We start from the raw sequence: 52571 nt of genomic DNA on the forward strand, positions 1-52571 counted from the left end.
CGCACAGCACGCGGAAGCCCTGGATGTCGCCCGACGTCGCGGTGTTCCAGGTGAGGACGACGGCGCCGTCGCCCGGCTGTGCCGTGAAGTCGGTGACCTCGAGCAGCGGGGGGGTGAAGTCGAATGCGATGCCGCCGGCCTTGTCGGTCGTGTTGAGGTTCTGCGAGCCCTGGATGAAGAACTCGTCGGCCTGGCAGCCGTTCTGCGTGTTCATGTTCGGCGCGCACATCCAGATGCCGCCCTGGCCGACGTTGGCTTCGCACGAGCCGGAGGTGATGGCCTCATCGGGGAGCCGCGAGTCGCTGTTCGGCGAGACGCCCTGCGTCAGCCAGATCGGGTGAAAGTTGGTGGTGATGCCGCTCTGGTAGACTGGCACCAGCTCCGAGCTGAACTGCGCGCATCTGCGGAACTGGCCGGCGAGCTGCGTCTCGGCGGTGGCGCATTGGGTGCCGACGTAGCTGTTGAGAAACTGGGTCGTGTCGTAGCCGGTGCCGCCTTTTTTGAGGCGGATGACGAGGCCGATCTTGTGCCCGCACTCGCAGCGCGCCTTGTTGTAGTACTGCTTGACGAACTTGTCCGTCATCGGCCGGACGAACTTGCCCTTTTCGTCGGTGAGCCAGTACTGGATCGTGAAGGCGTCGGCCGGGGGAAATTTCGACGCGCCGTCGGTGCCGCCGGTGCCGCCGGAGGGCGGGGTCTGGGCGCCGGCCTCCTGCAGGGGGGTGAGGGCGCACAGGCCGGCGAGGAGGAGAGCAGCAGGACGCGAGAGGTCGTGCGGATGCATAGGCGGAAGCAGCGCTCGACGGCTGTGCAACCAGGATGCCACAGCCGTGGACCTCGCGGGAGTTTGCGCCGGCGCGGCTTGCCACACGCGGGCAGACGCGCACGCGTGACATTTTGTCAGCAGGGGCGCCGCGGCGATGACGTTCGGACGCGCGGCCTGCGGCGCCGCGGCTCTGGTAGAAAGCGCGGTCGATGGCGACGACCGGGTCCGAGCTGCGCCTGCGGCGGCTGCAGAGCGAGGCGTACCTCAACCTCTCGCGGATCCACCGCGAGCTCGAGCGCAAGGTCGCCGACCTGCTGGTCGAGTCGGGGCTCCAGGACGTGACGCCGGCGCAGCTCGGCGTGCTCATCCACCTGTTCCAGGAGCGCGCGCCGCTGACCGCCCGCCAGCTGGCGAGCCTGATGGGCCTGTCGGAGGTGACGGTCGGCCGCTTCGTCCGCGCGCTCGAAGGCGTCGGCTGGGTCGAGCGCACGTCGGACCCGGCCGACAGCCGCGCCATCCTGGTGAGGCCGACGCGCCGCGCCTACGCGGCCCTGCCGAAGCTGCTCGAGGTGTCGAACGCGCTGCTCGACCGCGCGTTCGCGGGCTTCTCGGCGCAGGAGATCGAGGCGATCGCGCGCACGACCGAGATGGTGCGCGACAACCTCGACTCGCAGGAGTGAGCGCGAGGCGCGGCGATGGCCTGTCCGAAAGGGCAGGGGCCAGGCTCGACGGGAGCTCGGGAGGACGTGGCTGTCCGAAGGGTCATGGGAGCGAGGGGCGGTCCAGGCGGCGAGACGACCTGTCCGCGAGACCATGCAGTCGAGGCGCGGAAGACCGCCCCGCAAGATTCGGGGGTCAGGGGTCGCGGGACGATATGACCGCAAGGCCAGGTGGCCGGGGCTCGGACCTGGCCTTCAGACCAGGGTCGCGGGCGGCTCGAGCAGCGGCGAGAGGCGCTTCCAGGTCGGGAATTTATTAAAAGTGAACACGCCGGGGGCGCCGGCGAGGCGGGCGGCGAGGGCCTCGTCCTTGGCGAGGCTGAGGTCGACGCCGACGAGGAAGTGGGGGTCGGGGCGGGCGGCCAGCTCGTCGAGGCGGCGCAGGAGGGCGTGGCGGTGCCAGCGGTGGAACAGCTCGACGGCGACGCTGCGGCCGCTGGTGGCGTCGCGGAGGGCGAAGTCGGGCACGCACATGCCGGCGGCGCCGACGTGGCGCAGCTCGGGCATCGGGTCGAGGGTCCAGCGGGCGTCGCCGAGCGCGGCCATGCCGGCCTCGATCTCCGGCGGGATGTGGCCGAGCGGGCCGTCGTCGAGCGCCTTGAGCGGATCCTTGTGGTCGAGGTAGAGCCGCCCGCGAGGCTGGCGCGGCAGGTCGATGTCGGCCTCGACGGTGAACTTGCCGAGCACCGGGACGGCGCCGAGGAAGGTGGCCAGCTGCAGGCCGTACTTCTTCTGCATGTCGAGCTGGGCGGCCGGGCCCTCGATCCGCAGGTGCCAGCCGTCGCCGTCGCGGCGCACGTCGGCGACGAGGCGCGAGAAGCGGAGCCAGCGCAGCAGCTTGCGCAGCTCGAGCGGGCCGGGCGCGCTGGCCCGGACGTCGAGGCTGCCGGCGTAGAGCACCAGGCCCTGGGCCAGCGCGAGGTTGTAGCGGGCCAGCAGGGCCGCCGGGGTCGGCAGCTTGGCGGCGAGCAGGCGCCGGTGCTCGGCGAGGTCGTCGTAGAGGTGGGCCCGCACGTCGGCGAGCGGGCGCGGCAGGCCGGCGGCGACGGCCGCGAGGTAGTCGGCCAGGGATGACTCTTCGGACAGGTCGCGCAGGACCACGGCGCTGCGCGCGAAGGCGGCGGCGCGCAGGTCCATGGCGGTGTCGCCGGGGTCGTCCCACTCGCAGCGGTCGGTCAGCAGCTTGTAGAGGCCGCGCGCGACCTTGACCTTGCGCGCCTCGCCGCAGATCGCGTCGGCGGCCTCGTCGACGGCCCCGCGCGGCTCGCCGGCGGCGTGCGTCAGGAGGTCGATCAGCGCCCCGGCCGTGGCCAGGTGGTCGGCGTCGTCGGGGTCGACGAAGGTCGGCCGCAGCTTCACGCCCTTGACGCGGCGGTAGTTCAGGAGGTCGCGGGTCAGCATTCGCCCTCGGACATGTTGCCGGGGACATGTCCGCCGGAACCTGGCGATTCGGACATGTCCCCCGGGACCTGGTCCAGCGGACCGGGGCGGAGCGCGGCCGGGCCGCGGCGCGGCAGCGGCTCCTTCTGGTAGGCGCGGTGCTGGCGGCGGCGCTCGCTGACGCCGTGCTCGGCGGCGACGGTGGTGCACAGCTCGTAGAGGATCGCCCGCTTGCCCTCTTTCTTGCGCAAGATCCGCCCGAGGCGCTGGACGTGCTCGCGGACCGAGCCGCTGCCCGAGAGGATGATGCCGACGTTGGCGTCGGGGACGTCGACGCCCTCGTTGAGGACCTTGGAGGTGAGCAGCACCGGCAGCGCCCCGGAGGCGAACTGCGCGAGCAGCGAGACGCGCTCCTTCGGCGGGGTCTGGTGGGTGATCACCGGCAGGAGGAACAGGCGCGACAGCCGGTGCACGGTGTCGTTGTCCTCGGTGAACACGAGGATCCGGTCGCGGCGGTGACGCAGCAGGAGGCGCCAGAGGGCCTCGATCTTGGCCTCGGCGGTGAAGGCGATCCGCTTCTGCTCGCGGTAGGCGGCGAACGCCTGCCGGCCGTCCTCGCTGCGGTGACAGACGGCGATGAACTGGGCCCAGCCGCCGGGGCGGTCGAGGCTGACGCCGCTGCCGCGCAGGAAGTCGATGTAGAGGCCGCGCGCCTCGTCGTAGCGAGCCTGCTCCTCCTCGGTCAGCGCGACGGCCAGCGACTTGACCTCGTACGGCGCGAGGTAGTCGCCCTCGAGCTCGTCGATGTTGGCGCGGTAGCACACGGGTCCGAGCAGCTCGGCGGCGACGCTGTGGAGGCCGTCGGGCCGCTCGAAGGTGGCGGTGAGGCCGAGGCGGAACGGGGCGAGGCAGCCCTGGGCGATGAAGCGGTAGGCCGGCGCCGGCAGGTGATGGCACTCGTCGCACACGAGCAGGCCGTGGCGGTTGCCGTGGAACTCGGTCTGCGCGGCGGCGGAGTCGTAGGTGGTGACGGTGATCTCGCGGGCGTCGCTGCTGCCGCCGCCGAGCATGCCGATCGGCCGCTGCAGCCAGTGGCCCAGCACCTGCTGCCACTGCAGCATGAGGTCGATGGTGGGGACGACGATCAGCGCCGGCCGGCCGGTGTGGACGATGGCGAGGACGGCGAGGATCGTCTTGCCGGCGCCCGTCGGCAGCTCGACCACCCCGACGCCGCCCGCGGCCCGCCACGCGGCCAGCGCGTCGCGCTGGTGCGGGAACGGCTCGAGCGGTCCTGACAGCGCGAGGTCGAGGCGATCGTAGGTGCGAGCTTTGTCGACGTAAGGAATGTGGGCGTTGTGAAGATGCGAGACGATCGCGCGGTAGCGGTGCGCCGGTGCGCGGTGGTTCCCGGTCCGGCGATCGAGGGCGACCAGCCGCGCCAGCCTCTCGTCGCCCTCGGGCACGCCGAGGACGACGAGCGTGCCGTGATCGAAGTGGAGCTCGACGGGCATCCGCGGCGCGCAGGGTAGCAGCAAATTGCCGCGATGCGCGCCTGCGCGCGTCCCGCTCGCAAGCCGTGTATCATCCGGCCCCGATGGTTGAGCGCCGAGACAGCACGGCCGATACGTCCGGCGAGCGCAACGGCGAGACGTCCCGCGCCCGCGGCCAGGTCGATCGAGCGGCGCGCCGCGAGGCCTCACGCCGGGGCGGGGACGCCGGCGCCCGCGGCGACGCGCGCGGCCGCGGGTCCGACGAGGGCCTGGCGGACGAGGCGGGGCACCCCTCGCAGAGCGACGCGGCGATGTCGACGATTCGCGAGGTCCCGCGCGCCGACGGCTCGACGACGCGGGGCCTCGTGATCCAGGAGTGGGCGCTCACCGGCCCGCCGCGGCCGGGTCGCGCGCCGGCGCGCGGGGTGCTGGCGCTGATGCTCGCGGCCATGGTCGTCGGGACAGGTGCGACGGTTTATGTCGCTTCGTGCATGTCCGGAGAGACAGGCGCGCGCGGGGCGGCCGCGAGCGCGGGGCCGACAGGCGGGCCCGCGGGCGCAGGCGGCGAGCGGAGCGACAGCGGGGCGGCGGGCGAGCGCCGGAGCGCGGCGGGCAAGGACGGGGCGGCGATCGGCGGTGCGGGTGGTGGAAGTGGTTCCCCGATCGGCGGTGGTGCAGGGGCCTCCGCGGGTGGCGGAAGTGGTTCCGCGAGCGGTGGTGCGGGTGGCGGAAGTGGTTCTGCGGGCGGGGGAAGTGGTTCCGCGGGCGGTGGTGCAGGAGACGGAAGTGGTTCCGCGGTCGCCGGCAGACCGGCGAGTGCCGATGAAAGCGGCGCGGGGCCTGAGAGCACCGGGCCGGGCGAGTCGTTGTGGGTTGCGGTGGCGCAGGCCGACGGCGAGGTAGCCGAGCGGCGGCGGCGGATCGCGGCGCAGCTGCGGGCGCTGACGAGCGAGCCGCGGATCTTGGCATGTCTCCTGGGACATGTCCCGATGGGCGTGGGCCGGCGCACCGAGCTGACCGGCAGCGTGGTGGTGGCCGGCGACGGCGAGGTCGTGCGCGCGAGGGTCCGCGCCGGCGCGGTCCCGGCGGTCGCGCGCGCGTGCGTGGCGGCCGAGCTCGAGAAGACGCGGTTCGCGGCCGGACCGCAGGCGCGGCTGGCGGTGCCGCTGCGGCTGGAGATCCTGTGATCGTCTGGGCGCTGGCGCTGTCGATCACGGCCGCCGGGTCGGCGCCGGACTGCGTGCACGCGGCCAGCGAGGCGCTGGCGCACGGGCAGGTCGAGGGCGCGGCGCGCCGCGGCGAGGCCTGCTTCCGCGCGGGCGGGCACCCGCAGGGGCTGCTGCTGGCCAGCCAGGCGTGGCTGCAGGCGGGCCGGCTGGCGCACGCGCGGCTGGCGGCGCGGCGCTACCTGGCCTTGCGGACAGCCACCGACAGGGCCGCGCGGGCGGTGGCGGAGCTGGTGGAGGCGTCGGCGGACCGCGAGACGGGGACCGTGCACCTGGCGGTCGACCCGACGGTGGGGCCCGACGAGGCGCTGACGGTGACGGCCACGCGCGCGGGCGACGGCGAGGCGCTGCAGCTGCGGGCCCGCTGGGACGAGCTGCGCGAGGGCGGGACGGCCACGCTGGCGCTCGATCCCGGGCCGTGGGTGGTGACCATCGCCCGGCCGGGCTACCTCGACGCGCGGCTCGAGGTGACCAGCGCCAAGGGACAGGTGACGACGCTGGCGGCCGACATGACGCGGATGCCCCGCGCGGCCCTGGTCACGCCGGAGGAGCGCCGGCGCCGGCGCTCGTGGGCGATCGCGGCGCCGCTGATCGGCGGGGCGGGGATCGTCAGCGGGGCGGCGGTCGCGGCGGTGAGCCTGGGCAACACCGACGCTGTCTTGAAGGACATGTCCTGCGGACCCGATGCGAGCGTGGCCGGGTGCCGGCGGCCGATGGCGATCTGGACCGAGCGCGCGGCCGGAGGCACCGCGGCGCTCGGGTTCGGCGCGGGCGTGCTGCTCGCGGGGCTCGGCGGCCTGGCCGGCGACGAGGTGGTGCGCCGCCGGATGTGGACGGCCGAGGCGATCGCCGGCGGAGCGCTGGCCGGCGCCGGGGTGGCGACGCTGGCCTACGGGACGACCTTCTTCGTGACCGCCAACGCGCACGAGCGCTGGGACGCCGGGTCGGTCGAGTTCGGTGAGGTGCTCTACACGACGGGCTTCGGCCTGGTCGGCGCCGGCATCGGGCTGGCGGCCACGGCCGCCGGCGGGCTGGTCGCCGACGCGCTGCAGCACCGCCGTGGCCGGCGCGCGGCCTGGCAGTTCGTCGGCGGGGCGCTGCGCTTCTGAAGGGCCGCGACAGCGCCTCATGCGCGGATCGGCCGGCGAATCTGCCAGCGCAAACTGGAAAGGAGCTCGCGGGGCCCGACGAGCCGCGTCGCCGCGGTCGCGGCCCCTAGTCGGAACGACGCCGCGTGCAAGTGCCCCACAATCACGGCGACGTGAGGCGGACATGAACCGCGATCGCAAGGCAATTGGGAGCAGCTCACCTGACCGAGGGCGAGCGCCCGCCGAGCGTCGATCGAGGGCGTGTCTTTCACGGGAAACAGAGCACACGCACCGGCGTCACTGCTCACATTCCGCGTTGCGCAGCGATACGCGGGTGCTAGGGATGAGCGAGCCATGGCGGCTCGGACAACGAGGATCACGATGCATTCGTTCAAAACACCCATTCTGCTGACCCTGGCCTTCACCTTCGCGCCGATGCTCGGCTGCGCCAGCACCAAGCTGGATCGCAAGGAGCGGACGGAGGACGCGATGGAGCGGCAGGAGGAGCGCATCGACCGCCGGCAGGAGCGGATCGACGAGAAGCAAGCCGACCCGGACAACAGCGCCGCCAAGGACGAGCGCCTCGAAGAGCGTGAGGACCGCCTCGAGGAGCGCGAGGAGAAGCTCAAGGCGAACGACGGCGAGCCCGACGCTCGCTGACTGTCGGAAGGTCGCCGCGGGGGCCGGCCGTCGCCGGGCCTCCGCGGGCGGCGTGCAACCTGGCCCGCAGGTCAGCCCGTGACGAGGACGACATGTCCGATCTCCAGCCTGACAGCGCAATGGTGGATCTGCCCGCGTTCGCGCCGGGATCGCCGATCCCGGACGAGGCGGAGGTCGGCGCCCGCTGCTATCGCCCCGATCCGGGCCATCCGGAGCGGCTCTTGCGGGTCGACGGGGACGAGGTGGCGGAGACGCCGGCCGATCTGACGGCGACGGCGATGCACGGGGCGTTTCGGGCGTTCGTGCTCGATCCGCATTACCCGTGCGTCGGGGCGCGCAGCGCCGTGCACAACAACAGCTATCGCCTCGGGGTGTACGACGCGCTCGGCAGCCCGGGGGCGACGGCGGCGCTGGCCCGCGACCTGGCGGCGTTCACGGCAGGTCTCGACGACATCGACGCGGCGTTCGCCACCTTCGTGGCGCTGTTCGCCGGCCCGCAGGACGTCGACGAGGAGGCGTTCGAGCGCGCGCTGTGGGCCCAGCTGCAGGCGCTGCACGAGGCCGACCCGGCGCCGTGGGACCCGGCGGTGAGCAGCGACCCCGACGACCCGCACTTCTCGTTCAGCTACGCCGGCACGGCCTTCTTCATCGTCGGCCTCCATCCCGGGAGCGCTCGCCTGAGTCGCAGGTTCCCGTGGCCGGCGCTGGTCTTCAATCCGCACGCACAGTTCGAGCGCCTGCGCGAGGCCGGCAAGTACGAGCGGATGCAGGCGGTGGTGCGCGACAAGGACCGCGCGCTCCAGGGCGACATCAACCCCGCGCTCGACGACTTCGGCGGCGACAGCGAGGCGCGGCAGTACAGCGGGCGGCTGGTGGAGCCGGACTGGCACCCGCCGTTCCACGTGCGCGGCGGTGAAGCCGACGAGCCGGGGCCGCGGCAGGTCGTGGCGATCGCGGCGCCGACGGTGGAGCCGCGCCCGGGGGTGCGCTACCGGATCGCGGCGCAGTCCGGCGTGGCCTTCCTGGTCGAGCGCGGCCAGGTGCTGCGGATCGTCGACCCGCACGGCCTGCAGGTGTGCGACCTCTACAGCGTCTGGCGCGGCCAGCCGCGCGAACACCTGAGCTCGGGCCGCAGCATCGATTACGCGGACAGGCTGTATCTGAGCACCGGGGACGTGCTGTACAGCAACCGCGAGCGGCCGATGTGGACGATCGGGCGCGACGACGTCGGCCGGCACGACCTGGTGCTCACGCCCTGCAGCCCCGAGATGTACCGCAGGCTCCGCGGCGACGACGGCACGCATCCGAGCTGCCACGAGAACCTGCGCGGGCCGCTGGCCGCGTTCGGCGTCGAGGCCGACAGCATCGGCTCGACCTTCAACATCTTCATGGACGTCCGCTTCGATCCGTCGACCGGCAAGATGACGATCGGGCCGCCGGCGAGCGCGGCGGGCGACTGCATCGAGCTGCGGGCGGAGATGGACATGATCGTCGGCTTGACGGCCTGCTCGAGCGAGGTCACGAACGCCGGCAGCCTCAAGCCGATCGACTTTGAAATTGTCGCGGTCTGAGGCTCGGCGCTCGCGCGCGATCAGCCGCACTTCTTGGCCGCCTTGGCGATCCACGGGTCGAGCGCGGGGTCGGAGAGGCTGTACTTCTTGACGGCCTTGTAGACCTTCTCCACCTGGTACTCGCAGATCAGCATCTTCTTGACCTTGGCCGGCAAGATCAGGTTGCCGAGGTCGATGATGCAGCGAGCGGCGACCTCTTTCAGGCGGGTCTTGGCCCACTCGGACTCGAGCTTCTCGAGGTCCTCGAGGGCCATGTCGCACTCGACGGGGACCTCCTTGACGCCGACGTTGAGATAGCTCGCGGCGAGGTCGAGGGCCTCCTTGGCGCGCCGGCCGGCATCGACCTCCTTGCACACGACGTCGGCCGCGGCCTTCTCCTCGGGCGAGACCTTCTCGGCGAGCATCTGCAGGTCGACGCACCGGCTGCCGCCTCTGAGGTCGCCGCTGTCGCGCAGGGGCGCGAGCTCGCGGGTCGCGGTGGCGATGGCCTGCTTGAAGATCTCGACGCAAAGCTTCTTGGCGTCGTCGTCGCGGATGTCGCCGGTCTTGCACGTGTCGAGCACGCGCTCGAAGTTCTCGCCGGTCTTGAGCGCGAGCTCGACCTCCTTCTTGAGCCGGGCCGTGCCGAGCTCGCGGCGGCAGGTGAGGTAGTCGTCGCAATTCGGCTTGAGTGTGCACGCGAGCTCGGCTTTCTCCTCCTCGGGCTCGCGGTGGCGCTCCTTGCAGCCCTTGATGGTCGTCTCCTTGCGGTTGCTGATGAGGGTGCGCTCCTCCGCGGTGCCGCATTGCATCGTCTTGTCGAATAGGGTCGTGCACAGATCGACCGGCGGCGCGGCCTGGGCGGCCGGCTCCGAGCCGCTCGAGCAGGCGACGATCAGACAGGAGAACAGGGAACTACCGAGAATACGCAGCTTGTCCACGCGGCGAGTCTAGCCCGGCGATCCCGGGATGCGACGCCGTCCGGGGCGCAGGCGCCAGGTCAGGACGCGCGGATTCGCCGTCCTCGTCGTCCTCGATCCCTGGCGATCAAGTCATGAATCAGCGGTGCTGGCGATTTCGCGCGTGCACCTGCCGATCGACCTCGAGAGCGTCGTTGCCCGGCGGTCAGGACTCGCGCCGGGTTGGTTCCTCGGGGCGCTCGCCGAACATGGCGACGAGCTGGCGCTCGGCCGAATCGGCCAGGACGTCGCGGCCGAGCCGGCTCTCCTCGCCGAAGAAGGCGTTGGAGGCGCGGGTGTCGAACACGTGGGTCGCGAGCAGGGCGAACGCGCTGGCCTCGTCGGTCGCGTCCTCGGAGACGAGGACCCGACGCGACGCGGTCTCGTCCTCGCGGTCGAAGCGACCCTCCCAGCGATCGCCGAGCGCCCTGCTGAAGTACTGCGCGGCGAGGTTGCCGGTGCGCGACATGTGGCCCGAGCCGATGACGACGCGCAGCTGCGACCACTGCTCGCAGCTCATCTCCGCGACCCAGGACCCGAAGGTGGCGTGCATGGTCGACAGCTGGTCGCTCGCGGCGTCGGCGATGTTGCTGCGGATGTCGTCCATCTGGGCCCGCAGGAACGCGACGAGCGCGTCGGCGTCGGCGCCGCCGGCGTCCAGGGTCGCGGCGATGAAGCGGCGTGATGCGTCGAGCAGTCGGCGCTGACGCGCGGTCTGGACGGCGTCGAGCCCGGCGCCGGCGATCGCCTCGGCGACGGCGTCGGCGCGCCGTCCCAGCTCGACCAGGCGGCCCCGAGCCTCCTCGGCGAGGCGGCCGCCCTCGTCGCCGAGGATGGTCTGGATCGCCAGGGGGAGGTGACAGACCGTCTTGAGCTGATGGTAGCGCCGGGTCCGCGCCGGGCCGACCACGCGGCGACCGCCGATCCGCAGGTACAGGGAATCACCGACGTGCGCGACGGCCGGACCGAGGCGGGCCAGCACGGCGCGCTGGCGGGCCTCGTAGTACTCGAGGAAGGCGTCGTCGAGCTGGGCGATCGGGTCGCTCGGATCGAGCGCGGACGGGAGGGTCGGAGGAGCAGGGTTCGGCATGCGGCTCGTCGGATGCATGGCACGCTTCGCCGCGGACGCACCCGGAGCGCGGCAAAAATGGCGTCGGGAGGGCCGGGGCCGGCCAGGCCGGTCTCTGTCGGTCCTGGTCCTGCTCCCGCGTCCCCGGCGACGGCAGCGTTCGCCCGGCAGGACGGCCGGAGAGCTTGACGGGTGGTCGCGGCCGAGGCCACGCTCGCGCCTGGGCACTCGGGACGCGGAGAGCCCGGGCGACACGATGACCACGAGCTCCAAACCGATCACCGTCCCCGAGCTGTTCGAGGCCCGCCGTGCCGGGCGCAAGCTGGCGATGCTCACCTGCTACGACGCCGGGTTCGCCCGCGTGTTCGACGCCAACGGCGCCGACATCATCCTGGTGGGCGACACGCTGGGCATGGTCGTCCAGGGGCATCCGTCGACGTTGCCGGTGCTCGTGGAGGACATCGAGTACCACACGCGCAACGTCGCCCGCGGTCTGTCGCGGGCGCTGCTGCTGGCCGACCTGCCGTTCCAGGCCGACGCGACGCCGGAGCGGGCGCTCGACGCCGCGGCCCGGCTGCTGCGGGCCGGGGCGGCGATGGTCAAGCTCGAGGGCGCCGGCCGGCACAAGCTCGACGCGATCCGGTTTCTCGTCGATCGCGAGATCCCCGTGACCGCGCACCTCGGCCTCACGCCGCAGTCGGTGCTGCGCTTCGGCGGCTACAAGGTGCAGGGCCGCGAGGAGGCGGCGGCGAAGCAGCTGCGGGCCGACGCGCTCGCGGTGGCCGAGGCGGGCGCTTCGTTGCTGGTGCTGGAGTGCGTGCCGGCGGCGCTGGCGGCCGAGATCACCCGGGCCTCGCCGATCCCGACCGTCGGGATCGGCGCCGGACCGCAGTGCGACGGGCAAGTGCTGGTGCTTCACGACTTCCTCGGCCTCGACACCGGCGTGCGCCGGCCGCGGTTCGTCAAGGACTTCCTGGCCGAGAACGGCTCGGTCGCCGGGGCGGTGCGGGCCTACGTGGCGGCGGTGCGGGACGGCTCGTTCCCGGGGCCCGAGCACAGCTACACCTGAGACGGGCCGGGCTGTCCTTTCGCGCATGGGCCATGGGCCCTGTGCGAAAGGTCAGGTCAGTTCGGCCGCGAGGCGCAGGCGGAGGCCGAGCTCGCCCTCGACGGTGAGGAGCTCGACGCTGTCGCCGGGGGCGAGGGCGGGCGGCGGCTGGGCGGCGTTGTGGAGGCGGCCGCCGAGGCGGAAGTGGCCGATGTGGCCGGTGTGCTGGACCTCGACGCGGGGGGCGTCGCGGCGGACGAGGACGTAGGCGGTCTGGCCGCCGAGCAGGGCGTCGCGGGCGTGGGGCAGGCGGATGCTGTCGAGCGCGCGCAGGCCGACGGTGAGGCGGCTGGCGAGCGGGACGGGCCAGCGCGCGCCGACGTCGAGGCCGCCGCGGCGCAGGGCCGGGTGGAGCTCGTCGACGACCAGCCACAGGTCGTCGGGCGGGGTGTCGGGCGGCGCCGCGTCCATGGCGAGGGTCAGGCGATCGGGCCGATCACCCAGGTGAGCAGGTCGAGGATGAAGAACACCAGCATGCCGGCGGCGAGGCTCGAGAGGACGGCCTGGCCGAGCGGGGTGCGGCGGCCGGGCGCGTCGAGGCGCTCGAGCAGCGGCAGGCTGACGAGGAAGTAGCAGGCGTAGAACAGCGAGCCGTACTTGAGCATGCGCGCCTTGTCGGCGTAGCGGAAGTAGTCGGAGATGGCGTCGCTGGCCATGAACCACGTCTCGGCGAACGAGACGGCGTAGGCGAGGCCGAACACGACGCAGGCGAGGGCCAGCCGGCGCACGAACCGGGTGGCCTGCGGGGACCTGTCCTCGGCGCCAGGTTCGGCGAGGCCGAGCAGGCCGCGGACCCGGCGGATGCACACCAGCATGACCACGTGATAGGTCACGAAGTAGGCCTGCGTCAGCGGGTACATGAACAGCGGGATCTCGGCGCGCGAGCGGCCGACCAGCGCCGCGCCGCCGTTCCATCGCGTCGGGAAGGCGTAGCGCATGCCGAGGACGTCGAAGAAGTAGTGGGTCAGGAAGTAGGTCCCGACGAACACGAACAGGAAGATCCAGGCGTTGAACTTGAACCAGTAGCTCTCGTACCACCGCGTCCCCTGCAGCGCCGGGGTCGTGCGCCGCAGCAGCGCCGGGACCAGCACGGGCGGGAGGCCGACGAGCAGGCCGAAGCCCATGAACTGCCAGTCGTCCCAGGCCAGGACGGCGCGGCTCAGCAGGACATACCCGACCAGGGCGATCCAGATCGGGCTGTAGAGCAGGAAGAAGCGCTCGGCCCAGGCCTTGCCCGGGTCGGCGGCGAACCACGAAGAGGGCGCGTGCGACATGGTGTTGTTTCTACGGCGGCGGGGCGAGGAGGGCGGAGCGAAGATGGCGCTCAGGACATGTCCGGGCGGTCATGTGACCGGGCGCGGACGCGTGGCGATCGGGACATGTCTCCGCGGCCAGGCCAGGATGGCCGCGGGGACATGGTCAATCGCGCAGCTTGCGGGCGAGCATGACGCCGTCGCGGACCGACAGGAGGACGTGCTCGACGCGCGGGTCGGCGGCGACGCGGGCGTTGAAGGCGACGATGGCGTGGTCGTTGGGCTCCTTGGGGGCGACGACCTTGCCGCTCCACAGGGTGTTGTCGGCGACGATGAGGCCGCCGACGGAGAGCAGCGGGAACACGGCCTCGTAGTAGTTGACGTAGTTGGGCTTGTCGGCGTCGATGAAGACGAGGTCGAAGCGGCGGCGCTCGGCGGCCAGGGCGGCGATGGTGTCGAGCGCGGGCGCGAGGCGGAGGTCGATCTTGTGGGCGTGGCCGGACTCGGCGAAGTAGCGGCGGGCGACGCCGGTGGCGACGGGGTCGACGTCGCAGGTGACGAGGGTGCCGTCGTCGGGCAAAGCGCTGGCCATGGCGAGGCCGGAGTAGCCGCTGTAGGTGCCGATCTCGAGCACGCTGCGGGCCCGGCTGACGGCGACGAGGATCCGCAGCAGCGCGCCCTCGACGTGGCCGACCTGCATCTGCGGCATCGCCAGGTCGCGCTGGGTCTCTTCACGCAGGCGGGCGAACAGCGGCGACTCGGCGGTGGTGTGGGCGTCGACGTAGGCGGCGATGTCGGGGCCGATCAGCGAGAGCATGCGCCGGAGGCTAGCACGTGCGCGACGCGCTCCGTGATGCGTTCGAGGCCGACGGCGAACTCGGGCTCGGGGGTGATGAGAGACAGCGCGACGTGGGCCGGGGGGAGCTCGTAGAGCTCGCCGGGCTGGGTGAGAACGCCGGCGTGCAGCAGCTCGCGCGCCCAGCCGCGGCCGCCGTCGTCGAGGACCCGCGGCAGGCGCACGAGCGCGGTCCAGCCGGCCTCGACGTCGAGGACCCCGAGCGAGGTGCCGGCGCAGGCGCGACGCAGCCGCTCGAGGTTGGCGCGCACGCGGGCGCGGACGGACGTCTGTACGGCCGGGGCGGCGGCGAGCAGGCGCGGGGCGGCCAGCTGCACCGGGGTGGCGGCGCTGAGGTAGGTGTCGGCGACGAGCTCGAGCCGGCGCATGGCCTCGCGCACGAGCGGCGCGGGCCCGCGGGCGGCCGCCCACGCGAGCTTGAGCTGCGGCAGGGCGGCGACCTTGGACAGGCCGGACAGGGCGAAGGTGAGGGCCTCGGCGGGGCCGCTCATGGGGCTGTCCTTGGGGGCATGTCCGAGGGGATAGTCGAAGAAGACCTCGTCGACGAGGACGGCCAGGCCGCGCGCGGCGGCGAGGGCGTCGACGGCGGCGATCTCGGCCGGCGAGAGGTAGTTGCCGGTCGGGTTGTTGGGGGCGACGAGGACGATCGCGCGGGCGCGCGGGTCGACGGCCTCGGCGAGGGCGACCAGGTCGATCGACCATGTCCCATCGTACAGGAGCGGATAGGGCCGCAGCTCGACGTGGGCGAGGTCGGCGATCATCGGCAGCAGCGGATAGCCGGGCTGCGGGACCAGGACGACGTCGCCGGGGTCGCACAGGATCGCCAGCAGGTGAGCGTAGGCCTCGCTGGTGCCGGCCAGGAGGCAGATGTCGGCGAGCGGGAGCTCGAGGCCGGGCCGGCGCGCGCGGTAGTAGTCGGCGACGGCGGCGCGAGCGAGCGGGAGGCCGAGCGGGTCGGGATCGTAGGCGGCGCTCGCGGGATCGCCGAGGCTGGCGTAAAGGTCAGGTGGGTGGACGAGGCCGACGGCGGTGGGGTTGGAGATCGTGAGGTCGAGGACGCCGCTCCCGGCGACGAGCGGCGGCTCGTCGGCGAGGGGCCAGGCGGTGCGGCGCGAGAACACGGGGCGAAGATGCCGCGGAGGCGCGCGCGAGGGCAAGCGCGGGCATGCAGGCGCAGGTCGACGGGAGGCGAGGAAGCGGTCGACGAGCTCGGCGCCGCGGTGCTCGCAGCGGGCGCGCTCGCAGTCGCCGCGCTCGTCGCACTCGGCGCGCGCGGCGAGGTCGCGGGGTGACCTGGCGGGAGGGACAGGTCAGTCGTCGCGGCCGCGGGGGAGGGCGAGGCCGCGGGCGGCGTGCTCGCGGACCGGCTTGTGCAAGGTGAGGCCCTCGCCGGCGGCGCGACCGGCCGCGTGGGCGCGTCCGCGGCGGACGGCGGCCGAGCCCATGCTGCGGATGTAGGGGTGGCGGTCGCGGAGGAAGCGGTCGAGGTCGGCGTCGCCGAGCCACACGAGGCCCTGCTCCTCGTTGCGCTCGCGCTCGCCGCGGAGCTTGTCGCGGAAGCCGGTGAGGAGGCCGGCGCTGAACTCCCGCCGGCGGTTGGCCGGGAGGTCCATCTCCTTGCGGGCCTGCTCCCACAGGCGCCGGGCGGCGGCGTGCAGGAAGTCGTGGACGTAGGCGGCCATCTCGAGGTTCTCGCTGGTGCCGAGGACCTCGAGCACGCGCTCCTGGCGGGTGCGGCGGGCGTTGTAGGTGGTGACCCAGATGCACTCGACGAAGAAGAACTCGCTGAGGATCGCGCTGACGAGCTTGGCCTCGAGGGCGATCGCGGCGGCGCTGTCGCCGAGGCGGCGGGCCTCGTAGTCGCGCGGCGGGCCGTCCTGCGGCAGGTCGAGGTTGTAGCGCAGGAGCAAGGTGTTGGCGGCGGCCATCGCCGCCTCGGCCTCGTGCCGGTTGGCGCTGGTGGCCAGAGCCAGCAGCTTCTGCACGCGCTTGAGCACGCGCGCCGCCGGGTCGTCGCTGTCGCGCGGGCTGCCGGTGACGTCGGGCTTGATGTCGAGCAGCGCACAGGCGCGGGCGAACTGGGGGCCGTGCGGGCGCACGTCGCCGCCGAGGACCTCGTCGACGTACTGGTGCGCCATCTCGTGCTTGAGCGTGGCGAGCACGTCGTCCCAGCGGTGCGACAGCAGGTGGTCGTGGCTCAGGCTGAGGGTCCGGGTGTCGCGCTGCCAGTGGCCGAGCCGCGCGGTCGACAGATCGATCTGCAGCACCGGCGGGCGCAACGCGCCGCCGAGGTGACGCTTGTTGAACTCGTGCCAGCTGCGCAAAAGCTCGGTCAGCCAGGGACGATGGAGTGTCTCGTGCAAGGAGACCATGCGGGTCGGAGGATCGCGGAGGCGGACGCGGTCGACAACGAGAATCTGAGCGGTTAGGCTCGCCCGGTGCCGCCTCGCGCACCGCTGCGCACCGGGGCCCGCGCCCGCGCGGCGACGTGGATCTGCGCGGGCGCGGCGACGGGGCTCGGCGCGGGCTGCTTGCCCGACGAGCGGCCTTACTGGGTGATCGATCACACCGACGCGCTGGCGCTGCGCTTCGAGGTGATCGAGCGCGGACCGTACGGCGCGGACCCGCCGCCGGGCGCCGGTCCGGTGGTCGAGGCGATGCCCGGCGACCGCGTGCGGGCGACGCCGTTCATCGCCGGGGTCGACGGGCCGGTCGACCCGGCGGAGCTGGAGCCGGAGTGGTTCGTGTGCGCCGCCTCCGGCTGCTTCGGCAACGCCCTCGCGACCCTGGACGAGGCGCCGCGCTGCGGCGCGGTCGCGCTGCCGCCCCCGGAGACGTGCGCGCTCGGCCCGGGGCCGGCGGCGGAGTTCGAGCTCGGGCCGCTGCTCGACGTGATCCAGGCGGCCAACCTCGGGGTGATGGTGATGATGGTCGCGGGCACGCCCGAGGGCCCGAGCACGCGCGAGTGCCTGCGCCGCGCCGCGGCGCTGACGAGCACGACGACGTCGCTGCGCGACTGCCTGTTCTTCATCCGCGCGCTCGACGTCGGACCGACGTGGCGCGCGGTGCTGGTCGGGGCGTCGACGGGCGCGGTCACGCCGGTGGGGCCGGCCGACCTGCCGTGGGAGGTCAGCCAGATCGAGCCCGACGTGGCGCCGTCGATCGCCCGCTTCGCCGCGTGGGTGCCGGCGCCCGGCGGCGGCGAGTACTTCCTCGAGGCCCAGCCCGGCGCGACCCTGTCCGTACGGACAGGCGACCAGATCGCGCTGTCGCTGATCGAGGACGCGCCGCCGCAGGAGTACTACAACTTCTCGATCGACCAGAGCTCGCTGGCGGTCACGGTGTCGCCGATCGTCGAGATCCGCGGGGCGGCGTGGTTCTCGACCTCGACCGCGCCGTTCGTCCCGACCGCCGGCCCCGGGTTCGAGGTCGACTGGCGCGCGCCCGAGGAGCCGGGCACGCACCACGTCTACGTGATCCTCGCCGACAACCGCAGCGCCACGACGGCCTGGCTGCGCGTCGAGGTCGCGCCGCGATGAGAGGATGGCGCTTCGGACATGTCGTCGGGGCAGTGTATCTCGGGACATGTCTGAAGGCGCATGCGGCGGCGCCGCCGCGGCCGGCGCCGCAGGTCAGCCCGCCGTGCGCCGGACGCAGCGACTGCGGCACGCTGCGCGCGCGGGTGCGGGCGGCCGGGCTGCGCACGGCGCTGGCCGAGGTGCGGGTGGTGATCGTGGCGGCCTCCGGCGAGGCGACGGTGGCCCTGACCGACGCGGCGGGCCGGCTGGCGGTCGACCTGCCGCCGGGGAAGGTGCGGGTGGTGATCGCGGCGCCGGGGTTCGAGCGGCTCGAGCAAACGCTCGAGATCCGCGCGCGCGCGACGACGGAGCGCCAGCTGTTCCCGCGGCCGACCGAGTGGAACCCGTACCGCACGGTGGTCCGCGACGCGCAGGAGAAGCGGCCCGAGGCGGGGGCGCGCTCGCTGTCCCGCGAGGAGATCGCGACCATGCCCGGCAACCAGGGCGACCCGCTGCGGGCGCTGCAGAACATGCCGGGGGTGGCGCGCACGCCGGGCGGGCTGGGGCTCCTGGTGCTGCGCGGGGCGAGCCCGCTGCAGTCGGGGGTGTTCGTCGGCGAGCACCCGGTGCCGCGGGCGTTCCACGCGCTGGCGCTGGCGAGCGTGGTGCCGGGCGACGTCATCGAGCGCCTCGACTTCGTGCCCGGCAACTTCGACGCCCGCTACGGCAACGCGTCGGGCGGGATGGTGGTGATCGAGCCGCGCCGCGGGCGACGCGACGGGGTCCACGGCAACATCGGGGTCGACCTGCGGGCCGCGAGCGCGCTGGTCGAGGGGCCGCTCGGCAAGCGCGGGTCGTTCATCGTCGGGGCCCAGCGCGGCTACGTCGACGCGGGGCTGCGCGCGTTCATGACGATCACCGACTCGAACGGGACGGTGCTGCCCACGTACTATGATTATCAGGCGATGGCCGACTTCCCGCTCAAGCAGGGGGCGTCGATCTCGGCCCGCGTGATCGGGGCGGGCGACCGGATCCGCTTCCGCTTCCGCGACTACGAGGACCCGAGCGGCTTCCGGGACGCGATCGACTACCGCTCGAGCTTCCACCGCGTCGACGTGACGTACCGCAAGAAGTTCGGGCCGTGGCAGGCGATGGTGTCGCCGGCGCTGCGCTTCGACGTCGGCCGGCAATTGATCCCGGTCGAGGAGCGCGAGCAGTTCCGCCGCGACTACGTCGGCTCGCTGCGGGCGGAGCTGCAGCGGTCGATGTCGCGGCGGTTCGAGCTGATCGTCGGCGCCGATCTGATCGTCGACCACTACCGCGCCCGCGGTTCTGTGCCCGACGGGATCAGCTGGCCGCCGCCGGAGCAGACGGCCCGCGGCGAGCAGACGTGGCTCGGGCTGTATTCGTCGGGGCGGCTGCGCCTGGGGTCGCTGTTGCTGGTGCCCGGCTTCCGCGCGTCGGCGTTCGCGCTCGGACAGGAGCGGGCGTTCGCCCTCGACCCGCGGATCAACGCGCTGTGGGAGGTGAGCGACCGCTGGCGCCTGCGCTTCGGGGCAGGCATCTATTCGCAGTCGCGCATGTCCGAGTTCGGGGTCGACGCGCGCATCGTGCCGAGCTCGGGGCAGATCGGGACCAATCAGGTGGTGCTGCCGGCGTACTTCGCCAACTTCGAGCCGGCGTTCGGGGTGATCCCCGGGCAGAACACGCTGCGCGTGATCCGGGCGCTGCAGCTCAGCGCGGGGCTGTCGCACGACCTTCCGGCCGACATGACGATGGACGCGACGGCGTTCTACCGCGACCAGGACCAGGCCAACCCGCCGCTCAGCCTCGGCGGGCTGGTGACGCGGCTGACGTACGGGCGCACCTACGGGGTCGAATTCCTGCTGCGCAAGCCGCTGACGCGGCGGTTGTACGGCTGGCTGGCGTACACGTACATGCACAGCCAGCTGCGCTTCGACGCGCAACACGGCGACCCGGGCGGGCGCCGGCCCGGCGACTTCGACCAGCGGCACAACCTGACGCTGGTGGCGTCGCTCAAGCTCGGCCGCGGCTGGCAGATCGGCGGGCGCTTCCGCCTGGTGTCGGGCCAGCCGTACACGCCGGTGGTCGGGTCGATCGAGTACGAGGGCGCCTTCGTGCCGATCCGCGGGCTGCAGAACTCGGCCCGCTTCCCGCCCTTCCATCAGCTCGACATCCGCGTCGACCGGCGCTGGATCTACAAGCGCGTCAGCTTCCTCGCGTACCTCGACGTGCTCAACGTGTACAACCACCAGAACGTCGAGATGTACGTGTACAGCTATGATTTCCGCGACACGGTGGGCGGCTTCGGGCTGCCGATCTTCCCGTCGCTCGGGCTGCGCCTCGACTGGTGAGAGAGCATTGCCCGGGCCAATCACTACTGCCGGGCGGCCATGGCCCGCAGGCGCCGCTTCGCCTCGTCGTAGCGCGCGAGGTCGTCGGCGGTCGGGGCGTCGTCGCCGTCGGGGCCGCGGATCAGCGCGAACAGCTGCGGGTGATCGGTGAGGCGGCGCCGGCTGGCGCGGTAGCGGTGCAGGAGCGACTCGCAGGCGTGGTAGCGGACGAAGTAGCTGACGTCGGCGACGGCGGCCAGCAGCGCGGCCTCGTCGGCGGGGCCCGAGAATTCGCGCAGGCCGATGGCGGCGTCGACTCGCGGGGACCATGACTGTCCTTTGGACCAGGTCTGGTCGAGGACGGCGACGAGGTGGTCGGCGAGCCTGGGGTCGGGCTCGATGCCGTGCAGGATGGCGGCGATCCGCACGCGCGTGGTCGGCGAGAGGTAGGGGTCGCCGGCGCGCAGGCGGGCGCGCATGGCGGCGATGGTCTGCACGTCGCCCATGGCCGCGAGGGCCTCGGAGGCGTGGTCGTCGCCGAGAGAGCGGCCGAGCCGCAGCATGGCGAGGGCCCGCGCCCGCGCCTGTCCTTTGAGCCTGGTGACGGCGCCGACGTCGAGACCCTCGTGCCAGATGTGATAGCCGGTGCCGAAGGTCGACTCCTTCCAGCGGCTCCAGGTGGCGGCGAGGTCGTTCATGAGGGGGGATATCAATGGGAGCATGGGGGGTCCAGGGTCAAGGGAGGAAGCGGCCGGCGTAGATGTCGAGCAGACCGGCCGACGAGACCATCAGGGGGTCGTGCGCGAGCTCGGGATCGAAGGCGCCGGCGATCGCGATCTCGCCGGCCGGGCCGACGCCGAGGCCGGGGCCCGACTGACTGACCTGGCCGGCGAGGTGGCGGCCCCACACGAAGTTGCCGTCGCTGGTGAGCTTGACCAGCAGCGCGCCGGGACCGTCGCCGAGCGGGCCGCCGCCGAGGTCGATCGGCTGATCGCCGAGCGGCAAGGAGGCGACGACGCGACCGGTGCCGTCGATGGCGAGGCCGGGCGTCTCGGCGCCGAGGACGAAGCCGCTGCGGGCCCAGCGGAGGCCGCCCTTGGCGTCGAAGGCGGCGATGTAACCACCGAGCTTGCCGTTGCCCGGGTCGGGCAAGGAGCCCTCGCCGAAGTCGAGGCCGCCGCTGTGCACGCCGGCGACGACGAAGGTGCCGTCGGGCGCGGCCGCGAGCGCGCGCGCGCGATCGTCCCCGGGCCCGCCGAGCTGCGCGCCCCACTGCGGGAGTCCGGCGGGATCGAGGCCGGCGATGAAGCCGTCGAGGCCCTGACCCAGGAGGTTGATGTTGGCGATCTGCAGGCCGGTCTCGAGCTCGCCGGCGACGAAGACCGCGCCGTCGGGCGCGACCGCGACGGCGTGCGCGGTCTGGTCGCCGGACGAGTGCGGCGTCCAGTGCCAGGTCGGCCCGCCGGCGACGTCGAGGCCGACGGCGAACAGGTCGACCGCGTTGCCGATGAACTTGTCGCCGCCGAGCAGGATGTCGCCGTCGTAGTGGCCGACGACCACGAGGTCGCCGTCGGGCGCGAGCGCGAGGTCGAGGGCGGCGACGCCGTCGCCGGCGAACACGTGGACGGTCGAGGCGCCGCCGTCGGCGGCGACGACGGCGACGAAGCCGGGGTTCTGGCCGACGCCGTCGATCTGGTGCGGGTCGAACAGCAGCTGGCCGCCGAACTGTCCGGCGACGGCGATCCGATCGTCGGGCAAGACGACGACGGCGCTGACCCACTGCAGCCCGGCGCCGCCGAGCTGCCGCAGCCACACCTGCTCGCCGGCCGGATCGAGGCGGAGGATGAAGGCGTCGCCGTCGAGCGGATCGGTGGTGGCGGTGATCACGTCCGGCGCGGTGCCGAGCTCGCCGGTGAAGCTGCCGACGACGACGACGCTGCCGTCGGACAGGACGGCCGCGTCGGTGGCCCACTGCTCGGCCGCGTCGCCGCTGCGCCGCAACCATTCGAGCTTGCCGGAGCACTCGAGACCCCCGAGACACTCGTCGGGAGGCGGGCACTGGTCGCCGCAGGAGTCGCTCGTGTCACTGCCGGGCGAGCTGGTCGAACCCGTGGTGGAGGGGTCGGTGACCCCCGCGGTGGAGCCGCTGCCGCCGTCGGTCGGATCGGCGGAGGTGGTGCCGCCCGGACCGCCGGTCGGATCCACGCTGCCGGTCGCCGGCGGCGCGCTGTCACTATCGCTCGCGCCGGTGCCGGCCGTGGCGCCGGGCTCGTGGTCGTCCGGCCCGCCGGAGGGTCCCTCCGTGAAGGCGAAGAACGGGTTGGGCCTGGTGCACGAGACACAGGCCGCCACGAGCAGCACGACGCGACGCGACATGACCCGAAGATACGGAGGAACCCCACGGCGGCGACTCGCCGGCCGCGACGGCCGGACGAGGGACGGCGGGCGAGCCGCCCGCAGCCGGGCGCGCCGCGATCTTCGAGGTGTCCTTCGGGACATGCGACGAAGTCGCAGCGGCGGCGTCGCGGGGGAAGCGCCTGCGCCCAGGTGTTCATTGTGCGATCCCGATCACACGATTTGCCGAATGCGAGGAGGACACGGCCACGGCGAGACGCCTCGCCGGGGCGACGCACGCGACCGGGCACTTCAGCGCTACCCCGCGCCGGGGGTCGCGGGCAGCGAGGCGCTGCGCGGCAGGTCGGGTCGGGGGGCCGCTCGAAACGTGGTTGCGATCACGCCGAGATCACATGTCTGGGAGGACATGTGACTCCGGGGCGGCCGCTCGAACGTGGTTGCGATCACGCGACGGTGACATGTCCGTTGGGACAGGTGTCGCCGGGGTCGACGGGGCGCCGCGGGTCAGCGTTCGACGCCGCGGTAGCGGGCGAACCGCGGGGTCGCGGCGAGCAGCGGGCCGAGGCGGCGGAGGGCGGTCCGGGCGTGGGCGCTGCGCATGTGCGCGTCGGCGGCGGCGTCGCTGTCCCAGCGCGCGACGGTGACGAAGCGGGTCGGCTCGGCGACCTGCTGCAGGACCTCGAAGCGGGTGCAGCCGGGCTCGGCCAGGCTGCTGGCGGCGAGCTCCTGCAGGGCGGCGTGGACGGCGTCGACGGTCAGACGATCGGCGGTCCAGGTGACGACGGCGAGGATCGCGGGAGAGCGGGCCACGGGGCACCTATCCCAGCGCGGCGCGCATGCGCGGGATGGCGTCGGGGAGGACCACGCTGACGACGATCCCGAGCTGCGCCCGGCTGCAGTCGAGGGCCATACCCATGCGGTACTTGTCGGTGAGGTCGACGACGACGATCATGACCTGTCCGTCGTCGCCGAGGCGGAGCAGGGTCTGATGGATGGAGTCCGGCACCGGCAGCCCCGATTTCTTGATGGTCTCGCCGATCCGGTCGACGAGGATGTTGAACAGCGCACACGCCCGCGGCGAGCTGCGCAGGCCCGCCACCGACATGCCCGAGGTCTTGGAGAACACGTCGATCGCGGCCAGACCGCCGAGCATCGCGTCCTCCATGTCCGTGAGGGTCGCCTGGACTTCGTTCAAGTTCATGACGCAGGCTCCCTCCGTTCAGGCCACGCGGACGTGACGCACGAGCGCCGAGGGCAGCTCGAGCAAGGGACCGATGGCGACGAACGCCTTCTCGGTGTGCGCGGAGCCGAGGTGCGCGTCGGCGGCGTCGTCACTGTCCCACACCTCGAGCACCACGAACTCGCGCGGGTCGCCGGTGCCCTGCCAGGCCTCGAAACGGCGGTTGCCGGGCAGGCGCCGGCCGGCCTGGACGAGCTCCCGCATGGCCGCGGCGAACTGCTCGGCGGTGTGCGGCCGGGCCAGCATGGTCGTGACGACGTGGACGTGGGGATCTGGCATGACCCGACGCTGCCGCCGGGAGGGGGCGCCGTCGATTGCTGATTTCGTCGCTCGCGCGCGTGACCGAGGGCGGGGGCTCGCGAAAATTCGCGAGCTGCGAGGCGACCCTGCGCGGGTCGGCGACGGCCGCTGGCGCGCTGCTGCCGCCAGGCAGGGCGATAACATGTCTTCGAGGACATGTCCTCGCGCCGCGGGTGCCACCTGTCGATATGCGCGAGCCGGATCGCTACGAGGAACTCCGCGTCGGTAGCGCGCAGCCCCCGCAGCTAGTCGGCCTGGAGGTCCGCGTCGCGCGGGGTGGTGGCGGCGAGCAAGAAGGCCGCGGCGAGGGCGACGTGGACGGCGAGGCCGAACGGTCGCTGGCCGAAGGTCTGGAAGTGCAGCCAGAACGTGGCCCCGGTCAGGACGACGCCGCCCCAGCGGGTCAGCCAGCGCGGCCCGAGCGGGCGGTCGGCGGCGTCGGCGTCGGCGCGGGCGTAGAGGTAATAGGCGCCGGCGACCGCGGCGAAGCCGATGAAGGACAGCCGCAGCGGCACGCTCGGGGCCTGCACGAGGGCGATGGCGTGGAGCACGAGGACCGCGTGGGTGAGCGACAGCGGGATCTGGATCACCTGGGCGGCGCGCCCGCGGTCGCGCAGGACGCTGGCGACGGCGACGGCGAGGCCGAACAGGAACGGGGCGCCGAAGGTGAACAGGCCGAACAGGGCGGCGACCGGGTCGCGCGCGCCGATGTGCAGCAGCCAGTCGAGCACGCTGTCGTCGCCGACGATCGGCAGGGCGATGGCGGCGAACAGGGTGAGGCCGAGGGCGGCGCTGTGACGCGGGAGGACGGGCGTGCCAGGAGCGGCCATGCTCCCAGGATAGCAGGATCCCGCGGGGCGGCGAGCCTGTCTGTTGGGGCAGGTCACAAGGGACAGCTCAGACGACGCCGCGCGAGCGCAGCAGCTCGACCAGCGCGTCGACGCAGGCGTCGACGCCGAGCTCGTGGGTCGGGAGCACCAGGTCGGGGGCGCCGGGGGCCTCGTAGGCGGCGCTGACCCCCGGGAAGGCCTTGAGCTCGCCGGCGTCGGCGCGGGCGTACATGCCGGTGCGGTCGCGCGCGCGGCACACGTCGACGGGCGCCGAGAGGTGGACCTCGAGCACGCGGCCGTCGCCGATGACCTGGCGGGCCCGGGCGCGCACGGCCTCGTGCGGGGCCACGAAGGCGCAGATGCAGATCAGACCTGTCTCATTGAACAGGCGGGCGACCTCGGCGGAGCGGCGCAGGTTCTCGCTGCGGTCGTCGGCGGTGTAGCCGAGGTCGCGGGCGAGGCCGCGGCGCATCGCCGGGCCGTAGAGCACGGCGGCGGCGCGGCCGGCGGCGAACAGCCGCTGCTCGAGGGCGTAGGCGAGGGTGCCCTTGCCGGAGCCGGGCAAGCCGGTGAGCAGGAGGGTGACGGCGCGCTGGCCGAACCGCTCCTCGCGGGCCTCGCGGGCGACGAGGCTGCGATGATCGCGGCCGCCCTCGTCGACGCCGGCGGCGGTCCACGGATCGGTCCTGTCGCTGCGGTCGCCGCGGTCGCACAGCATGCCGGCGCCGACGGTGCCGTTGGTGCTGCGATCGATGATGACGAAGCTGCCGGTGGCCTGGTTGACGGCGTACGGGTCGTAGTTGAGCGGCCGGTGGAGGCTGAGCACGCAGCGGCCGATCTCGTTCATCGCCAGGCCGTCGGCCGGCCGCCGCTCGAGGGTGGCGACGTCGACGCGGTGCAGCACGGCCTCGAGCTCGCCGGGGACGGTGCGGGTGTTGTGCTTGACGAGGTAGCTGCGCCCGCGCACGAGCGGCCGCTCGTCCATCCACACGACCATGGCCTCGATGTCGCTGGCCTGCTGCGGCTCGCCGCCGGGGCGGACGATGACGTCGCCGCGGCTGACGTCGACCTCGTCGGCGAGGACGACGGTGACGGACATCGGCGCGTGGGCCTCGGCGAGGTCGCCGTCGAAGGTGACGATCCGCTTGACGGTGGAGCGCCCGCGCGAGGGCAGGACGACGACCTCGTCGCCGACGCGCAGGACGCCGGAGGCGAGCGAGCCGGCGAAGCCGCGGAAGTCGTGGCTCGGCCGCAGGACCAGCTGCACCGGCAGGCGCAGGTCCTGGAGGTTGCGGTCGGAGGCGATGTGGACGGTCTCGAGGTGGGCGAGCAGCGGCGGGCCCTGGTACCACGGCATGCGCTCGCCGACCTCGACGACGTTGTCGCCGTCGCGCGCGGAGATCGGGATGAAGGTGATGTCGTGGATCTGCAGGCCGGCGGCGAAGTCGGTGTAGGCGCGCCGGATGTCCTCGAAGACAGCCTCGTCGAAGCCGACGAGGTCCATCTTGTTGACGGCGACCACGAGGTGCTTGATGCCGAGGAGGCTGCAGATGTAGCTGTGGCGCCGCGTCTGCGGCATGACGCCGTGGCGCGCGTCGATCAGGATGATGGCCAGCTGGCAGGTGCTGGCGCCGGTCGCCATGTTGCGGGTGTACTGCTCGTGTCCGGGGCAGTCGGCGATGATGAACTTGCGCCGGTCGGTGCTGAAGTAGCGGTAGGCGACGTCGATGGTGATGCCCTGCTCGCGCTCGGCCCGCAGACCGTCGGTCAAGAGCGCGAGGTCGAGCTCGCCGCCGGTGGTCCCCTGGCGCACGCTGTCGCGCCGGATCGCCGCCAGCTGGTCCTCGTAGATCGCCCGCGTGTCGTGCATGAGCCGGCCGATCAAGGTCGACTTGCCGTCGTCGACGCTGCCGCAGGTCAAGAGGCGCAGCAGCTCCTTCTGCTGGTGACGCTCGAGGTAGGCGTGAATGTCGGTCATGGATCCTCGCCGACGCGGGCGGCCGGGCGAGCTTCGCGGCAACGCGGCCCGCTGGCAACGGCCGTCGCGCCGTCGCGCCGTCGCCGCTGGAGCGGTGAGACGGCCCTCGCGTCGTTGCGCGCGCATCGGTGGGGCTGGCGGCGGCGGTTGAGTTCACGCACGCGGCCGCGAGGACGGGCGTCTGGTCCGATCGCGGGGAAAGGACGGCTGCGACGCCGTTGCACGGCCGCCGCGGCGCCAGGAAGGCGAGTGGCCGTGGCCGTGGCCGCGGGCGCGGTCGGAGGCGCCGATGCGGCTGGCTCAGACGGCATGTTCGATGGGACCTGTCGTGAAGGGCATGGCAGATCGAACATGTCCTGAGGGCGGCCGGTCGCCGCGGGTCAGCGCGGGCACGCGAGCGAGTGGGTCGCCACGCCCTCGCCGTAGATCTTGTGCTCGGGGAAGCGATCGCGCAGCTGCTCCTCGAGCTTGCGCGCGACTCGCCAGGTCGCGCGTTCGTTCTGGCGCACGATCGTCATGGCGTTGCCGCCGCGGGTGCGTCGCAGGGCGTCGACGAGCCCGGCGCCGCCCTCCGCGAGCCAGTCCTGCAGCTCGGCGCCCGCGGCGGGGACGGCCCCGCACGAGCGCCAGGCGCCCGCGAGCGGCTCGGTGCGGTAGCAGCAGTGGTTGACGACGTCGTCGCCGACGAGCTCGCCGTCGACCTCGATCTCGAACACCGAGAAGTGATCGAGCAGGCGGGCCAGCACCTCCTGGCGGCGCAGGACCTCGTCGCCGGGGGTGGTCGCGGTGGCGGCGGCCTGCTCGGCGGTCGCGCGCAGGCGCTCGAGCGCGGACTGCAATTCGCGCTGGGCCTCGGCGGCGCGCGCGAGCTCGGCGCGCGCGGCCTCGGCGGCGCTGGTGGCCGCGGCCTCGGCCTGCTGCAGCCGGGCGAGCTCGCCGGGGTCGACCTGCTGCGCGCGCAGCCGCTGCAGCTCGGCCTGCAGCTGCGCGGCGCCGTGCGCCGAGGCGTCGAGCTGGCCCTCCTGGATAGTGGCGAACACGAACAGCACCACCATGAACACGTCGAGCAGGGGCAGCAGGTCGAGGGCGTGACGGCGGCGGCGCTTCACGAGCCGGTCCTCTCGGGCGGTTGCTCGAGCCCCTCGAGCAGGGCCTCGCGGACGTGCTGCGAGGCGCGCTCGAGCAGGCTCTCGCACGCGCCGGCGATCAGCGACAGGGCGATCGCGCCGATCAGCCCCCAGAAGGTGGTGCCGAGGGCCATCGGCAGGCGCGCGCGGAAGCCCTCGAGGTCGGTCGGATCGGCGCTGACCAGCGCGAACACGGTGCCGAGGATCCCGAGGTGCACGGACAGCTGGGCGAACCGCTCGACCCAGCCGATGCGCTCGCCGAGGCGGATCAGCGTGCGCGCGGCGGGCTCGACCTGCTGACCGCTCAGCAGGCGCGCGAGCTCCTCGAAGGAGAGGTCGACCACCGGCGCCGACTCGAGGCGGCGGCGAATCGGGTGATCGGCGGCCAGCTGGGCGCCGATCTTGCGCAGCACGATCAGGCCGCCGGCGAGGACGTCGCGCTGGCGGGCGGCGCCGCGCAGCCAGCCGAGAGACAGGGCGGTCATCGCCAGGGTCGCCGCGAGGACGACGATGCTGAAGGGGTCGAACAGCGCCTGCCAGAACACGCGCTACTCCGAGATCACCTGGACCGTGGCGCCGCGACGCCGCAGGCAGGTCCGCAGGTCCTCGACGACCCGCTGGGCCCCCGCGGTGGCCGCGAGCTCGACGATCGCGCCGGGGATCTGTTCGCCGCACACGTCGTCGCAGCTGCGGAGCTCCCTGGCCCCGCCGAGGCGGCACTGCTCGCCCTGCACGACGATCCGGACCCTGGCCTCCGCTTTTGCTTCTGCAGCGGGCTCCGCCTTCGGGGTCGCCTGCTCCTTCTGGCTGAGCGCGGCCACCGACAGCCCGAGGCCGGCCAGACAATCGTTGAAGTAGCCGACCCCGAGGGCGACGAGCACCGCGAGACAGGCGAAAAAACCGACGCGGGCAGGACGAGAACGGCCGCTCACCGTGGCGACGATGACCCAGCGGGCCGCGGCGCGCAACCACGTCGGACTCGAGCGGGCGGCGCGCCTCATGCGCAATCGGGCCCAGGGCCGCGGCGAGCGCGACAGGACCGGAATGTCGGCGAATCGGCTCGGGGGCGGCGGGCGCACGGGCGCGGGCCCGGAGCGAGCGCGTCGCGGCGGGGGAGGTCGATCGAGAGATGTTCAAGAGGACATGTTTTAAGGGGCATGTTCGTTGTGGGATGCATCTGTGGCTGGAGCGGTCCGCCCGCGGCTGCGGAGGTCCTGGCCGCCCAGGCCCCGGCGTGCGGCCCGGGAAACCCAGCGGGTGCGATCCCCTGTGCGAGGGCATGCGCGGTCGTGTGGCGGTGGCGAGCGGCTTGCGATCGTCGCTGGGTTCTCCGCTAGAGTGCGCCTATCAGGGACGACTGCATGTTGCCTATCAAGAATCTCACCGCTGCTTTCTTCGGCTTGCTCGCGCTGGGCGCCTGCGGGGACAGCGGAGGCCGCGGCGCCAGCGGGACGGGGGTGGCGACGATGACGGGGATCGCGACCTTGCCCGGCACGTCGGTGTCGACGAGCGAGACGGGGACCGAGACCGCGGCGCCGCCGACGACGGGGGGCACCGAGCAGGGCACGACCGTGGCGCCGACGGTGACCGGCGACAGCGATTCGGCCGACTCGGTGACGTCGATCGGGCTGTGTACGCCGGGCGAGCTGCAGTGCGACGGGCCGACCGCGTTCCAGATCTGCTCGGACGACGGGCAGTCGTGGGAGGGGCCGACCGAGTGCGGTCTCAACGAGGTGTGCGACTTCGGGCTGTGCAAGTCGCTGTGCGCGAAGGCGCAGACCGACGCGTCCTCGGTCGGTTGCGAGTACTTCGCGGTCGACAACAACAACGACCCGGTCGAGGCCTACGACTCGCAGCCGTACGCGGTGGTGGTGTCGAACGTCGACCCGGTCAAGGCCGCGAACGTGCAGGTGAGACCCACGACGGGGTGCAGTGGACGACGATCCAGCAGATGGCCGTCGGGCCCAACACGCTGCACCAGTTCGACCTGCCGGATCGACACATCGACTACACCGGCGTCAACCCGCGCGGCGCGTACAAGGTCCTCAGCGACGTGCCGATCATCGCCTACCAGTTCCAGCCGATCAACGGCGAGACGTCGTACACGAGCGACGCGTCGCTGCTGCTGCCGGTCAACGTCTACGACCAGTACTATTACGTGGTCGGCTGGGGCGAGAGCAGCTTCGGCAACGCGCAGCTCAACATCGTCGCGGCCAAGGACGCGACGACGGTGACGATCACGCCGGCGGTGCAGACCGACGCCGGCGGGGCGATCCCGGCGCTGCCGGCCGGGCAGCCGTACGTGCTGCCGCTGATGAACGAGGCCGACGTGATCCAGATCGAGTCGTCGACCAACATGCTGTCGGGCACGTACATCACCTCGGACAAGCCGATCGGGGTGTTCTCCAACCACTGGTGCGCCAACGTGCCGGACTCCGGCACGTGCTGCTGCGACCACCTCGAGGAGCAGGTGTACGGGCTGCAGACGTGGGGCAACACCTACGTGGCCAGCCGCTTCCCGGTGCGCAACAACGGCACGCCCGAGGCCTCGTACTGGCACCTGTTCGCGGCCGAGGACGGCACCGAGGTGCACATCGACCGCCACCCCGAGGTCACGGGGATCCCCGCCGACGACTTCACGATGACGAAGGGCCAGCTCATCACGATGACGGTCGGCGGCACCGCGGCCAACCCCGGCGACTTCGTGGTCACCGCGAACAAGCCGATCTACTTGATGCAGTACATGTCGTCGTCGGCCAACACCAACGTCCCGCCGCTGCAGGCCGGTGACCCGGCGATGGCCCAGGGCGTGCCGCTGGCGCAGTTCCGCTCGAGCTACGTGATCCTGATCCCGAGCAACTGGCTGAACGACCGGATCGTCCTGACCAAAAAGACAGGTGCCAGCGTCACCCTCGATGGCGTGCCGGTCAACCCGGCTGCGTTTACCAAGGTCGGCGCGTCGGAGTGGGAGGTCGCGCGCGTACCGGCCGACGACGGGGTGCACGTGCTGACGGGCGACCAGGCGTTCGGGGTGATCGTGATCGGCTACGACGAATACGACTCGTACGCCTACCCGGGCGGGCTCGACCAGAAGCAGATCAACCCGCAAGGGTGAGGGCTGGCCGTCACGGCAATTGGAACACGCGGCGCGCGTTGCCGGCGAGGAACAGGCCGCGCGCCTCGTCGTCGAGCCCGAGCGCGTCGAGGCCGGCGAGCGCGCGCGCGGGGCTGATCATCGGCCAGTTGGTGCCGAACAGCACCTTCTTGCGCCCGTGCGCCGCGATGTACTGCACGAGCGCCGGAGGGTAGCGCTTCACGGTATAGGCGGAGGTGTCGATGTACACGTTCACGTGCTTGGTGCACACGGCGATCATCTCCTCGGTCCACGGGTAGCCGATGTGACCGCCGACGATCACGAGCTCGGGGAAGTCGAGGGCGACCTGGTCGATGTAGGGGATCGGTCGTCCGACCTCCGAGGGCTTGAGCGGGCCGGTGTGGCCGACCTGCGTGCAGAACGGGACGCCGAGCTCGCAGCACTCGGCGTACAGCGGATAAAACCGCGGGTGCGTCGGCGGCAGCTCCCACAGCCATGGCAGCACGCGCACGCCGCGGAACCCGAGCTGCTTGACGCAGCGACGGAGCTCGCGCACGGCCTCCATCGGCCGGGTGATGTCGACGGAGCCGATCCCGACCAGCCGGTCGGGCGCCTGCGCGACCCATGTCGCGACCTCGTCGTTGCTGACGAGCGGACCCATCGGTCCCACCCACGCGCTGATCAGGCCGCGCGTGACGCCACCCTCGTCCATCCCCGCAAGCGTCGCGGCGAGCGGCCACGGGCCGGCGAAGTCGTCGCGGGTCCACCGCTTCAGCGAGTCGAGCCACGGCTGCGCCATGAACCGCGGGGTCGGGTGTTGCATCCAGGCGTCGATGATCGTCGGCGAGGCGGAGCTCATGTGCGTCGCTTATCGCCGTGGTCGGGGCGAGTCAATACGGCCGCGAGCGTCGCGAGTCGGCGCGCGTGGGGCCCGTTCTCCGGTGCCGGCGAGTTCGCTACCATCGCGCGCGATGGACCTCGCGGCCGCCCTCGCCCAGCTGCTCCCGATCTCCTCCACGCATTACTCGCTCATGTTCGTCGGGGGGGCGATCGACCCCGAGAGAGGCAGCCTGGTGGCGACGGTGCGGCTGGTCGTCTGGGACGTGAACGGCGAGGAGCGATCGATGGGCGACATCAAGGAGCAGGAGGTCGAGGTCGTCCCCGCCAAATCCATCGACGATCCGCGCCTGCCCGCGTACTTCCAGGGCTGGGCCGAGGCTTTGCGCGTCGCGTTCGCGCGCCTCGACGAGGTGATCGCCGCCGAGGGCGAGGCCGCGGCGGGCAACAGGGTCGAGGAGGCGCTCCCGTGCGACATGTTCTGCCCCGAAGTCCTCGCGCTGCGCCGGCCGCAGACCGCGGAAGAATTCGCCGAGGCGCTGCTGTCGAACCGCAAGCGGCTCGGCTGGCTGCTGCCGTAGGCAGGCGACGCGATCACGAGCGCGTCGATGTGGACCTGGTCAGGGCCGCGGGGGGCCGTCTGCGGCCTCCTGGCGCAGCCTGGACCAGATCCGCAGGAGCTCGGCGCTGCGCGGGTCGAGGCTGCCGCGGGCGCGCACCGCCGCCTCGACCGCGAGCATCCGCGCCGCCAGGGCCGGCTGCACGTCGGCGGCCGGGAGGTCGCGCAGCGTGTTGGTCGCCGCCTCGATGAAGTCGATCGGCGCGACCTCCTGCATGAACGTGAGCACCGGCTCGACCGACTCCGCCTTCGGCACCGCGGCGATCATCTCGAGGAACGTGATCACCTTCCATTGCGGCCACAGGTCGCCGAACTTGAGGATCACCTCCCAGCACAGCGGCAAGATCGCCGGCCCGTAGTCGATGCGAGCTCTCATCCCGTACCGGGTCCAGATCCGCGAGATGCCGGTGACCTTCTTGCCCTCGGCGGCGACGTTGACCCGGTCGAGCTCCGCGAGCACCTGACGATACAGCGCGGCGTGCTCGCTCCAGCCGCGGACGATCGCGGCCAGCGTCCGCCACAGCCAGTCAGGGTCGCCGGCGTAGGCCGGCAGGTAGGTCATCACCGCCGTCTGGTCGGCGAGCACCCGGCCGCGCCGGCGCGCGTAGTCCTCGCCGTGAAGCACCCGCAGCGCCGCGAACTCTGGCCATTTGTGAATCATACCTGCTGCTCCCACCACCAGCGATCGATCGGCGGCTCCCGCTTGCTGTTGGTCCCGCAGTGGATCTCGCCGAGATTGACGTGATACGTGAAGAAATCGTCGACGAACTCGAGGTCGACGCCGGTCTCGGCCGGGGGCCCGAGCGCGGTGCGGATGTGGCGCTCGAACTGGCACACCCCGTCGACCTCCGGCCCGAACGGCTTGGGGATCACCAGCCGCGCCGTCTTGTCGGGTTTCGTCAATACCAGCATGTTGACCACCCCTGGCGTGTACGCGACGAACAGATAGTTTTCGGTCTGCATGAACAGCACCGGCAGCGGGATGAAGTCGGTCTCCGCGAGGTCGAGCTCGTCCATGAGCTTGGTCTTGACGCCATCGATGTGGCCCTGCACCGTCGTCTGCACGTCCATGAAGGACGAGTCGCCGAGCACATCGTCGACGGTGCGCAGGTAGTAGTTGTCGTACAGATCCTGCGGCGTCGCTTCTCCCGGCGTCCGATCGGGCCGCGGCGGCGGCGGCGTGAGCCGCAGCAGCGGCGCGGTGCCCTGCCGCGCCGCCTTGAGTCGGCGCAGGATCGTCACCGCTTCCGTCGGACTGGCGAGCGCGACCTTGAACTTCTTGGGCGCGTTCGTCATCGGCACGAACGACATCACCTCGTCGACGTGGCCGACCTCCAGCCACCCGGTGTTGAGCGCGAACGGCTCCTGGACCTGCTGGGCGTCCAGGAAATTGACGACATCGCGCTGCATGTTGCGCCGGGCGGTGCCGCCGGGGTGCTCGCCGTAGACCAGGCGGCCGAACTTGTACTCCTTGCCGCGACGGCTGTGGGTGAACGGCGGCGAGCACTCGAGGTTGCCGAACGAATCGAGGGAGCCGCCGCTCTTGCTCGGCGGCATGGCCTCGACCCACCCGAAGCCGGGCTCGAGCATCCGCTCGCGCGGGTAGCGGTCGATGAGCCCCCAGCCCATCTCGCTGCGATCGTTGGCGGTGCGCAGCACGACCGGCAGGTGGCGCGCGGCCGGGGGGCCGGTCCGCGGCAGGCTCGAGAACCCGATCTCCATCGCGTCCTGAAGCCAGCGATCCGTGCCGTGCGGTGGGCCTGCGACCTCCGGCGGGGGCAGCCCGGCCGCGGCGACCTGGGCCGCGAGGTCGCGGCGAAACTCCGCGTTGTCGACCGCCTCGCCGACGTACACCCGCGTCGTCGGGTCGAGGTGGTTGAACGCGATCCACGGCGCGACCCGCAGCCGGACCTGCTCCTCGTGCGTCCCGGACCCGCCCCGCTCGATCCGCAGCTTGATCACGACCTCGCCGTTGAAGCGGCCCTGAGCGTACATCACGGCCTCGACCCCGAGCTCCTTCTCGGTGAAGTTCAGGTCCGGCAGCGGCCAGCTCTGCACCGCCGCGGTGCCGCCCTCGGCCGGGTTGCCGATCCCCGCGCCGAGCACCTGCGCCGCCCCGCTGCTGCGGCTCTCGAACACCCGCACGCGCGCCGCATCCTCGGGCGAGACCTCGAGGAACCCGCGCCACGAGCCCGGCGCCGGCGGGTGCCCGGCGACGCGCCGGATCACCAGCGGGGCGATGTCGTCGGGATCGGGCGACGCGTTGATCTGCGCGTCCTCGTTGTCGCAGCGACGACTCCGATCCTCGTCGTCGTTGTTGCACAGGATGATCGCGCCCTTGCTGCCGGGGCCCCACGCCCAGCGGTCGTTGTGGCTGCGATCGTCGTCGACGACGCCGTCGCGGTCGGCGTCGACGTGCAGGTGATACTCGACCATGCACGCCTCGACCGTACTGTTCGGGCGGGTCGCCGCCGCCGGCCCGCGCTCGCTCTGCCCCCGCTGGACTCCGCTGCCTAATCCCATCACTCCCCCTCGGCCCAGAATCGATCGAGGCACCCGGTCGCCCCGCGCAGCAGCGCTTCGATCCGCGCCCGCTCGTTCGCGCTGCCGACCTCGGCGAGCGCCCGCCCGGCCCACGCGAATTGCGGATCGCGATGAAAATCGGCGCCGAACATCACCGCGAGACCGACGAACAGCGCCTGCCCGCGCTCGCTGGTCAGCGCGAAGCTCCGCGCCTTCGCCAGCGCCTGCTCGACCGTCCGGACCAGCGCCGGCTCACCGATGTCCGCGCACCTGGCCGGGAACACCTGGCGGAGCAGCGCGACCAGCCGGGCCCGCAGGTCGAGCCCCGCCTCGTCGCTCTGCGCGCGCTCGGGCTGCGCGAACCGCTGCACCTGAGCCGCCGCCCGACCGGGCTGCGAGCGGCCCGCGGCGTCGAGGTCGTCGCCGGCCGTGCGGTCGAGGTGGCCCCAGGCCGCGTCGCGGAGCCGGTCGACCCGCACGTACTCGCCGTCGCCCGCGCGCAGCGGCTCCACCGCCCACACGTGCTGCGGATCGTCGTCGAAGCCGCTGCCGAACATCAGCATCAGCTCGATGTAGATCCGCTTGCTGCGCTCGGAGACCAGCCCGTACTGCTCGGCTCGCTCGTGGCCGACGACGATCAGCTCGCGGAGCTCGGGATCGCCGACGATCCGCAGGTGCCTCGGGCTGAACCGCTTGAGGTGCGCCAGCATGCGCGCCTCGAAGTCCGCGAGCGCCGCGCGCTCGAACGCTCCCCGCTGGATGGCGCTGATCTTCAACATCGCTCGCCGTCGACCCTCCGCCCTCGTCGGCGCGTGAATGCGCGTCGAATCATGCAGGACTCATTCGATGACGCCCATCCGGAGATGGGGAGCGGATCGTTCGAACAGGACCACGTCGACTGCTTTTAAAAGCTCCGACTTCTGCTCGGGCGTCATCACCTCGACGAAGGTGCTCAGCACCCGTGGATCGTAGAAGCGAAAGAACATCGGCCTCGCCTCGCCCTCGACCTCGACCTTGAGGAATTGGCGAAAGTGGCGGCGGACCTTGTCGAAGCCGGCGCCGCTCTCCACATAAAGACCCCAGGCGTCGCCCCAGCCCTCGGTGACGAGGCGCTCGAGCAGCCACGAGCTCGGTTGCAGGTGTACGAGGTAGGGAGCGATGTCGTCGAAGGCGCGGCCCTGTTCGCCGTCGTAGAGCGAGGCGTAGGGGTCGATGCTCTCCTCGACGAGCTGGAGGGCGCGGTCGGAGCGGGCGGCGTCGATGATGGCGTAGAGCTTGCCGGTGTCGCAGCGGCGCTCGAGCTCGGCGAGGGCATCGCAAGCGGCGGCGGACGGGGCGATGGGCCCGGGGGGCGGAGTGTGGTCCTCGACGAGGAAGCGATAGGTCGTGCGGACGGCGGTCATCCAGCCGCGGTTGGCCATCTCGCCGTACCACGCCGACCCACCATGGATCGCAAGGCGGTGCGAGCCCTCAGCCTGGACGTGGGCGCTGACGCCGTCCCAGAGGATTTGAAAGTGCGGGGAGCCGGCGGGGTCGCCGTGGACGACAAAGTCGGCGCCGGCGCTGCCGACGGTGCGCGGGACGCCGAGGTCGAGCACCAGTTTGCGGTAGGTCTCGCGCCCGGACCACACCTGCAAGACCCCGCGGCGGCGCACGGGCGGGCCGGCGGGCAATTGGGGGTAGCGGCGAAACGTGTAGTCGAGCTCCTCGAGCTGGTCGGCGTACTCCGGGTCGATGTCTTCGAGGTTGCGAGCCGCGAGCGGGCCGAGGGTGGTGTGCCGGCGATCGTCCTCGTGAGGCACGCGGCCGTTCCTGGTCTGCTTCGCGATGAATTGCAGCTGGGCCTCGATCTGCTGCAGCAGCGGCCAGCGGGAGGGGTCGAGCGCGCGGGTGCGTCGGCGGGCCTCGGCGAGCACCTCGGCGAAGGCGTCGCGCGACAGGATCCGCATCACGTCGGCCATGGTGTCGCCTCAGACGTTGCGGCTGGAGACGTGGAAGATCCGCGGGACGTACACCTGGGTGCCGCCGCCCTCGCACGAGATCTGCTCACCGGGATCGGTGGCGGTCCTGGGGAAGGTCCAGGTGTCGATCACGGCGGCGGCGGTGCTCTTGAGGCCGAACGCGGGGGCTTCGCCGTACTCGACGGTTCGCCTGTCTCTTGGGACAGGTGTACCGTCGGGCCCGGGGACGATCGCGGAGGTGCCGAGCTGTTCGGGCGTGAGGTTCGGGTCGAGCGCGAAGTACTCGCCGTTGGCCCCGCCCGGGTAACCGCGCTGGTGAAGCGTCCGGGCGGCGACCGCGATCACCTCGACGGGCCGCGAGAGGTCGATCGCGCGGATGTGCGAGGTCAGCCTGCTCGGCTTGAACTTCTCACCGGCGTGGGCGGCGTAGAACTGATATGCGACGGCGACTCGGGCGGCGACCCGTTCGCCGTCGAGGCCGTCGTTCAGGTTGGGCTGGGCGGCGAGCGCCTCTTTGTTGAGCAGCGAGCTGGCGAGCAAGTCGCGACCGAGCTCGGCGCCGGGCGGGGCTCGGTCGTCGTCGAGGGTGGCGGTGTCGGGATCGGGCGGGATGACCTCGGCGGAGTCATCGTGATCGTCCATCTCCAGGCGCCTGCGCTCGCACTCCTCGCAGAACGGGGTGCCGCGCTGCGCGGCGCCGCGAAAGGTGAAAGCCTGGGTGGAGTCGCCGATCACAACAGTCGGGCAGCCGGCGGCGATGAGGTCGCCGGAGATGTGTGAACCGGGGTCGGACCGGCGGGCAGCCTGGCGACTGTTGATCAGTACGGTGGCGCTGCCTCGCCTGATCCTGTCGGTCGGGCCGATCGGAAAGCAAACGACGCTGTCCCCCTCGCGGGCGGCGGGCAAGAACCCGATGATCACGTTGGCGCTGCCGCTGAAGATCGGGCCGCCGACGTGCGGGACGGGGCCGGGCTCGACCTTCGGGCACACGTGGAAGTCGCTGATTCGAGCGGCGTCCGGCATGGATCTCGCGAGCCTATCATGGGCCGAACACGACGGCGGAGACGCGCTCTGCGGCCCGTCGTGCAGGCCGAGATCGCGCCGGGCGGGCGCGAACACGGGGCGAGGCGAGGTCAGACCGGACATCGAGATCCCCGATTGACGGGCGCAGGCGTTCGCGTGCATGCTGCCCGTTCGTCGGCGTGTCGGCCTCGTTCTCACCGCAGATCGGCGAGCGCTTCGCCGGTCGCTATGAGCTCATGTCGCCGCTCCGGAGCGACGGCGCGGTGCGGGCGTTCCTGGCGGCCGATCACCATGCGGGCCTCGACGTCGCGCTGTTGCTGCTCGAGCCGGCGTGCGCGCACCCGAACGCGTGGGCCGCGTTCGCCCGGGTCGTCGCCGCGGCGACGGCCGGCAAGATCGCGGGGCTGGTGCTGCCGCAGGGGGTCGTCAGTGCGCCGCCGGTGCCGCCGTTCTGCCTGGCCGAGCCGCGGACACTCCGCGGATTCGACAAATTGCGCGACCAGGGGCCGATGTCGTGGCGGCGCGCCTTGATGCTCGGCGAGCGCACGGCCGAGATCCTGCTCGCGGCCCACGCAGCGACGGGCGTCGCTCACCGGGCCCTGACGCCGTCGCGCTGCACTGTGACCGTTCGCGATGACGTCAAGGTGCTCGACTTCGGGATGGCCGAGCTGGAGCTCGGCCGTCGGGACGAGGCCGGCTATCGGGCGCCCGAGCAGCGGCAAGGAGGCGGCGACACGCGCAGCGACGCCTATGCGCTCGCACTCATCCTATTCGAGCTGATATCGAGCCAGAAGTCGGCCGGAAAGACGCCTCCACCGCTGCGCTCGCTCGTCGCGGTGCCGCGATCGGTGGACGAGTTCATGGCCAGGGCGCTGTCGCAGGATCCGGCGCAGCGGCCCGATCTCGCGGCGATGCGCGCGGGGCTCCGCGAACTGCTGGGAGTCGCCGTGGCGCCGGTCGAGGCGACGCCTGCGGTTGCTCCGCGGCCCGATCCCATCTCCCCGGTCTCGATGATCTCGGCGGCGCCCGCTGCGACGCCGCGGAGCAAGCCGGGAGCTGGGGTCGGAGCGGGACCGGCTCTGGCGAATGTCGCCAGTCAGCCGGCGCGGCCATCCGCACGTCCTGCGGCGCTGTCGGCGGCTCCGCTGATGCCGAGACCGCAGGTCGACCCGCCGCGGCCGCCTCCGACGGTCGCGCCGCGGGGTGACCTGCCGACGCTGCACGAGAAATTGGAAGCCATGCGCCGTCCGGCTGTCGCCGACAGGACGGAGATTCTCCCCCCGATCTCGGCTCGGGCAGCTGCGGTCAGCGACAGGACGGAGATTCTCCCCCCGATCTCGGCTCGGGCAGCTGCGGTCAGCGACAGGACGGAGATTCTCCCCCCGGCCTCGCCGGCTCGGGCAGCTGCGGTCAGCGACAGGACGGAGATTCTCCCCCCGATCTCGGCTCGGGCAGCTGCGGTCAGCGACAGGACGGAGATTCTCCCCCCGGCCTCGCCGGCTCGGGCACCTGCGGTGACCGACAGGACCGAGATTTTCCCGGTCTCGCCGATTCCGGCACCTGCGGTGACCGACAGGACCGAGATTTTCCCGGTCTCGCCGACTCCGGCATCTGCGGTGAGCGACAGGACCGAGATCGTCCCGTCGGTCCACCGTCCGACGCCGGCGAATCTCGAGCGGACCGAGATCGTGGGAGCGGGAGTCACCACTGTTCGCGAGGAGGAGAAGACCGCGCCCGGAAAGGGGCTCAGGGGTCCGCTCGCGCTGGCTCAAGCGAAAGCGAGCGCAGCGGTCCCGGTGGCGAGCCCACGATCGATCGCCGGCGACGACCCGTCGACGGGGACAATCGCCGAGCCGCCGCTCCCGGCCGATACGACGCTATTGTTGCCGCCCGAACCGGCACGCCCGGTCCCGACAGTCGGGCCGCCACCATTCGACCCGCCGCCCCGGGAGCCGGTCGCAGTGCGGCCTACCGCCGAAGTTCGAGCACCGGCTGCCGATCCGGCCGAGGCGACGGCGGCGCGAGCGTCGAGTTCGAAACCGGCGGGGGGTCGGTTCAACAAGGCGTCGATCTGGATCTCCGTCCTGTGCTTCGCGGGGCTCGTCGTCGCAGTGCTGTGGCTGCTGATGACCTGAGCGCAGACGGCGTCGCGCTGCCGTCTTGGTTCCGCGGCAATGGGGCCCCAGGACCCTCGCCAAATATCGGAGTGTCTCTCGAGCCATGTCCCGAGAGACATCTCCTGGCATTCGCTAGAAGTAGCCCTCTTTCTTCTTCTGCTCCATGCTGCCGGCCTCGTCGTAGTCGATGAGGCGGCCCTGGCGTTCGGAGTGGGTGGCGACCAGCATCTCCTCGATGATCTCGGGGACGGTGGCGGCGGGGCTCTCGATCGCGCCGGTGAGCGGGTAGCAGCCGAGGGTGCGGAAGCGGACCGTGCGGAGGGTGGGGACCTCGCCGGGGTGGAGGCGCATGCGCGCGTCGTCGACGGCGATGATGGCCCCGCCGCGCTCGACGCAGGGGCGCTCCCTGGCGAAGTAGAGCGGGGTCAGCGGGATCTGCTCGAGGTGGATGTACAGCCACACGTCGAGCTCGGTCCAGTTGGACAGCGGGAACACGCGGATGCTCTCGCCCGGGTTGACCTTGCCGTTGTAGATGCTCCAGAGCTCGGGCCGCTGGTTCTTCGGGTCCCACTGCATCTGCTTGTTGCGGAACGAGTAGACCCGCTCCTTGGCGCGCGCCTTCTCCTCGTCGCGGCGGGCCCCGCCGAACGCCGCGTCGTAGCCGCCCTGGCGCAGCGCCTTGACCAGCGCCTGGGTCTGCATCGCCGCGCTGTACTTGGGGGTCGGCGTGTCGAACGGGTTGATGCCCTCGGCCAGCGCCTCCTCGTTGGTGTAGACGATGAGGTCCATGCCGTGCGAGGCGGCGAACCAATCGCGGTACTCGAGCAGCTCGCGGAAGTCCCAGGTGGTGTTGATGTGCAGCAGCGGGAACGGCAGCGGCGCCGGGTGGAACGCCTTGCGCGCGAGGTGCAGCATGCAGGCCGAGTCCTTGCCGCCGCTGAACAGCAGGACCGGCCGCTCGAACTCGGCGGCGACCTCGCGGATGATGTGGACGCTCTCGGCCTCGAGCTGGCGCAGGTGGGTCAGCGTTTGGGACATGGCGGAAGGTTCAGGTGTGAAGGAGCAGGTGAGCGGCCGCGGCGGCGCAGCCCCACGAGAGGGTGACGCCGGCGCCGCCGTGGCCGTAGTTGTGGACGACGACGCCGCCGGGGCGGGCCTCGAGCTCGAGGCGGACGGCGGGTCGCGCGGGGCGGAGGCCGACGGCGACCGAGACAATCTCGGCGCCGGCGAGCGCGGGCTCGAGGCGGGCGCAGCGGGCGATGATGCCGGGCGTGCGCGCGGGGTCCGGGGTGGTGTCCTCCTCGCGCTCGTCGGCGGTGCCGCCGAGGACGACGTCGTGGCTGCGCGGGACGATGTAGGTGATCCCGCCGCCGCTGTACTCGTCGATCCACACGCGAGAAAGCCCGGGGTTACGCACCCTCACCACTTGCCCACGCACGGCGTAGACCGAGGGATCGGGGACCAACTCGCGGGCGCCGAGGCCGGTGCAATCGACCACCCGCGGACAGTCGCGCAGGGCCTCGTCGAGGTCGGCGTAGGCGTGGACCCGCAGCTCGCCGCCGGCCGCCTCGACCTGGCGCATGAGCCAGGGCAGGTAGATCGGGGTCTCGACGACGTACGAGGTGAATCGATGGCCCGCGCCGTAGCCGGGCGGGAGCGCGGCCGTCGGCACGAATTCGAAGTCCGGCAGGTCGCTGGCCCAGGCGGGCGGCGGGGCGAATTGCGGGAACACCTCGATCGTGTCGCGGCGGGTGACGCCGGCCTCGGGGGCGGCGCGCGCGAGCTCGGCGAAGCGCTCGTAGCTGGCGCGGGCCCACGGTGCCACCATCGCCTCGGGGTACGCGCGATAGGGGTACCAGAAGGCGGCGGCGACGGCCGAGGTGGTGCCTGCGAGATAGGCCCGGGCAGCCACGCGGACGCGTCGGCCGGCCTGCAGCAGGCACAGGGCGGTGGACAGGCCCGCGACGCCTCCGCCGAGCACGAGAACGTCGGTGGCGGTCGATTGCTCGCTGGGGCGGGCGGCCATGCGCGGCGTGAATGTAGCCGAGGCGCCCGGCGGGGGGCAGGGCGGGCCGGGTGCGTCAGCGCAGCGGCGCGCAGGGGCATGCGCAGCGTCACACGCGCCGGGTGGTGGGGCCCGCGGAGACGGGGGTCAATGCCCCTTCCCAGGCAGTCTGCGAGCGCAGAGTGTCAAGGCTCGACCGCTGAAATTATCGCTTGAAGCGCGGGCGAGGGATTGCCTAGGGTGGACGTTGGGTAAACCTCATGATCCCGCCGTTCGCCATCCTTCGATCGCATCCCGGGGCCGCTGCCATCGGGGTGTGCCTGTTGAGCTCGAGCGCGATCGCCGCGCCCGTCGTGCAGCCGTCCGCTGCGGCAGAGGCGCCGGAATCGCCGGAGCCGCAGGCGTGGCGCGCGACTCCGCTGGTGCCGCCGGCCGAGGTCCAGCAGGGCTTCGACCTGACCGACCGGGTGCGAGCGAGCGCCGCCGGGGTCGCGCAGGCCAACGTGTTCTTCCTGAACTACGACGGCGTGACCCTGAAGCAGGGCGGTCAGGACAACTCGGCCACCAACACCACGGTGTTCGGCGAGTTCGCGACCACGTATCAGCCGTACGGCGCCGGCAACAAGCGGGCCGCGTCGCTGCAGGCGGTCAAGTCCGACTGGGCGCCGTACGACGTCACCATCACCGACGTGCGCCCGGCCAACGGCCTTTATACGATGTGCGTCAATTCGCCGACCAACATCTTCGGCGGCGGCGTGCTCGGGGTGGCGCCGCTCGATTGCAACGACAACATGGCGGCCAACATCGTGCTGGCATTCCACTCGGCCAACGATCAGTTCTCGGCGGCGACGCAGGCGACGACGATGAGCCAGGAGATCGCCCACGCGTACGGGCTCGAGCACGTCAATCAGCCCAACGACATCATGAACCCGTACAACGCGGGCGGCGATCCGAGCTTCCTCGATCAGTGCCTGAACCTCGACGGCGGCGGCAACCCGATCCAGTGCGGGCAGCAGCACAACCAGTTCTGCAACAACGGCCAGCAGAACTCGCACCAGGAGCTGCTGTGGCTGTTCGGCACCTCGACGCCGGATCCCCAGCCGCCGGTGGTGACGATCACCAACCCGAAGAACGGCGACGAATTCGCCGCGCCGGCGACGATCACGATCACGGCCGAGGCGACCGACAACATCGGCGTCGCCGAGGTCAACCTGTTCATCGACGGCATGAATCAGAACGCGCCCGACTTCACGCCGCCGTATCAATGGGCCGACGCGACCTTCCCCGAGGGCACCTACTGCGTGTCGGCGTCGGCGGTCGACGACGAGCCGAACATGGCGATGTCGCCGGAGGTCTGTTTCTCGGTGGTGAAGCAGGGCGAGGGCACCACGTCGCCCGGGAGCACCAGCGGCGAGGAGCCCGACCCGACCACCGGCACCATTCCGACCACCAGCGGGGGCGAGACGGGCGTCGAGACCGGCGAGGAGCCGGAGCCGGAGCCGGAGCCGGAGGACAGCGATTCGGGCAACGACCAGGGCGGCGGGTTCGACAGCTCCGCGCTGCCGCCCGGGTTCGGCCAGGACGGCGGCGACGAGGGCTGCGGCTGCGCCCAGCCGACCGGTCCGGGCGCGACCGGGCTGCTGCTGCTGGCGGCGTTCGGGCTGATCCGCCGGCGGCGACGCGACTGAGACCGGAGCGACCGGAGTGACCGGGCCCAGGCCCGCCGTGCGCGGCACGGTGGGCCTTAATTGCTCCTGGAGTCGGCGCAGAGTTCGCGGTTTACGCTGTCAAGGCGCGTCTAGCGCGTAAACAGCCCGGCGCGGCGTTCGCTGCGCAAGAATCTGCGCAGTCTCACGTCGAGACCCCAATTCCCTCCAACACGGCGCGGCGACCTCCGGAGGGCCGGCGGAATGTCCGCACCGCGTGAATGATGCGTGGCGCCGCGAAAATAAGGCTTGAGTGCGGTGACATGAATTGCCTATGTGTAATGCCGTACCGGAGCGAGGCACATGTCATTGTCCACCGACCGCCGTGCGCGCATTGTCGTCCTGTCGCTTGCGACCTGTCTCTTGAGCAATGTCGCGGGTGCGGCGCCATATGTGCAATCCCCCGCGGCGGAGGCGGCGCCCGAGCCGACCGCGTGGCGCGCCGCGCCGCTGACGCCGCCGGCCAGTCAGGCGACGACGCGGCTCAAGGCCGACGTGCCGCCGACGGCGTTCGGGCAGGCCCAGACCAATGTGTTCTACCTGAACTACGACGGCGTGACGTTGAAGCACACCGGCAAGGACGACGCGAAGAAGGACGAGACGGCGTTCGCGGAGTTCGAGGCCAATTACAAGCCGTACGGCGAGGGCAACAAGCGGGCCGCGTCGATGCAGGCGGTCAAGGCCGACTGGGCCGCGTACAAGGTGGTGATCACCGACGAGCGGCCGCAAGAGGGCGAATACACGATGTGCGTCAATTCGCCGACCAACGTGTTCGGCGGCGGCGTGCTCGGGGTGGCGATGCTCGACTGCGAGGACGCGAAGGTCGCGTCGAACGTCGTCCTCGCGTTCCACAGCGCCAACGACAAGTTCTCGGCGTCGACCCAGGCGACGACGATGAGCCAGGAGATCGCCCACGCGTACGGGCTCGAGCACGTCAACGAGCCCGACGACATCATGAACCCCTACAACGCCGGCGGCGACCCGAGCTTCCGCGACGAGTGCCTGAAGCTCGACCCCAAAACGCCGGTCCACTGCGGCGATCAGCACAAGCAGTTCTGCGACAAGGGCCAGAACTCGCACCAGGAGCTGATCTGGCTGTTCGGCAGCTCGGAGCCCGACGCGGAGCCGCCGACGGTGGCGATCACGGGCCCGCAGGACGGTCAGGAGTTCATGGCGCCGGCGAGCGTGACGATCACGGTCGAGGCCAGCGACAACGTCAACGTGGCCCAGGTCGACCTCTACGTCGACGGCGTCAACCAAAACGCGCCGCTGACGGCGCCGCCGTACGAGTGGAAGGACGCGATGTTCCCGGCCGGGACGTTCTGCCTGACCGCAGAGGCGCGCGACGAGGAGCCCAACCTGGTGATGTCCGACCCGGTGTGCTTCACCGTGGTCGAGCAGGGCGAGCCGGGCGGCGACACCGGCGAGGAGCCGGGCGGAACGAGCGGCGGACCGATGCCGGGAGATCCGGGGGCGGAGACCGGCGGGAGCGAGCCGCAGGGCGGCGAGACGAGCGGGGCGCCCGAGACCGGCGGCGACTCCGGGGGCGAGGGCGACTCCGAGGGCGACAGCGACTCGGGCGAAGCGGGCGGTGATTCGAACGCCGGCGGCCCGGTGACGCCGCCGGGGCCGCTGTTCCCGCCGGGGTGGCCGCACGGCGACGACGACGACGACAGCGGCTGCGGCTGCACGCAGGAGCCGAGCCCCGGCGCGGCCGGGCTGGTGGTCCTGCTGGGGGCGTTCGCGGCGCGTCGGCGCCGCCGCCGGTGAAGATGTCCCGAGGGACAGGAATAGCCCTCACGCGCACGAGGTCCAGGTTTTAGCTGTCCTGAAGGGCATGTTCGACGAGCGGGCTGCATCGCCGCACATGCCCTTCAGGGCGGTCTTCTTACCGCCGAACTTTGCTGCTCCGAAGGACATGTCCGCCGCGCGCACGGCGGACATGGCTTCGGGGCAGCTGCTTGCGCTCGCGCGCATGACGAGGGCCGCGGGTGAGGGACGCCCGGTCGGGCGGCGAGGAATGTCCTCGGGGACATGTCTCGCCGCTCTGAATGCCGTGTCGGTGCCGCGGTGCGAACGGCGGGAACGGCGAGCTGTCCCCGGGGACAGCTCACCGGGGGCCGGTGTGAATGCCGTGTCGGTGCGAACGGCGGAAGGAGAGCTGTCCGCGGGACAGCTCTCCGTTCTCGCGTGTCTGTCCGGAGGGACAGGTCAGTCGCCGAGGGCGACGGGCGGGGTGCTGACGGCTCCGTGGGCGCCGGGGCCGAGGCCGAGGGCGCGCAGCTCGGCGGCGACCGGGCGCAGCTCCTCGGCGAGGCCGATGGCGACCTGGACGTCGGCGGCGACGGCCTCGCTGTTGTCGCCGTCGCCGCCGCCGAGGAGGGCGCCGAGCAGGCCCTTCTCCTCGGGGTAGACCTTGAGCTCGATGTCGGCGTCGGCGGCCAGGCCGGCGGCCTCGCGGGCGAGGCGAAGGGCCACGGGCCAGCCGCCGAGCTCGTCGACGAGGCCGAGCTGCTTGGCGTCGGCGCCGGTCCAGATCCGCCCCTTGGCGACCTCGCGGACCTTCTCGATCGGCAGGCCGCGGCCCTCGGCGACCTTGCTGGTGAAGTCGAGGTAGACGCGGTCGAGCCAGCCCTGGAAGCGCTGCCAGCCGCCGGCGCTGTAGTCGTGGTTCTCGCTGAAGAAGTCGCTGTTGGCCGAGCTGTTGATCGAGTCGTAGGTGACGCCGAGGCGCTCGAACAGCTGGCGGGTCAGCATCTTGCCGCCGAGCACGCCGATCGAGCCGGTGATCGTGCCGGGCTGGGCGACGATCTTGGTCGCGTGCATGGCGACGAAGTAACCGCCCGAGCCGGCGACGTTGCCCATGCTGACGATGAGCGGCTTGCCGGCCTGCTTGGCCCGCACGGTCTCGCGCCAGATCGTGTCGGAGGCGACGTAGGAGCCGCCGGGGCTGTCGACGCGGAACACGATCGCCTTGACCTCGGGGTCGTCGATGGCGGCGCGCAGGGCCCCGGCGACGGTCTCGCTGCCCATGGTGGCCTCGCGGAACAGCGGGTCGAAGCTGCTCTTGCCGCGCGCGACCGGGCCGATGCCGTAGACCACGGCGATCCGCGTGCCGCGGGTGTGGGGCCGGCCGGCGCGGTCGAGGTAGCGGTCGTGCCACAGCAGCTCGGCGCCGGCGCCGGCGCGCTCCTTGACGGCGGCCATGACCTCGTCGCGGTAGCCGAGCCGGTCGACGAGGCCCTCCTCGTGCGCCTCGGGGCCGAGGAACGGGCCGCGATCGATCAGCGTCCGCACGGCCTCGGGGGCGAGCTTGCGGCCCTCGGCGATGTCGGCCACGAACTGATCGAACATGCTCGAAAGGACAGCCTGGCTGGCCTCCCTGTGCGCCGGCGTGTAGGCCCGCTCGGTGTAGGTGTTGAGCGCGTTCTTGTACTCGTGGCGGTGATCCATGCGGACGCCGACCTCGAGCTTGTCGAGCGTGCCGCGGTAGAAGCTGCCCTGCATCATCAGGCCGTTGAGGCCGACGTCGCCGGAGGGCTGCAGCCAGATCTCGTCGAACGCGGTGGCGAGGTAGTAGCCCTGGTTGCCGGGCCCGAACTCGCCGAAGGTCTCGGAGAAGGCGACGGCGAACTTGCCGCCGGCGCGGAAGCCGGCGATCGCGTCGCGCAGCTCCTGGGTGCGGGCGAAGCCGCTGCCGGCCCCGCCGACGTGGGCGACCAGGCCGACCACGCGGTCGTCGGTCCTGGCCCGCTCGAGCGCGGCGACGAGGTCGTCGACCGTGGGCCCGCCGCCCCCCAGCGCGCGCGCGACCGGGTCGTCGGCGGCGTGCTCGAGGAAGGGCCGCTCGAAGTCGATCTCGAGCACGGTGCGCGCCGGGACGCCCGGTCCGCCGCAGGTGCAGCGCACCGAGACGGTGAGGAGCACCAGCACGACGACGGCGGTGGACAGGGCGCCGATGACGGCGAAGAACCGGAGGGTGCGGGACGGTCGGGTCATGCCGGGTGTCGCTGAAACGGGCCAGGGCGGCGCAGACGAGGCTCGCGGCGCGCGGCCGCTCAGGTGGCCGCAGCCGGCGACGCCGGCGGCTCGTCCGCGCCGCCGCCGTCGTTGTCGTCCTTCGCGGTCATGCGTGAGACCGCCGCGCCCTCGCGCAGGGTTTCACCGAGCTGCTTGGCCCAGCCGTCGAGGTCGCCCATGGTGCTCTCGAGCTGGGTCTTGCTGAGCGTGATCGACTCCATGATCTCGCGCAGCATCTCCTTGGCCCGCCGCAGCCGGCTCTTGACGGTGCCGGACGGGATCTCGAGCACGGTCGCGACCTCGGTGGCCGACATGTTCTCCCAGTAGTGCAGCTCGAGCGCGATCTGGAGGTCGATCGGCAGCCGGCGCAGCGCCTCGTGCAGGAGCTTCTGCTCGTTGTGCTTGGCGACGACGGTGCTCGGCGAGGGATCGAGGTCGAAGAAGGACTTCGACTCGATGTCGAGCTCGTTGTTGAGCTTGCGCCGGCGCCGGTAGTGGGCCAGGAGCTCGAGCCGGGCGACGCCGAACAGGTAGGTGCGGAAGGTGCTGGCCCCGCGGAAGCGATCGCGGGTCTCGACGCACGCGAGCAAGGTCCGCTGCATGACCTCGTCGGTGTCGTCGCCGACCTTGTTGCGCAAGAACCGGTGGATGCTCTCGAAGTGGCGGTCGAACAGCTTGCTGCCGGCCTGCAGGTCGCCGTTACGCCAGGCGTCGAGGAGCTCGAAGTCGTCGGACATCCCCGCGACGGTAGCACGGCAGGGCCGGTGCTTCGCCGGACCGGGCGCGTAGAGCCGGATCACGCGCGACGAACGGGGGAGAAGTGACCGCAAGAGCGGCGTCCGCAGGGCCCGTGCGTGACGGACCCGCAAGCCGAGAGCGCGCGACGGCTCTGCAGGGGCGGGCCGTGAGGTCGTGAAGCCGGCAGGGGTTGGACGGCTGCGCCGTCGGCAGGAGCCGGAGGCGCCGGCGCGCGGTGTCCATTCGGCGCCGCGCGTGCTTGCTCGTCGATGGCCGGGCGACGGCTCGAGCGCGGGCGACACGGGGTGCCGACAGGCAGGCGCTCACTTGTTCAGGGCCGGAGCGAGCAGGCTGGCGAAGCAGTCGGGGCGGAACACGCCGAGATCCTCGAGGACCCGGCGCGGCTCGCTGTCGCCGCGGCCGGCCAGCTGCGCCTGCCGGAGCGCGGCGGCGGCCCGGTGCGCGGCCATGCCGGCGGTGGCGAAGGCGTCGCAGGCGGTCTGCAGCAGGTTTTGCGCGCCCGCGACGTCGCCGGCGAGTCGGCGCAGACCGGCGCGCAGGAGCGCGGCGTGACCCCCGGCGTTGTCGCGCTGGAGCGCGTCGGCGGCCCGCTCGACGGCCCGGCGCAAGCCCTCGCGGGCCGAGCCGGGCGGGCCGGCGGCGAGGGCGGCGAGGGCGGTGCGGCCGGTCAGCTCGGTGGCCTGGGTGCGCAGCGGCTGCACGCGGCCGAGGCCGCTGCGGGCGAGGGCGGGGGCGGCGGCCTCGACGCGGGCCCACGCGCCGGCGGCGTCGCCCGCGGCGAGCAGGGCGTGGGCGTGGGCGCCGAGGATCTGGAGGTGCTGCAGGTGAAACTCGCGCCCCTCGGCGGCCGGCCACGAGACGGTGCACTCGGCCGCGAGCGCCTGGGCCTCCTCGGGCTCGCCGGCGGAGGCGGCCAGCCAGGCGGCGAGCGAGCCGCAGGCGACCATGGCCGCGCGGTCGTCGGCGAAGCGGGCGGAGGTGAGCAGCGCCGGAACCTCGTCGTTGAGCAGGTCGTAGCGCCCGAGGTGCAGCAGGGCGCGGAATTGGCACAGGCGCGCGAGGGTCGACACGCCGGGCAGCTCGGGCGCGTGCAAGGTGCCGGCGCGCAGCAGGGGGCCGGCGAGCGACAGCGCGCGCGCCGGATCGCCGCCGGCGGTCTCGGTCAGCAGGTCGACCAGGTCGCACAGGTCGGCGATGCCGGCGGCGCCGCTGGAGCGCGCGAGGGCGCGCGCGGAGGCGAGGATCGGGTCGAGCTGGGCGCGCGCGCTCGCGCCTCCGGGGGCCAGCAGGCAGGCCTCGAGCGCGAAGGCGCGCGCGACCCGGCGCGTCTCGCCGGCCCGCAGGGCCAGCAGGAGGTGGCGCGCCTGGGCGTCGGCGGCGGCGCTGGGGTCGACGACGAGGGTGGACAGGGCGGCGGCGAAGCAGAGGTCGACGCGGGCGAGCTCGCGGCGGTCGACGTCGGCCTCGGCGCGCGGGGTGAAGTCGAGGCCGCGGACCATCTTCTGCCCGCGCCGCCACAGCGCGCCGAGGCGCGAGCGCACCGAGCTGTCGCCCGCGGGCACGCCGGCGGCGGCGAGCGCCCGGGTGAGGACCTCGAGGCCGCGGGTGATGTGGCCGGCGGTGATGAAGTGGGCCGCGGCGGCGCCGACGAGGGCGAGGTCGCCGTCGGCGTCGCCGCCGGTGCGCGCCGACAGATAGGCCTCGGCGGCCTCGCGGCTGTGGCCGGCGCGCGCGAGCGTGTCGCCGAGCTCGCGCGCCAGCGCCGGGGTGGCGCCGGGCGGGGCGAGGTCGCGGGCGACGCGGAGGAAGGCGCCGGCGCGCAGGAAGTCGCCGGCGTCGCGGAAGAAGCTGGCGGCGCGGCGGGCCAGGGCGAGCGCGCGGGCGGTGTCGCCGGCGGCGCGCAGGTGCTCGATGAGGGCGAACGGGTCGGTCTGCGGGTCGCGCTCGAGCGCGGCGGCGAGGCGGCCGTGGAGCTCGCGCAGGGCCGGGCCGTCGAGGCGGATCAGTACGGCCTCGCGGGCGCGCTCGTGCTGGACGTCGAGCACGAGGTCGCCGGCCTCGCCGAGCAGGTCGCTGCCCGCGGCGGTGAAGCTGCGCACGAGGCCGGCGGCTTGCAGCTGGTGGAGGTCGGCGAGGCCGGCGTTGCCCGCCCCGCCGAAGCCGGCGACCGCGAACGCGACGCCCTGGGCGAGCGGGCGCCCGGCGACCGCGAGGACCTCGAGCAGGCGTCGCTGCGAGGCGCTGAGGCGGGAGATCCGGATCTCGATCAGCTCGTCGAGGGTGACCTCGGGGGCGCTGCCGGCCCCGTGGGCGACGAAGCGGGCCAGCTCGTGCAGCAGCTGCGGGCTGCCGCCGGCCTCGGCGGCGACGCGCTGCAGCCGCTGGGCCGGGGTGTCGGGGCCGAGCAGGATCTCCGCCAGCGCGTCGGTCTCGTCGGGCCCGAGCGGGGCCAGCTCGACGACCTGTATCGAAGACCCTGCCTGTTCGACCATGTCCTGAAGGACACTCAGGGCGCGCAGCGCCGGGCTGTCGCTGTCCTCGCTGCGGTAGCTGGCGATCAGCAGGGCGCGCGGGGCCTCGGGCGGGCGCAGCAGCTCGGCGAGGGCGCGCACGCTGTCGGCGTCGCCCCACTGCAGGTCGTCGATCCACAGGACCAGCGGGCGCCGGCCGCCGAGGCCGACGAGGAGCCGCCGCAGCGCGCGGAAGGCCGGGGTGTCGGGGCGCAGCGCGGCCCGGAGATCGCGCCGCGACGGGATGGTCGAAGGGACAGGTGTGACGGCCGCCACGGCCGGGGCCTGGTGGAGCACCGGGAACAGGGCGACCAGCGCCTCGATCTCGAGCGGGAGGACGGCGGCGACCTCGGCCTCGTCGCGCTGGCGCAGCTGGCGGGCGAGCGCGTCGACGAGGCTGTCGAGCGCCTTGTACGGGACGGTGTCGCGCTCGTAACAGCGGGCCCGCAGGACGGCCGCGCGCTGGCGCAGGCCGTCGGTGACGTGGCGGACCAGCGCGCTCTTGCCGAGGCCGGCGCGGCCGTGCACGAGCACGACCGCGGGGCCGGCTTGCGGCGGGTTCGCGGGCGCGGGCGTGGTGCGCGAGCCGTAGGCGCCGGGGGCGGTGGGGGTCGGCGCCGAGCCGGGGCGGGCGGAGAAGCTGCCCGGGGCGCCCGGCGGGATCGTCGGCGCGCGGGCGGAGAAGCTGCCCGAGCGGGCGGAGAAGCTGCCCGAGGCGGTGGGCGAGCGCGCGCTGCCCGAGGCCGCGGGCGAGGCGAAGCTGCCCGAGGCGGTGGGCGAGCCCTCGGCGGGCGGCGAGGCGGCGGTCGGGGCGTGCTCGATGGCGTCGAAGGCGAGCCGGAGCGCGCGCACCTCGGCCGCGCGGCCGACGAAGCTGCGCGCGCCGACGTGGGTCGCGGCGGGCGACAGGTAGGCGGCGGCCTGGACGCGCTGCAGGTGGCTGCGGTCGGCGTGAAACAGGGCCAGCAGCTCGGCCGCGGACGGCCTGGCCTTCGGGTCAGGTTGGAGCAGGCGCACGCAGACGGCGTCGAGGTCGTCGGGGATCCCGGCGACCAGCGAGCGCGGCGGGGGCGGGGCCGACTGCTGCTTGCGCTCCATCATGCGCGCCAGGTTCTCGCCGGAGTAGGGGACGCGGCCGACGAGCGCCATGTAGAGGGTGGCGCCGACGCTGTACCAGTCGCTCGCGGGCGTGCGCGCGCCGCCGACGGCCTGCTCCGGGGCCATGTACGCCGGCGTGCCGACCACCAGGCTGCCGGCGGTCGACTCGAGGGTGCCGACGGTCTCCTCGCCGACGAAACCGAAGTCCATCAGCACGACGCGGCCCTCGGGGGTGACCATGACGTTGGTCGGCTTGATGTCGCGGTGGAGCTTGTGGCTCTGGTGGAGCGCGAACACGCCGTCGACCAACTGCGCGAACACGGCCCGCAGGCGGGCGAAGTCGGTGACGGGAGTGGCGCTCGGCGCCTCGGGAGCGGCCTCGACGCCCCACAGATACGTGAGCAGCGGCGAGCCGCGGATCAGCTCCATCGTGAAGAAGTACTGGTCGTGGTCGCGATACATCTTGTGCAGCT

Annotated in this window: 46 protein-coding genes (1 of these 46 running past the window's edge); 13 read left to right on the forward strand and 33 right to left on the reverse strand. The window is 72.5% G+C overall.

The features are described 5' to 3' along the window. A protein-coding gene (locus K7C98_RS39465) for a DUF4215 domain-containing protein (RefSeq protein WP_224197095.1) crosses the window boundary here: on the reverse strand, positions 1-784 show its 5' portion. It extends 1319 nt beyond the left edge of the window; only the first 784 of its 2103 coding nucleotides appear in the window; its start codon is at positions 782-784; its stop codon lies off the left edge, out of view. Between the two features lie 191 nt (positions 785-975). On the opposite strand from K7C98_RS39465, the gene K7C98_RS39470 reads away from it, so the two are divergent. Further along, positions 976-1446: a MarR family winged helix-turn-helix transcriptional regulator gene (locus K7C98_RS39470; RefSeq protein WP_224197096.1), complete on the forward strand. Its 471-nt coding sequence runs from the start codon at positions 976-978 to the stop codon at positions 1444-1446. A gap of 234 nt (positions 1447-1680) precedes the next feature. Here the strand turns inward: K7C98_RS39470 and K7C98_RS39475 are convergent, their stop codons facing one another. Then, on the reverse strand, positions 1681-2886 hold the full coding sequence (locus K7C98_RS39475) for a DUF790 family protein (protein WP_224197097.1): 1206 nt from the start codon (positions 2884-2886) through the stop codon (positions 1681-1683). Beyond that, entirely contained in the window at positions 2880-4376 is a 1497-nt protein-coding gene (locus K7C98_RS39480; protein ID WP_224197098.1) for a DEAD/DEAH box helicase, read from the reverse strand. The genes K7C98_RS39475 and K7C98_RS39480 overlap by 7 nt, the downstream gene beginning before the upstream one ends. An 83-nt stretch (positions 4377-4459) precedes the next feature. Here K7C98_RS39480 and K7C98_RS39485 point away from each other — a divergent pair, with 83 nt between their 5' ends. From K7C98_RS39485 to gntA, 4 genes are all read left to right on the forward strand, one after another. After that, on the forward strand, positions 4460-5542 hold the full coding sequence (locus tag K7C98_RS39485; RefSeq protein ID WP_224197099.1) for a hypothetical protein: 1083 nt from the start codon (positions 4460-4462) through the stop codon (positions 5540-5542). Then, positions 5539-6690: a hypothetical protein gene (locus K7C98_RS39490; protein ID WP_224197100.1), complete on the forward strand. Its 1152-nt coding sequence runs from the start codon at positions 5539-5541 to the stop codon at positions 6688-6690. Before K7C98_RS39485 ends, K7C98_RS39490 begins: the two co-directional genes overlap by 4 nt. Before the next feature lie 360 nt (positions 6691-7050). Then, positions 7051-7329, forward strand: coding sequence for a hypothetical protein (locus tag K7C98_RS39495; protein WP_224197101.1), 279 nt, complete (start codon positions 7051-7053; stop codon positions 7327-7329). A 92-nt stretch (positions 7330-7421) separates the two neighbouring features. Then, the gene (gntA, locus tag K7C98_RS39500) at positions 7422-8900 is read left to right on the forward strand and encodes a guanitoxin biosynthesis heme-dependent pre-guanitoxin N-hydroxylase GntA (RefSeq protein WP_224197102.1); all 1479 of its coding nucleotides are present in this window, start codon (positions 7422-7424) and stop codon (positions 8898-8900) included. Positions 8901-8920: 20 nt separating this feature from the next. Here gntA and K7C98_RS39505 read toward each other — a convergent pair whose 3' ends face one another. Next, positions 8921-9820 (reverse strand): hypothetical protein, encoded by a 900-nt coding sequence (locus K7C98_RS39505; protein WP_224197103.1) that lies wholly within the window; start codon positions 9818-9820, stop codon positions 8921-8923. A gap of 184 nt (positions 9821-10004) precedes the next feature. Further along, the gene (locus K7C98_RS39510) at positions 10005-10928 is read right to left on the reverse strand and encodes a hypothetical protein (protein WP_224197104.1); all 924 of its coding nucleotides are present in this window, start codon (positions 10926-10928) and stop codon (positions 10005-10007) included. A gap of 235 nt (positions 10929-11163) precedes the next feature. Between K7C98_RS39510 and panB the strand changes: the two genes are divergently transcribed. Continuing rightward, entirely contained in the window at positions 11164-11976 is an 813-nt protein-coding gene (gene panB, locus K7C98_RS39515; RefSeq protein ID WP_224197105.1) for a 3-methyl-2-oxobutanoate hydroxymethyltransferase, read from the forward strand. Positions 11977-12027: 51 nt separating this feature from the next. Here panB and K7C98_RS39520 read toward each other — a convergent pair whose 3' ends face one another. The 5 genes from K7C98_RS39520 to K7C98_RS39540 all read right to left on the reverse strand — a co-directional run bounded on the left by K7C98_RS39520 (position 12028) and on the right by K7C98_RS39540 (position 16496). Beyond that, positions 12028-12426, reverse strand: a complete 399-nt coding sequence (locus K7C98_RS39520; protein ID WP_224197106.1) for a hypothetical protein — start codon at positions 12424-12426, stop codon at positions 12028-12030. An 8-nt stretch (positions 12427-12434) separates the two neighbouring features. Next, a complete protein-coding gene (locus K7C98_RS39525; RefSeq protein ID WP_224197107.1) occupies positions 12435-13289 on the reverse strand; it encodes a hypothetical protein in 855 nt (284 codons plus the stop codon). A 145-nt stretch (positions 13290-13434) separates the two neighbouring features. After that, entirely contained in the window at positions 13435-14085 is a 651-nt protein-coding gene (locus K7C98_RS39530) for an O-methyltransferase (RefSeq protein WP_224197108.1), read from the reverse strand. Next, positions 14073-15245, reverse strand: a complete 1173-nt coding sequence (locus K7C98_RS39535; protein ID WP_224197109.1) for a pyridoxal phosphate-dependent aminotransferase — start codon at positions 15243-15245, stop codon at positions 14073-14075. The genes K7C98_RS39530 and K7C98_RS39535 overlap by 13 nt, the downstream gene beginning before the upstream one ends. A 189-nt stretch (positions 15246-15434) precedes the next feature. Beyond that, on the reverse strand, positions 15435-16496 hold the full coding sequence (locus tag K7C98_RS39540) for a SprT-like domain-containing protein (protein WP_224197110.1): 1062 nt from the start codon (positions 16494-16496) through the stop codon (positions 15435-15437). 66 nt (positions 16497-16562) lie between these two features. Here K7C98_RS39540 and K7C98_RS39545 point away from each other — a divergent pair, with 66 nt between their 5' ends. Both K7C98_RS39545 and K7C98_RS39550 read left to right on the forward strand, forming a co-directional pair. Further along, positions 16563-17663: a hypothetical protein gene (locus tag K7C98_RS39545; protein ID WP_224197111.1), complete on the forward strand. Its 1101-nt coding sequence runs from the start codon at positions 16563-16565 to the stop codon at positions 17661-17663. After that, positions 17660-20017 (forward strand): TonB-dependent receptor, encoded by a 2358-nt coding sequence (locus K7C98_RS39550; protein WP_224197112.1) that lies wholly within the window; start codon positions 17660-17662, stop codon positions 20015-20017. Before K7C98_RS39545 ends, K7C98_RS39550 begins: the two co-directional genes overlap by 4 nt. A 23-nt stretch (positions 20018-20040) precedes the next feature. Here K7C98_RS39550 and K7C98_RS39555 read toward each other — a convergent pair whose 3' ends face one another. From K7C98_RS39555 to K7C98_RS39605, 11 genes are all read right to left on the reverse strand, one after another. Further along, positions 20041-20694 carry a hypothetical protein gene (locus tag K7C98_RS39555; RefSeq protein WP_224197113.1) on the reverse strand — a complete coding sequence of 218 codons (654 nt, stop codon included), beginning with the start codon at positions 20692-20694 and terminating at the stop codon, positions 20041-20043. A gap of 37 nt (positions 20695-20731) precedes the next feature. After that, entirely contained in the window at positions 20732-22372 is a 1641-nt protein-coding gene (locus K7C98_RS39560) for a hypothetical protein (RefSeq protein ID WP_224197114.1), read from the reverse strand. 483 nt (positions 22373-22855) lie between these two features. Then, a complete protein-coding gene (locus K7C98_RS39565) occupies positions 22856-23161 on the reverse strand; it encodes a putative quinol monooxygenase (RefSeq protein ID WP_224197115.1) in 306 nt (101 codons plus the stop codon). A 7-nt stretch (positions 23162-23168) separates the two neighbouring features. Beyond that, positions 23169-23552: a hypothetical protein gene (locus K7C98_RS39570; protein WP_224197116.1), complete on the reverse strand. Its 384-nt coding sequence runs from the start codon at positions 23550-23552 to the stop codon at positions 23169-23171. An 18-nt stretch (positions 23553-23570) separates the two neighbouring features. Beyond that, positions 23571-23870, reverse strand: coding sequence for a putative quinol monooxygenase (locus K7C98_RS39575; RefSeq protein ID WP_224197117.1), 300 nt, complete (start codon positions 23868-23870; stop codon positions 23571-23573). Positions 23871-24136: 266 nt separating this feature from the next. Next, the gene (locus K7C98_RS39580) at positions 24137-24721 is read right to left on the reverse strand and encodes a hypothetical protein (protein ID WP_224197118.1); all 585 of its coding nucleotides are present in this window, start codon (positions 24719-24721) and stop codon (positions 24137-24139) included. A gap of 67 nt (positions 24722-24788) precedes the next feature. Next, positions 24789-26699, reverse strand: a complete 1911-nt coding sequence (cysN, locus tag K7C98_RS39585) for a sulfate adenylyltransferase subunit CysN (protein WP_263430203.1) — start codon at positions 26697-26699, stop codon at positions 24789-24791. 380 nt (positions 26700-27079) lie between these two features. Continuing rightward, positions 27080-27808, reverse strand: a complete 729-nt coding sequence (locus K7C98_RS39590) for a hypothetical protein (protein ID WP_224197120.1) — start codon at positions 27806-27808, stop codon at positions 27080-27082. After that, a complete protein-coding gene (locus tag K7C98_RS39595; protein WP_224197121.1) occupies positions 27805-28371 on the reverse strand; it encodes a MotA/TolQ/ExbB proton channel family protein in 567 nt (188 codons plus the stop codon). Before K7C98_RS39595 ends, K7C98_RS39590 begins: the two co-directional genes overlap by 4 nt. 3 nt (positions 28372-28374) lie before the next feature. Then, the gene (locus K7C98_RS39600; RefSeq protein ID WP_224197122.1) at positions 28375-28758 is read right to left on the reverse strand and encodes a hypothetical protein; all 384 of its coding nucleotides are present in this window, start codon (positions 28756-28758) and stop codon (positions 28375-28377) included. 401 nt (positions 28759-29159) lie between these two features. Further along, positions 29160-29648 carry a hypothetical protein gene (locus tag K7C98_RS39605; RefSeq protein WP_224197123.1) on the reverse strand — a complete coding sequence of 163 codons (489 nt, stop codon included), beginning with the start codon at positions 29646-29648 and terminating at the stop codon, positions 29160-29162. Between the two features lie 105 nt (positions 29649-29753). On the opposite strand from K7C98_RS39605, the gene K7C98_RS39610 reads away from it, so the two are divergent. Beyond that, the gene (locus K7C98_RS39610; RefSeq protein ID WP_224197124.1) at positions 29754-30941 is read left to right on the forward strand and encodes an IgGFc-binding protein; all 1188 of its coding nucleotides are present in this window, start codon (positions 29754-29756) and stop codon (positions 30939-30941) included. A gap of 10 nt (positions 30942-30951) precedes the next feature. Here the strand turns inward: K7C98_RS39610 and K7C98_RS39615 are convergent, their stop codons facing one another. Beyond that, positions 30952-31779, reverse strand: coding sequence for an amidohydrolase family protein (locus K7C98_RS39615; protein ID WP_224197125.1), 828 nt, complete (start codon positions 31777-31779; stop codon positions 30952-30954). Between the two features lie 112 nt (positions 31780-31891). Between K7C98_RS39615 and K7C98_RS39620 the strand changes: the two genes are divergently transcribed. Beyond that, a complete protein-coding gene (locus K7C98_RS39620) occupies positions 31892-32338 on the forward strand; it encodes a hypothetical protein (RefSeq protein ID WP_224197126.1) in 447 nt (148 codons plus the stop codon). Between the two features lie 39 nt (positions 32339-32377). Here the strand turns inward: K7C98_RS39620 and K7C98_RS39625 are convergent, their stop codons facing one another. From K7C98_RS39625 to K7C98_RS39645, 5 genes are all read right to left on the reverse strand, one after another. Then, positions 32378-33037: a hypothetical protein gene (locus K7C98_RS39625; RefSeq protein WP_224197127.1), complete on the reverse strand. Its 660-nt coding sequence runs from the start codon at positions 33035-33037 to the stop codon at positions 32378-32380. Next, positions 33034-34812, reverse strand: coding sequence for a protein-arginine deiminase family protein (locus K7C98_RS39630; protein ID WP_224197128.1), 1779 nt, complete (start codon positions 34810-34812; stop codon positions 33034-33036). The genes K7C98_RS39625 and K7C98_RS39630 overlap by 4 nt, the downstream gene beginning before the upstream one ends. Before the next feature lie 86 nt (positions 34813-34898). Beyond that, the gene (locus tag K7C98_RS39635) at positions 34899-35678 is read right to left on the reverse strand and encodes a hypothetical protein (RefSeq protein ID WP_224197129.1); all 780 of its coding nucleotides are present in this window, start codon (positions 35676-35678) and stop codon (positions 34899-34901) included. Between the two features lie 60 nt (positions 35679-35738). Then, complete coding sequence (locus K7C98_RS39640; RefSeq protein WP_224197130.1) at positions 35739-36860, reverse strand: immunity protein Tsi6 family protein; 1122 nt, start codon at positions 36858-36860, stop codon at positions 35739-35741. Between the two features lie 9 nt (positions 36861-36869). Next, entirely contained in the window at positions 36870-37883 is a 1014-nt protein-coding gene (locus tag K7C98_RS39645; RefSeq protein ID WP_224197131.1) for a PAAR domain-containing protein, read from the reverse strand. A 179-nt stretch (positions 37884-38062) separates the two neighbouring features. On the opposite strand from K7C98_RS39645, the gene K7C98_RS39650 reads away from it, so the two are divergent. Further along, positions 38063-40018, forward strand: coding sequence for a hypothetical protein (locus K7C98_RS39650; protein WP_224197132.1), 1956 nt, complete (start codon positions 38063-38065; stop codon positions 40016-40018). Between the two features lie 114 nt (positions 40019-40132). On the opposite strand, the gene cysD is transcribed toward K7C98_RS39650, so the two are convergent. Continuing rightward, positions 40133-41038 carry a sulfate adenylyltransferase subunit CysD gene (cysD, locus tag K7C98_RS39655; protein WP_224197133.1) on the reverse strand — a complete coding sequence of 302 codons (906 nt, stop codon included), beginning with the start codon at positions 41036-41038 and terminating at the stop codon, positions 40133-40135. A gap of 10 nt (positions 41039-41048) precedes the next feature. Further along, positions 41049-42026: an FAD-dependent oxidoreductase gene (locus K7C98_RS39660; protein ID WP_224197134.1), complete on the reverse strand. Its 978-nt coding sequence runs from the start codon at positions 42024-42026 to the stop codon at positions 41049-41051. 332 nt (positions 42027-42358) lie between these two features. Between K7C98_RS39660 and K7C98_RS45290 the strand changes: the two genes are divergently transcribed. Beyond that, positions 42359-43693, forward strand: coding sequence for an Ig-like domain-containing protein (locus K7C98_RS45290; RefSeq protein WP_224197135.1), 1335 nt, complete (start codon positions 42359-42361; stop codon positions 43691-43693). Between the two features lie 411 nt (positions 43694-44104). Next, positions 44105-45481, forward strand: a complete 1377-nt coding sequence (locus tag K7C98_RS45295) for an Ig-like domain-containing protein (protein ID WP_224197136.1) — start codon at positions 44105-44107, stop codon at positions 45479-45481. Between the two features lie 27 nt (positions 45482-45508). On the opposite strand, the gene K7C98_RS39675 is transcribed toward K7C98_RS45295, so the two are convergent. From K7C98_RS39675 to K7C98_RS39690, 4 genes are all read right to left on the reverse strand, one after another. Next, complete coding sequence (locus K7C98_RS39675) at positions 45509-45655, reverse strand: hypothetical protein (protein WP_224197137.1); 147 nt, start codon at positions 45653-45655, stop codon at positions 45509-45511. A 267-nt stretch (positions 45656-45922) separates the two neighbouring features. Further along, a complete protein-coding gene (gene sppA / locus K7C98_RS39680; protein WP_224197138.1) occupies positions 45923-47710 on the reverse strand; it encodes a signal peptide peptidase SppA in 1788 nt (595 codons plus the stop codon). A 59-nt stretch (positions 47711-47769) separates the two neighbouring features. Beyond that, positions 47770-48468 (reverse strand): RNA polymerase sigma factor, encoded by a 699-nt coding sequence (locus tag K7C98_RS39685; RefSeq protein ID WP_224197139.1) that lies wholly within the window; start codon positions 48466-48468, stop codon positions 47770-47772. Between the two features lie 324 nt (positions 48469-48792). Further along, positions 48793-52571 (reverse strand): serine/threonine-protein kinase (locus tag K7C98_RS39690; RefSeq protein WP_224197140.1); only part of this gene is annotated, 3779 nt, incomplete at its 5' end.

Source organism: Nannocystis pusilla, assembly GCF_020073745.1.
Lineage (GTDB): Bacteria > Myxococcota_A > Polyangia > Nannocystales > Nannocystaceae > Nannocystis > Nannocystis radixulma.

Excerpts from the sequence above, each read along its gene's own strand:
- K7C98_RS39570 (WP_224197116.1), bottom strand. The coding sequence starts at position 23,552 with ATGAACTTGAACGAAGTCCAGGCGACCCTCACGGACATGGAGGACGCG.
- K7C98_RS39635 (WP_224197129.1), bottom strand. The coding sequence starts at position 35,678 with ATGTTGAAGATCAGCGCCATCCAGCGGGGAGCGTTCGAGCGCGCGGCG.
- K7C98_RS39520 (WP_224197106.1), bottom strand. The coding sequence starts at position 12,426 with ATGGACGCGGCGCCGCCCGACACCCCGCCCGACGACCTGTGGCTGGTC.
- K7C98_RS39530 (WP_224197108.1), bottom strand. The coding sequence starts at position 14,085 with ATGCTCTCGCTGATCGGCCCCGACATCGCCGCCTACGTCGACGCCCAC.
- K7C98_RS39560 (WP_224197114.1), bottom strand. The coding sequence starts at position 22,372 with ATGTCGCGTCGCGTCGTGCTGCTCGTGGCGGCCTGTGTCTCGTGCACC.
- K7C98_RS39625 (WP_224197127.1), bottom strand. The coding sequence starts at position 33,037 with ATGATTCACAAATGGCCAGAGTTCGCGGCGCTGCGGGTGCTTCACGGC.
- K7C98_RS39495 (WP_224197101.1), top strand. The coding sequence starts at position 7,051 with ATGCATTCGTTCAAAACACCCATTCTGCTGACCCTGGCCTTCACCTTC.
- K7C98_RS39675 (WP_224197137.1), bottom strand. The coding sequence starts at position 45,655 with ATGTCCGCCGTGCGCGCGGCGGACATGTCCTTCGGAGCAGCAAAGTTC.
- K7C98_RS39510 (WP_224197104.1), bottom strand. The coding sequence starts at position 10,928 with ATGCCGAACCCTGCTCCTCCGACCCTCCCGTCCGCGCTCGATCCGAGC.
- gntA (WP_224197102.1), top strand. The coding sequence starts at position 7,422 with ATGTCCGATCTCCAGCCTGACAGCGCAATGGTGGATCTGCCCGCGTTC.
- K7C98_RS39470 (WP_224197096.1), top strand. The coding sequence starts at position 976 with ATGGCGACGACCGGGTCCGAGCTGCGCCTGCGGCGGCTGCAGAGCGAG.
- K7C98_RS39575 (WP_224197117.1), bottom strand. The coding sequence starts at position 23,870 with ATGCCAGATCCCCACGTCCACGTCGTCACGACCATGCTGGCCCGGCCG.
- sppA (WP_224197138.1), bottom strand. The coding sequence starts at position 47,710 with ATGACCCGACCGTCCCGCACCCTCCGGTTCTTCGCCGTCATCGGCGCC.
- K7C98_RS39550 (WP_224197112.1), top strand. The coding sequence starts at position 17,660 with ATGAGAGGATGGCGCTTCGGACATGTCGTCGGGGCAGTGTATCTCGGG.
- K7C98_RS39640 (WP_224197130.1), bottom strand. The coding sequence starts at position 36,860 with ATGGCCGACGTGATGCGGATCCTGTCGCGCGACGCCTTCGCCGAGGTG.
- K7C98_RS39645 (WP_224197131.1), bottom strand. The coding sequence starts at position 37,883 with ATGCCGGACGCCGCTCGAATCAGCGACTTCCACGTGTGCCCGAAGGTC.
- K7C98_RS39485 (WP_224197099.1), top strand. The coding sequence starts at position 4,460 with ATGGTTGAGCGCCGAGACAGCACGGCCGATACGTCCGGCGAGCGCAAC.
- K7C98_RS39475 (WP_224197097.1), bottom strand. The coding sequence starts at position 2,886 with ATGCTGACCCGCGACCTCCTGAACTACCGCCGCGTCAAGGGCGTGAAG.
- cysN (WP_263430203.1), bottom strand. The coding sequence starts at position 26,699 with ATGACCGACATTCACGCCTACCTCGAGCGTCACCAGCAGAAGGAGCTG.
- K7C98_RS39660 (WP_224197134.1), bottom strand. The coding sequence starts at position 42,026 with ATGGCCGCCCGCCCCAGCGAGCAATCGACCGCCACCGACGTTCTCGTG.
- K7C98_RS39615 (WP_224197125.1), bottom strand. The coding sequence starts at position 31,779 with ATGAGCTCCGCCTCGCCGACGATCATCGACGCCTGGATGCAACACCCG.
- K7C98_RS39525 (WP_224197107.1), bottom strand. The coding sequence starts at position 13,289 with ATGTCGCACGCGCCCTCTTCGTGGTTCGCCGCCGACCCGGGCAAGGCC.
- K7C98_RS39630 (WP_224197128.1), bottom strand. The coding sequence starts at position 34,812 with ATGGTCGAGTATCACCTGCACGTCGACGCCGACCGCGACGGCGTCGTC.
- K7C98_RS39580 (WP_224197118.1), bottom strand. The coding sequence starts at position 24,721 with ATGGCCGCTCCTGGCACGCCCGTCCTCCCGCGTCACAGCGCCGCCCTC.
- K7C98_RS39540 (WP_224197110.1), bottom strand. The coding sequence starts at position 16,496 with ATGGTCTCCTTGCACGAGACACTCCATCGTCCCTGGCTGACCGAGCTT.
- K7C98_RS39480 (WP_224197098.1), bottom strand. The coding sequence starts at position 4,376 with ATGCCCGTCGAGCTCCACTTCGATCACGGCACGCTCGTCGTCCTCGGC.
- cysD (WP_224197133.1), bottom strand. The coding sequence starts at position 41,038 with ATGTCCCAAACGCTGACCCACCTGCGCCAGCTCGAGGCCGAGAGCGTC.
- panB (WP_224197105.1), top strand. The coding sequence starts at position 11,164 with ATGACCACGAGCTCCAAACCGATCACCGTCCCCGAGCTGTTCGAGGCC.
- K7C98_RS39620 (WP_224197126.1), top strand. The coding sequence starts at position 31,892 with ATGGACCTCGCGGCCGCCCTCGCCCAGCTGCTCCCGATCTCCTCCACG.
- K7C98_RS39685 (WP_224197139.1), bottom strand. The coding sequence starts at position 48,468 with ATGTCCGACGACTTCGAGCTCCTCGACGCCTGGCGTAACGGCGACCTG.
- K7C98_RS39555 (WP_224197113.1), bottom strand. The coding sequence starts at position 20,694 with ATGAACGACCTCGCCGCCACCTGGAGCCGCTGGAAGGAGTCGACCTTC.